This window comes from Luteolibacter arcticus (genome assembly GCF_025950235.1).
GTDB classification, from domain to species: Bacteria; Verrucomicrobiota; Verrucomicrobiia; order Verrucomicrobiales; family Akkermansiaceae; genus Haloferula; species Haloferula arctica.
Genome location: NZ_JAPDDT010000017.1, coordinates 57,672 through 115,342, shown reverse-complemented (window position 1 = coordinate 115,342; position 57,671 = coordinate 57,672). Strand labels below are relative to the sequence as shown.

The 57,671-nt window shown below is 62.9% G+C and carries 35 protein-coding genes (2 of these 35 cut by a window edge); 20 read left to right on the top strand and 15 right to left on the bottom strand.

Annotated features, from left to right (window positions below; genetic code table 11):
- From OKA05_RS24875 to OKA05_RS24850, 6 genes are all read left to right on the top strand, one after another.
- On the top strand, nt 1–611 hold the 3' portion of the coding sequence (locus OKA05_RS24875; protein WP_264489920.1) for an EI24 domain-containing protein. It extends 142 nt beyond the left edge of the window; 611 of the gene's 753 nt are visible here — the last part of the coding sequence; its start codon lies off the left edge, out of view; it ends in the stop codon at nt 609–611.
- Between the two features lie 110 nt (nt 612–721).
- Complete coding sequence (locus OKA05_RS24870; RefSeq protein ID WP_264489919.1) at nt 722–2,050, top strand: DNA methyltransferase family protein; 1,329 nt, start codon at nt 722–724, stop codon at nt 2,048–2,050.
- A complete protein-coding gene (locus OKA05_RS24865; protein ID WP_264489918.1) occupies nt 2,050–4,437 on the top strand; it encodes a sensor histidine kinase in 2,388 nt (795 codons plus the stop codon). The genes OKA05_RS24870 and OKA05_RS24865 overlap by 1 nt, the downstream gene beginning before the upstream one ends.
- Before the next feature lie 5 nt (nt 4,438–4,442).
- The gene (locus OKA05_RS24860; RefSeq protein WP_264489917.1) at nt 4,443–5,090 is read left to right on the top strand and encodes a hypothetical protein; all 648 of its coding nucleotides are present in this window, start codon (nt 4,443–4,445) and stop codon (nt 5,088–5,090) included.
- Complete coding sequence (locus OKA05_RS24855; protein WP_264489916.1) at nt 5,087–5,719, top strand: HNH endonuclease signature motif containing protein; 633 nt, start codon at nt 5,087–5,089, stop codon at nt 5,717–5,719. Before OKA05_RS24860 ends, OKA05_RS24855 begins: the two co-directional genes overlap by 4 nt.
- A gap of 294 nt (nt 5,720–6,013) precedes the next feature.
- Nucleotides 6,014–7,588, top strand: coding sequence for a glycosyl hydrolase (locus tag OKA05_RS24850; RefSeq protein ID WP_264489915.1), 1,575 nt, complete (start codon nt 6,014–6,016; stop codon nt 7,586–7,588).
- A 1,052-nt stretch (nt 7,589–8,640) separates the two neighbouring features.
- Here the strand turns inward: OKA05_RS24850 and OKA05_RS24845 are convergent.
- The 3 genes from OKA05_RS24845 to OKA05_RS24835 all read right to left on the bottom strand — a co-directional run bounded on the left by OKA05_RS24845 (nt 8,641) and on the right by OKA05_RS24835 (nt 18,100).
- On the bottom strand, nt 8,641–12,984 hold the full coding sequence (locus OKA05_RS24845) for a beta strand repeat-containing protein (protein WP_264489914.1): 4,344 nt from the start codon (nt 12,982–12,984) through the stop codon (nt 8,641–8,643).
- 512 nt (nt 12,985–13,496) lie between these two features.
- Nucleotides 13,497–17,393 (bottom strand): autotransporter-associated beta strand repeat-containing protein, encoded by a 3,897-nt coding sequence (locus tag OKA05_RS24840; protein WP_264489913.1) that lies wholly within the window; start codon nt 17,391–17,393, stop codon nt 13,497–13,499.
- A 23-nt stretch (nt 17,394–17,416) separates the two neighbouring features.
- A complete protein-coding gene (locus OKA05_RS24835; RefSeq protein ID WP_264489912.1) occupies nt 17,417–18,100 on the bottom strand; it encodes a hypothetical protein in 684 nt (227 codons plus the stop codon).
- Nucleotides 18,101–18,410: 310 nt separating this feature from the next.
- Between OKA05_RS24835 and OKA05_RS24830 the strand changes: the two genes are divergently transcribed.
- From OKA05_RS24830 to OKA05_RS24815, 4 genes are all read left to right on the top strand, one after another.
- Nucleotides 18,411–18,866, top strand: coding sequence for a hypothetical protein (locus OKA05_RS24830; protein WP_264489911.1), 456 nt, complete (start codon nt 18,411–18,413; stop codon nt 18,864–18,866).
- Nucleotides 18,867–19,260: 394 nt separating this feature from the next.
- The gene (locus OKA05_RS24825) at nt 19,261–19,818 is read left to right on the top strand and encodes an ECF-type sigma factor (protein WP_264489910.1); all 558 of its coding nucleotides are present in this window, start codon (nt 19,261–19,263) and stop codon (nt 19,816–19,818) included.
- Between the two features lie 262 nt (nt 19,819–20,080).
- A complete protein-coding gene (locus OKA05_RS24820; protein WP_264489909.1) occupies nt 20,081–22,213 on the top strand; it encodes a serine/threonine protein kinase in 2,133 nt (710 codons plus the stop codon).
- A 200-nt stretch (nt 22,214–22,413) separates the two neighbouring features.
- A complete protein-coding gene (locus tag OKA05_RS24815; RefSeq protein WP_264489908.1) occupies nt 22,414–26,598 on the top strand; it encodes a LamG-like jellyroll fold domain-containing protein in 4,185 nt (1,394 codons plus the stop codon).
- Between the two features lie 287 nt (nt 26,599–26,885).
- On the opposite strand, the gene OKA05_RS24810 is transcribed toward OKA05_RS24815, so the two are convergent.
- From OKA05_RS24810 to OKA05_RS24795, 4 genes are all read right to left on the bottom strand, one after another.
- On the bottom strand, nt 26,886–27,650 hold the full coding sequence (locus OKA05_RS24810) for an SDR family NAD(P)-dependent oxidoreductase (protein ID WP_264489907.1): 765 nt from the start codon (nt 27,648–27,650) through the stop codon (nt 26,886–26,888).
- Nucleotides 27,651–27,876: 226 nt separating this feature from the next.
- Complete coding sequence (locus OKA05_RS24805; protein ID WP_264489906.1) at nt 27,877–28,299, bottom strand: OsmC family protein; 423 nt, start codon at nt 28,297–28,299, stop codon at nt 27,877–27,879.
- A 126-nt stretch (nt 28,300–28,425) separates the two neighbouring features.
- The gene (locus tag OKA05_RS24800; protein WP_264489905.1) at nt 28,426–28,950 is read right to left on the bottom strand and encodes a hypothetical protein; all 525 of its coding nucleotides are present in this window, start codon (nt 28,948–28,950) and stop codon (nt 28,426–28,428) included.
- A gap of 22 nt (nt 28,951–28,972) precedes the next feature.
- A complete protein-coding gene (locus tag OKA05_RS24795; protein ID WP_264489904.1) occupies nt 28,973–29,695 on the bottom strand; it encodes a hypothetical protein in 723 nt (240 codons plus the stop codon).
- 109 nt (nt 29,696–29,804) lie between these two features.
- On the opposite strand from OKA05_RS24795, the gene OKA05_RS24790 reads away from it, so the two are divergent.
- Together OKA05_RS24790 and OKA05_RS24785 are read left to right on the top strand one after the other, a co-directional pair.
- Complete coding sequence (locus tag OKA05_RS24790; protein ID WP_264489903.1) at nt 29,805–30,221, top strand: ribosomal maturation YjgA family protein; 417 nt, start codon at nt 29,805–29,807, stop codon at nt 30,219–30,221.
- A gap of 142 nt (nt 30,222–30,363) precedes the next feature.
- A complete protein-coding gene (locus OKA05_RS24785) occupies nt 30,364–30,690 on the top strand; it encodes a YegP family protein (protein WP_264489902.1) in 327 nt (108 codons plus the stop codon).
- Nucleotides 30,691–30,874: 184 nt separating this feature from the next.
- On the opposite strand, the gene OKA05_RS24780 is transcribed toward OKA05_RS24785, so the two are convergent.
- Entirely contained in the window at nt 30,875–33,148 is a 2,274-nt protein-coding gene (locus OKA05_RS24780; protein WP_264489901.1) for an alginate lyase family protein, read from the bottom strand.
- 324 nt (nt 33,149–33,472) lie between these two features.
- Between OKA05_RS24780 and OKA05_RS24775 the strand changes: the two genes are divergently transcribed.
- Together OKA05_RS24775 and OKA05_RS24770 are read left to right on the top strand one after the other, a co-directional pair.
- Nucleotides 33,473–34,645, top strand: a complete 1,173-nt coding sequence (locus tag OKA05_RS24775) for a glycoside hydrolase family 88 protein (RefSeq protein WP_264489900.1) — start codon at nt 33,473–33,475, stop codon at nt 34,643–34,645.
- A gap of 18 nt (nt 34,646–34,663) precedes the next feature.
- Nucleotides 34,664–36,805 (top strand): glycoside hydrolase family 36 protein, encoded by a 2,142-nt coding sequence (locus OKA05_RS24770; protein ID WP_264489899.1) that lies wholly within the window; start codon nt 34,664–34,666, stop codon nt 36,803–36,805.
- A gap of 84 nt (nt 36,806–36,889) precedes the next feature.
- Here the strand turns inward: OKA05_RS24770 and OKA05_RS24765 are convergent, their stop codons facing one another.
- Nucleotides 36,890–37,939: a LacI family DNA-binding transcriptional regulator gene (locus tag OKA05_RS24765; RefSeq protein ID WP_264489898.1), complete on the bottom strand. Its 1,050-nt coding sequence runs from the start codon at nt 37,937–37,939 to the stop codon at nt 36,890–36,892.
- Between the two features lie 186 nt (nt 37,940–38,125).
- On the opposite strand from OKA05_RS24765, the gene OKA05_RS24760 reads away from it, so the two are divergent.
- The gene (locus tag OKA05_RS24760; RefSeq protein WP_264489897.1) at nt 38,126–41,983 is read left to right on the top strand and encodes a beta strand repeat-containing protein; all 3,858 of its coding nucleotides are present in this window, start codon (nt 38,126–38,128) and stop codon (nt 41,981–41,983) included.
- Between the two features lie 408 nt (nt 41,984–42,391).
- Here the strand turns inward: OKA05_RS24760 and OKA05_RS24755 are convergent, their stop codons facing one another.
- On the bottom strand, nt 42,392–47,305 hold the full coding sequence (locus OKA05_RS24755; RefSeq protein ID WP_264489896.1) for a chitobiase/beta-hexosaminidase C-terminal domain-containing protein: 4,914 nt from the start codon (nt 47,303–47,305) through the stop codon (nt 42,392–42,394).
- A 182-nt stretch (nt 47,306–47,487) separates the two neighbouring features.
- On the opposite strand from OKA05_RS24755, the gene OKA05_RS24750 reads away from it, so the two are divergent.
- Nucleotides 47,488–48,297: a substrate-binding domain-containing protein gene (locus OKA05_RS24750; protein ID WP_264489895.1), complete on the top strand. Its 810-nt coding sequence runs from the start codon at nt 47,488–47,490 to the stop codon at nt 48,295–48,297.
- Here the strand turns inward: OKA05_RS24750 and OKA05_RS24745 are convergent.
- Complete coding sequence (locus tag OKA05_RS24745; protein ID WP_264489894.1) at nt 48,294–50,630, bottom strand: exo-beta-N-acetylmuramidase NamZ domain-containing protein; 2,337 nt, start codon at nt 50,628–50,630, stop codon at nt 48,294–48,296. The two genes, OKA05_RS24750 and OKA05_RS24745, sit on opposite strands and share 4 nt — an antisense overlap.
- Nucleotides 50,631–50,741: 111 nt before the next feature.
- Here OKA05_RS24745 and OKA05_RS24740 point away from each other — a divergent pair, with 111 nt between their 5' ends.
- A complete protein-coding gene (locus OKA05_RS24740) occupies nt 50,742–51,005 on the top strand; it encodes a hypothetical protein (protein WP_264489893.1) in 264 nt (87 codons plus the stop codon).
- On the opposite strand, the gene OKA05_RS24735 is transcribed toward OKA05_RS24740, so the two are convergent.
- On the bottom strand, nt 50,977–51,726 hold the full coding sequence (locus OKA05_RS24735) for a hypothetical protein (RefSeq protein ID WP_264489892.1): 750 nt from the start codon (nt 51,724–51,726) through the stop codon (nt 50,977–50,979). The genes OKA05_RS24740 and OKA05_RS24735 overlap by 29 nt on opposite strands.
- Before the next feature lie 30 nt (nt 51,727–51,756).
- Between OKA05_RS24735 and OKA05_RS24730 the strand changes: the two genes are divergently transcribed.
- From OKA05_RS24730 to OKA05_RS24720, 3 genes are read left to right on the top strand one after another with little or no spacing between them, the layout of a single operon-like run.
- Complete coding sequence (locus OKA05_RS24730) at nt 51,757–52,398, top strand: class I SAM-dependent methyltransferase (RefSeq protein WP_264489891.1); 642 nt, start codon at nt 51,757–51,759, stop codon at nt 52,396–52,398.
- Nucleotides 52,359–53,411 carry an NAD(P)/FAD-dependent oxidoreductase gene (locus OKA05_RS24725; RefSeq protein ID WP_264489890.1) on the top strand — a complete coding sequence of 351 codons (1,053 nt, stop codon included), beginning with the start codon at nt 52,359–52,361 and terminating at the stop codon, nt 53,409–53,411. The genes OKA05_RS24730 and OKA05_RS24725 overlap by 40 nt, the downstream gene beginning before the upstream one ends.
- Before the next feature lie 16 nt (nt 53,412–53,427).
- Entirely contained in the window at nt 53,428–54,453 is a 1,026-nt protein-coding gene (locus tag OKA05_RS24720) for a beta-ketoacyl-[acyl-carrier-protein] synthase family protein (RefSeq protein ID WP_264489889.1), read from the top strand.
- A 117-nt stretch (nt 54,454–54,570) separates the two neighbouring features.
- Here OKA05_RS24720 and OKA05_RS24715 read toward each other — a convergent pair whose 3' ends face one another.
- The 3 genes from OKA05_RS24715 to OKA05_RS24705 all read right to left on the bottom strand — a co-directional run.
- Nucleotides 54,571–55,635, bottom strand: a complete 1,065-nt coding sequence (locus OKA05_RS24715) for a hypothetical protein (protein WP_264489888.1) — start codon at nt 55,633–55,635, stop codon at nt 54,571–54,573.
- A complete protein-coding gene (locus tag OKA05_RS24710; protein WP_264489887.1) occupies nt 55,632–56,462 on the bottom strand; it encodes a hypothetical protein in 831 nt (276 codons plus the stop codon). The genes OKA05_RS24715 and OKA05_RS24710 overlap by 4 nt, the downstream gene beginning before the upstream one ends.
- A 67-nt stretch (nt 56,463–56,529) precedes the next feature.
- Nucleotides 56,530–57,671, bottom strand: partial view of a hypothetical protein gene (locus OKA05_RS24705; RefSeq protein WP_264489886.1) — the 3' portion only. The gene runs 145 nt beyond the window's last position; only the last 1,142 of its 1,287 coding nucleotides appear in the window; its start codon lies off the right edge, out of view; its stop codon occupies nt 56,530–56,532.

Below are 57,671 nucleotides of genomic sequence, written 5' to 3'. Positions count from 1 at the left end.
TCCCCCAGTGGGCCCAGGCGGGCTGGATGGTCACCGGCATCCAGGCCTTCGCGGCGATCGGGATGCTGTTCGTGTTGGGGTGGACCTTTGCGTGGATGTTCCTGCTGCTCTCCAGTCCCTTCCAGGACTACGTCTCCGCCGCGGTGGAAAAGGACCGGGGAAAGTTCGTCCCCGATCCCGCGGGCTTTCGTGGCTTTCTGAAATCCACCTCCCTGAGCGTCCTGCAATCGGTGATCTTGCTGGTGCTCACGGTGCCGGTGATGATCCTCGGCATCATCCCCGTCTTCGGCCCCATCCTCGTCTTCCTGTGGAGTTCCTTCGTCATGGGCTTCTCGTTCTTCACCATCCCCGCCGGCAGAACAGCGCGGGGGCTTTCCGACCGCATCGCGCTCGCACGCAGTCATCCCAAGGGGATGATGGGACTAGGTGCGGTCGTCGCCGTGGCGGCGCTAGTGCCATTCCTAAATGTGCTGTTCCTGCCGGTGTTCGTCGTCGCGGGGACGTTGCTCTATTTGGAAGGGCTTGATGAGGAGGAAGCTGGCGCGGCGCATCAAGGGGGGCTAACGGCCGGAGAAAAAGGCGCGTTGGATGCCTCCGAGGGGAGTCGGTGACCCTGTTTTGATTGCCCGCGACTCCGGCAGAAGCTCCTCAATATTGGTTTGTGCTCGATACCAAAGGTTGAATTGGACTGAGCCGCGTTAATTTCGACAATGGGCAGAGGATGACCGCCGCGCTGAAAAGAGCCAAACCTAGTCCATTTCGCGACTATGCTGCCTACCTTTCCAGATTGAGGCGTCTGGTGGGGGACTCGAATGGGGATGCAGAATGGAATAACCGCGTTGATGCCGCATTGAATGGTCAAGCGAGTGTCGAACTTCGGCGCATTGCTCCAGTGGAGATTCGTAGGAAATTTGGAGCTTTCTTCACGGGAACCGAGTTGAGTTCAAAATTGATTGGAACTTGTTCCGGATTTGGTGCGAAGAGCGTTTTCTACGACCCTACCTGTGGTATGGGAGACCTCTTGGTGGCAGCGGCTAGGAAACTTCCTCTTTGCGATACGCTGCCGAACACTTTGCGCCAGTGGAGTAAACAGCTCACGGGGACGGATCTTCACCGTGAGTTCATTGACGGTGCGAGAATGCGACTCGTTCTACTTGCACGCCAGCGACATAAATCCCAAGAACGCCTAGAAGCCTCAGAAAGCGAGTTCTTTCCCAACATTCGCGTGGCGGACGGCCTAAAGGAAACTGATCTTTACAGCCGAGCTTCCCATCTGCTGCTAAATCCCCCCTTTGGACAAGTTGCCTCGGCGCTAGGTTGCGAGTGGGCGGGAGGTCGAATTACCGGGGCCGCTGCATTCGTTGTTGCGGCCCTCGAACGAGCCAAGTCAGGAACTAGGATGCTCGCGATTCTGCCGGAAGTACTTCGCTCAGGTTCATTTACAGAGCAGTGGCGCAAGCGAGTGTGTGAAGTTGCAAAGATCCACCTTGTTCAACCGTATGGGATCTTCGACGATAGTGCCGATGTGGACGTGTTCTTACTCGATCTTTCCGTCCAAGCTGACAACAGAACTCCTGCTTCGTGTAGGTGGACTCCTCCTCCCGTAACTTGCACGACCATCGCCGACTTTTTCGATGTCCACGTTGGCCGGGTTGTTCCGCATCGCGATGAAGAACGCGGGCCGCTCCGCCGCTATATTCACCCTCGGAATATTCCTGTTGGAACGGAGGTCACCCGCATTGTGGAGAAACGGCGGCATTCCGGTAAGGCCTACCAACCGCCATTTGTTGTGATCCGTCGTACTTCGCGCCCCGGCGACAGGTATCGGGCTGCTGCTACAGTCATTCTCGGCAAAAGGCCTGTTGCAGTGGAGAATCATCTTATAGTCTGCGAGCCGCACAACAAATCCGTCGCCGCCTGTCGTTCGCTTATGGCTGAGTTCCACACTCAAGGAGTGAACGAGTTTCTCGACCAACGGATCCGATGTAGACATCTGACCGTCGGATCAGTTAGGGAAATACCTCTAAATAGCTTTGATCAGCCTGCTTGATGAGTAGTCAGTTGTCCATAACCAATCGTCAAGGGCCGGCGCGAATTTCGCTGGCTCCTGCTGCGTTCTCAGTAAGCGCCCGAGTTGCGATGCAACTGGGGCGCGAGAGCATTGCCAGCTCCAATACGGCAATCGTTGAACTGGTAAAGAATGCCTATGATGCCGACGCTCGTAGAGTGAAACTCAAATTTACGGGCCTCGGGACAGAGGACGCTACTCTTGTCGTTTCGGATAACGGTCACGGTATGACCGAAGATGAATTGCGCGATCATTGGCTTTGCATTGGCACAACGAATAAACAGGACTCTCGCTTTTCGAAAGCTGGGAGGGTTCAGACGGGAGAAAAGGGTCTCGGGCGTCTCGGGCTTGACCGACTCTGCCAGCGGACAACGTTACAAACCCGCAGAAAGCTGTCTTCCGAGGAGGAAAAGCAGCCCGAATTGTTCTCAAACCTGAAGCCGTCGGCGGTGGAATTGGATATTCAGTGGGACCGGTATCAAGCTCGTGGGCAGAGATTGGAAACGATTGCTCACGAAATCTATTCGCTGGACCATCTCGATTTTGATCCAATCTCTGGTGATGAGGCGGACTTTTCTCATGGTACGCGAATGATCCTTCGAGGATTGAAGGACATTTGGAACAAGGAGCGCCTGACCGAACTGTCGAACGAGCTTTCGTTGGTACTTTCTCCATTCGCGGACCGGGCGGACTTTTCGATCGAAATAGAAACCGGCTTACATTTGGTTGGAGTGGATGGTGACGTTCTAGCGCCAGACGATCTTCTCGATCAGGCGACTTGGAAGGTAGAGGCGAAAATAGTCTCATCAATCACTGAACAGGGGGCGGCTGGTGAGAAAGTGTCGATTACGATGTCCTCAGCCCAGCATAAGCGCGAATACAAACTAGCTGAGGCACCGATCCCATGGCGGGAATGGATGAGCCATGGCACAAAAGAAGGAGGGGCAATTGCTGAATCCAGCAAATGTGGTCCCGTACGCTTCCTTATGCATGTCTTTGTGCAGGCGAAAGGAAGTGGATCTGAAGACTCAGATCAGTCGGCAAACGTTAGGAGCTTCTTGAGTGCTAACCGCGGCATTAGGATTTATCGCGACGGATTCCGTGTGAAGCCGTATGGCGATCCGAGTGGTGCCAACGACTGGTTGAGGCTCGCGATGCGAAGAAGCCTCAATCCAGCAGCTAGATCGCGCAAAAGTTGGAAGCTGGCTTATCATCAAGCAGTGGGCGCGATATTGATATCCCAGGTCACCAACCCCAATCTTAAAGATCAGACCAATCGTGAAGGACTCTCCGAAAACGAGGCGCTTTTTGATCTTACAGCATTCGCTGAAAAGGTTGTCAGTTGGTTTGAGGCCATAGCGAGCGAGGACTACCAGAAGCAGAACCCGCGCGAACCCAAGAAAGCCAAGGTCGATCCTCTGAGCGATCCTAAGAACGCTTTGGCCCGCGCCGAAGACGCCGTGGCACAATTGGCTTTAGCTGTTAGTAGTGGGGCTGATGGGCAGGAATCGCCTCCTGCAGCAGCAGAGGTGGCACTTCACGCAGTTCAAGCTGCTCGGATAGAGGTTTCGGCAATTGAAAAAAGTCACGAGGCGGAGGTCGCCGATCTCCGCGAGGAGGCTGAGATGGTACGCAGTCTTGCATCCCTTGGTATCATGGCTGCCTACTTTGGGCACGAGCGAGTAGGAGATGCGGGGAGCGTTCGCCAGAAAATGGCGGAACTTCGAAGGCTAATCAAGAATCCGAACGACTCACTGTTTTCATCCGAGGAGGAGAAACTGGAGACGGTTGAACTTCTCGAAGCAGGTGTGATGCGCTTGGAATCGTTTGCAAGATTCGCTCTCGATACTGTTCGCCCTTGGAAGCGAACTGAACCTCCGGCCGATCTGGTAGAGGTGGTTCATCGAACCGTTTCGACATTCCGTGATTCGCTTGTCCGTTCAGGAATCAAAGTCGAGCCATCGGATATTCAGGGATCATGGAAAGAATTCATCCCGCTGCCAGTCCAAGGGCGGACAGTTCAATGGGAGTGCGTTATCACGAACCTTATGGTCAATGCTCTATGGGCGCTCCGTCAAAAGGTCTCGTCGGAGAGGATGATTAGGTTGTCAATCGATCAAGATGACGGATTTGTTGTTTTTGTTTTCGAGGATAGCGGGGTTGGCTTAGAGGCGGGAACGGAAGGTAATATATTTCGAGCTGGATTTTCGACTAAAAGGGATCACCAAGGTAAACAAGAAGGAACGGGGCTTGGGCTGACTCTTGTGAAATCGTTTGTGGAAGAAGCCGGCGGTTCCATTGCTGTCATTGCGAAAGGCGAGTTAGGTGGAGCTCGGTTTGAAATCAAAGCTCCAATTCGTCAGATCTAAATCCCATGAAGCCGATAATTTATTATTTGGATGATATCCCGGAGGGCCGTAGGGATCTTCGGATGCAGCTTCGTGCTTTGTTCGAGCCGGACTTTGAAGTGCAGGAGTTGCCGTTGGAGCAAGATATTGGCCGATATCTCGATCACATTCATGATTTGCCGGTAGCGGCGATCTTTATTGATCAGAACCTTGACGAATCGGGTGAGATATCGGGTTACACGGGGGTCAGGTTGGCGAGCTTCCTTCGCGGAATTTTGCCTGAGCTGCCTCTTTATCTGGTTACAGCTCACCCGATTCAGGGTGAATTGGAGTCCGAGGAGGCTGGGAATGCGGAAGCAGTAGTCGCGAAGACTTCGCTGCTTCTCGACAGTCCAACATCGCTGAGATTTCGCCGTCAGTTTCTCAGGGACGTCGGGCGATACCATGATGCCCTTTCATCAGATCAACAGCGCTTTAGGGATCTCTTGCCGCGTAAGCTTCGAGGGGAGTTGCAGGCAGATGAACTCGCCGAATACGAAACGCTCAAAACTGCCCGAAATATCGTCACTGAAGCCGCTGAGGAAGCGAATACAGAAGCAGTTCAGGAGAAGATGGGAGAAATCCAACGTCTTCTAGAAGAGGTTGAGAAAGTTCGCAGGTCGACCCATTCATGAAATTTTTTCCCATCATCTCCCGCCGGACGAATTATGTGGGTGTGTCTCGGATTTATAGTTATAGAAAATATAAAGACGAGATATCCGAAGATTGTGCTTTCAGGTGTGTTTATTGTGACTGTCACTGTAATTCGTTCGGTGGTCATGCCGCGATGGAGTTGGATCACTTCAGGCCGAAGTCCGAACGTTACTTCCCTGAGTTGGAAGACGATCCGGCAAATCTTCTCCTTGCCTGCCGAAGTTGCAATGGAAAGAAGCGCGACGACTGGCCTATGGACAAATTGGGAGGTCTAACCCATTTCGAAGGGGTGGGTTATATTGATCCATTTGAATCTGAGCGGACACTTTATTTTCATGTGGAGAATTGTGGGAGCTTCTCTGCCAAGGAAGATCCCGCCGCTTACATGATTGAGCAGCTTGCGCTGAATCGCCCTTTCGCTGTTGCTGTTCGCGCTCGCCGAATTCTGAGAGGTAAATTGCACGCTGCCATCGATAGTTTGGCCGAGGAATTGCGTTCGATGGAGGGGTCGTCACCTCAGGCCGGCCAATTGGGGAGAATTGCAGATCTGCTACAAGAGGCTAATAGAGCTCTGCGCAAGCTAGAATTGGAGGACTGCCCTGCTCTCTAATTTTGGTCGGGGCCGAAGTTACGTTCGACTATTGAATCAAAACCGGATTCCCCCATTCTCGAGAAAGACTGTGCGGGTGGCGCGATAAGAGGGGTTTGGTCAGGTTTCTGTCGGGTTCTGCTGGGAAATCTCGTTACTTCTTCGCCGTGCGCTGGATTCGCGGCTGTGACTCACGAAGCCCCACGAAAGGGTGGGCGCGGCAACTTCTGGGGCAGTGCAAGGTTTCGCAGCCGGGCGGTGCGGTGGTGGCATCGTGCCGTCTGCGTTGCTTCCCGTTTTCCCTGACTTCATTTCATGAAACCCAATGCTTCTCGATTTTTCCGCTTCGCCGTGGTGGTTCCGGCTTTGCTTGGACTTTTAAACTCGGTTTCCGCGGCTCCGAGGCCTTGGGCGCTGGTGGGGAGTGCGGCGCCGTTTGAGGCGGAGTATGTGGGGATGGTGAAGGGGGCGGTGACGTTGCAGGGGACGGGTGGAGTGCGGAAGGACTTTGCGATCGAGAAGTTCAGTCCGGAGGATCAGGTGTTTTTGTTCGAGATGGAGGCGGGGAATGGGCGGCCGTTTTCGTTTCCGAAGCAGACGGCGTTGACGACGAAGGGCGGTTACAAGGCGGGGACGCTGGCGAAGCCGGGGGAGAAGGTGGTGGAGCTGGGGGGCGGGTCGGAATTGCACGTGACGGAGCCGGTGAGCTTGTTGGCGGGTGGGTTCAATTTCACGTCGCCAGATGCGTGGCTGGTCTTCGACCAGGTGCCGGCGTCGAAGGTGTCGGCGGAGTTTCTGGAGAAGATCCGGGTGTATGGTTCGCCGGCGGAGCTGGGGAAGAATGTGCGGGTGTCGCAGTATGGGGCGGGGGCGGTGGTGATCCCGCATGGGGCGGATTTCCCGGCGATGACGGTGTTCCTGGCGAAGGGTTGTACGGGGGCGGCGATGCCGCTGAAGTGCCATGATCAGGAGGCGGTGATCGAGGGGATGGCGGTGGGGTCATTCCGCCTGAAGCGCGGCTACATGGCGACAATCGCGCAGAACAAGGATGGCACGGGGGTGAGCCGGAACTATGTGGCGCAAGATCACGATCTGGAGGTCTCGTCGCTGCCGGCGGGGCTGGATCAGGGGATCGGCTTTCTGCGGGTCTTCCCGTGGCGGTGGACGAACAAGAAGGGGATCGCGGGCGGGATTCACCAGGGGCTGAATCTCGGGTGGTTCTACGACTGGAACATTTCGACGAATTCCTCGGCGGACATGGAGTATGTGCCGATCAAGCAGAAGCGCTATTGGCCGGGGCTGAATCAGGATTGGAAGGCGCGGGGGTCGCTGCACTTGCTCGGCTTCAATGAACCGGACAAGGCGGACCAGGCGAAGATGTCGGTGGATGAGGCGATCCAGGGTTGGCCGGAGTTGTTGAAGACGGGGCTGCGGCTGGGTTCGCCATCGACATCGGATGGCGGGTTGAACTGGCTGTATCAATTCATGGACAAGGCGGACGCGGCGGGGCTGCGGGTGGATTTCGTGGCGGTGCACTATTACCGGGCGCATCCGAATCCGGGTGATGCGAAGGGGGCGGCGCAGCAGTTCCATGACTTCCTGAAGGGCATCCATGAGCGGACGAAGCGGCCGCTATGGGTGACGGAGTGGAACAACGGGGCGAACTGGACGACCGCGCCGGACCCGGATGCCAAGCAGCAGCGGGATGCGATCCGGGAGATGATCGAGATGCTGGACAAGACGCCGTTTGTGGAGCGTTACGCGCTTTACAACTGGGTGGAGGAAGTGCGGGAGCTCAAGCGGAAGGATAACTCGTTGACGCCGGCGGGTGAGGTGTACCGGGATCAGGTTTCGCCGCTGGGGTACGTGCAGGAGAAGGCGGGGAGGTGAGGGGAGGAAGTCGGAGGTCGGAGGTCGGAGGAAGAGGGGTGAACCGCCAAGACGCGAAGTTCGCCAAGGAAGGCGGGGGTGGATGGAGCGGTGAGGACGGTGTGGTCAGTGTGGTCAGTGTGGTCAGTGTGGTCGGTGTGGTCGGTGTGGTCGGTGTGGTCGGTGTGGTCGGTGCTGGGAGCGAGGTCGGTGGAGGAGGGGATGAACCGCCAAGTCGCCAAGGTCGCCAAGTGGGGAAAGCGATCTCCCCCGGGAGCGCCGGTATTCAGACCGGCCTGAACGCTCCTCGATGCCCAAACATGCGATGCGGACCTGTGATCCTCTGAGGGGAAAGCATCCGGTGCTTCCCCGCAGTAGGTGGTGGGTTTGCCGGATTTGCCGGGCGGGATAAATCCCAATGCCTTTAAGGATTGGAAAAAAGCATGACCGCGGATTACGCGGATAGCGCTGATAATAAGAGACATGGAAACTGGCAGGCCAGATACCTCCAAGCTCCCGGCATCGCTCTCGGTGCCACTTTATCCATCCGTGCTATCCGTGCAATCGGCGGTAAATCCATTCAACCTGATCCTCGGTTCCCTCTCCGTGCGTCCAATCCTTAAAGGCATTGGGATAAATCCCGCGTTCCCAGTGGGCGGTGACGTCTCGGGTGCCTTTCTTGCGCTTGCTCTGGGCAGGTACACGATGCGGACCTGTGATCCTGGGGGGAAAGCATCTGGTGCTTCCCCGCAGCAGGGCTGCTGGCTTCGGGCGGCAGCAGGGCTGCGCGCAGTCCGGCTCTCCGACCACTGGGGTGGGCTCGGGATTGTGTGCCGGGAGCGGGGGGCTGGAGGTCGGCTTTGAAGGACCGTTCGGGCCGGTCTGAAGACCGGCGCTCCCGGGTTGCGGGGGGGCTCCTTCCGGGTGGCGGGGCGGCTTGGAACCGGACACGGAAAAGCCCGTCTGTCTCCGATTTGACTCGAGGCAGACGGGCTTTGGGGAGGTAAAGGGCGAGCGCGCCCGGTGCAACTCTCGGAGCTTTTCCGAGGGAAACACCGGTGGCTTGGTGGACGTCAGGGATTGGTCACGGTCACCTGCAGGAAGCCCTTGCTGGTGGTGCCATTCGATCCGCCGAGGCTGAAGGAGCGGTATTCGTAGGTGACGCCGCCTTGGACCAGTGGATTGGGGGCACCGGCCGGGATGATCGTGGTGACGGGATTGACCGTGACTGGGAAGGTGACGAGGTCGGTGGTGCCGCGGACGGTGATGCCGAAGCCTTCGAAGTTGACCGATGAGGTCGGCGATCCTGCGGGGAAGGCGGGTGTGCCCTGCGGCACCGCGATGGTCATGATCAGCTCCTTCTCGCTGCCAACGTCCTCGCTGTCGGCGATCATGGAGTAGATCTTCGGATTGTTGCTGCCGTTGAGCGGGTGACCGCCGAGGATGTATTCGGTGCCGTTTTCGGAGCCGTCATTGTCGGCATTCTGTGCGACACCGTCGTTCACACCGGCGGTGAGGCTTAGAGCAGTCGCCCAACTGGAGTAACCATTGGATCCGATGGTGAGGGTAAGGACGCCGGTGGCTTCGCTGAATTTCCAGGTGTTGGCTCCGTCCACCTTGGTCCAGACGTTGGCGCTCTGGGTGAAGTCGACGACGCTGAAGTTGTCGGTGAAGGTTTCGGTGAGTGAGCCGAGGTTGACCAAGGTCCAGGTGTTGCCGTTGCCGATGCTTGCGCCGGCGAGGTCGATGACGAAGTCGCCGTCGAGGGTGAGGGTGCCCGCGCCACCGATGGAGTTGGTCAGGCTAGGCGGCCCCGGGGTGAAGCGGAGCTGGGCATTGTCGGCGAGGGTCAGGGCGGTATTGACCGTGACGTTGCCGGTGAAGGTATTGGCACCGCCGAGGGTGAGGGCTCCGCCGCCGACCGTGAGTGCGGTCTTGTGGGTGGGGCCATTCTGGATCGCACCATTGAAGGTGGTGGTGCCGGTGGTGGTCAGCGTGGAGTCGGTGGCGCCGCTGTTGGTAACGGTGGCGGCGTTGGCCCCCTTGGTCAGGCCGGCCAGGGATTGGCTGAAGCCCGCCAGGTCGAGGATGGCTGCTCCGCTGGCACCGATATCCACGGTGGCGGCGGTGGGGATGGCGTTGTTCGCGCCCACCTTTACGGTTCCCTGCTGGACTGCGAGGGCGGCGTAGCTGCTGGCGGGATTGGTGAATGCCACGATGCCGTTGCGAACCTTGACCGGAACGGACGAGGTGACGGCGCCGGCGACGGTGAGCGTTCCACCGCCGGTGGCGAAGTGGCCGCCGATGGTGGTGTCCGCGGGGATGTTGATCGCGCCGGAGTAGGTGGCATCGCCGGTCGGGACATGAAGCGTACCTTGGGCGGTGAAGCTGGAGCCGCCAAGGGTAAGGGCATTGGCGACATTCACTCCGTTGCCCAACTGCACCTGCACGCCCGCGACTGCGGCAGTGCTGACCGCGCCGGTGCCGAAGGCGGTGCTGCTCTTCGCCAGCACTCGTCCCAAGGTGACGGTGGTTCCACCGGTGTAGTCGTTGGCACCGCCGAGGGCGAGTCCACCGCTGAGGACATTGAAGCCGCCGGGACCGCTCACGACGCCATCAAGGGTGATGAAGTCGTCGGCAAAGGCGACGCCGGTGGTGGTGGTCCCGCTGGCGAGATTGACCGTGCCGGTGAAGGCGGCCGGGGCCGGGTTTCCCCCTTCGTAATAGAGTGCGCCCTTGGCACCAACGCCGTCTCCGCCATGGAAGGTGAGGTTGTTTACGATGGGGTTGGCATTATTGCCGTAGAACCACAGCGATCCGCCGCTGGCGATATCGATCGGGGCGGTGCCGCGGTCAGCGGGGACGTTGATGTCCAATCCCATCGCGCCGGAGACGACGTTGATCTGGCTCACATCATTGAGCGTGCCGTTCAGGTAGAAACGGGCGAGACCGGTGTTCGCGATGTTCAGCGCGTGGTTGTTGCCGTTCAGCGTGCCGGTGAAGCAGATCTGGCCGTTCAGGTTCGCGACCGAGCCGGCGGCCGCATTGCTGAGGGTGGACGCAGCGTTCAGGGTGATCAGCGGGGCGTAGGTAAAGTCCGCGGCTGCTCCGAGGTTTATCTGGAAGGTGCTGCCGCCCAAGGCAATGGCGCCGGTATTGGCGTCGCCCGCGGTGGTGGTGATCTGCAGTGTGCCCGCATTGACGGTGGTGCCGCCGGTGTAGGAGTTCACGCCGCCGAGGATCTGGGTGCCCGGTCCGCTCTTGGTGACCGCGCCATTGCCGCTGATCACGTAGTTGGCAGTGCTCGTGCCGAAGCGGTTGTAGGCGAGGGTGCCCTCATTGGCCACGCCGCTGGTTCCGGAGATGGTGCCGTCGTGACCGGTGGTGCCGTCGCCGAGGGTGAGCGTTGCGCCGTTCTCGATGGTGGTGAGCCCGGTGTAGGTGTTGGCATTGGTGATGACCAGCGAGCCGCTGCCGCTCTTGGTCAGGGGACCGGTGCCCGCGATGCCGAAGGCGCCGGTGCTGCCGAGGGTGTAGCTCTTGGACGAGTTGGCGAAGGTGGTGGCCGCGGGGCTAACGTTTGCGGCGGAGACGTTGACGTCGGTGGTGCCGGTGGTCACCGAGTCGTCGAAGAGCACGACATCTCCCTCAATGTAGTCGGTGGTGGCTCCGCCGGTGATCAGTCGCCAGTTTTTGGCGGCACCGGTGTTGCCCACCACCCAGTTGCCGCTGTCGAGGCCGGTCCACTTGGGTGAGTTCGCGGTGACGTTCAGGGTCAGGGTGTTGCCGGCTTGGGCCAGGGTGCCGCTACTGCGGGTACCCAAGCTGAACGGTGCGCCGGTGAAGGTGCCGCCGCCGCCGAACGATGAGTAGCCGATCAACTGGTGTGCTCCGGACGGCAGATTGCCACCGTTGAGGATGTTGACGCCCACCGTGCCGCTGGCGGTCAGGGCACCGGTGGAGATCAGCGGGGTGGAGGCGCTGTAGTTGAGCGAATTGAAGTCGAAGGTCAGGGTGCTGCCGCTTGCCAGTCCGAGGGAGGTGGAAAGGAGAGGCGTGGTGGTGGTATCAAAGGCTTTGATGCTGAGTCCCGCGGGGGCTGCCACGGAAAGGGAGCCGATGGAGGACTGCTTGGCGGTGAATGCCAGGGTGCCGGTGTTGACCGTGCTGGCACCGGTGAAGACGTTGGCTCCGGAGAGGGTCAGGATGCCTGCGCCGTTCTTGGTGAGGCCTCCGCCGCCGTTCTGCAGATCCTGGCCGATGGTGATGTCGAAAGTGTTGGAATCGATGACCGCGCCCAGGGGATCGACGAAGGCCTGGGTCAGCCCGGTCATGAACGTGGTGCTGCTGCCGCTGGCCTTGAGCGTGCCGCCGTTGAAGTTGAAATTGGCGGTGCCGGCCCCTTTGGAAACCATTCCGACCTGAAGGGTGCCACCATTGAGATTGACGGTGCCGGTGGCGATCGAGCCTACCGCGAGCCGCAGGTTGTGAGTGCCGACGTTCACGACGCCGCTATTCGAGACGGTCAAGGTTCCCGCCGCGGTGCCAGTCCCCGTCCAACCTTCGCCGACGATCATGCCGCCGGTGGAGGAATTGAAGGTGCCGCCGCTTACCTCCAGGAGGCCGGTGGAGCCGCCGCTTCCCGCGATGGTGGTGAAGCCAAAACCGGTGGCGGCATTCACGACGCCGTCGGAAAGTTTGTAGGTACCATTCCCGAAGCGACCGATGCCGACATAACCGGCGTAGCCCGCCGTTCCCCCGGTCTGGTTCACGAGGCCGGTTGCGCCCCCATCGAGGCCGATCCGGATTTCGCCGGTGGAGGCTGTGAGAGAACCGCTTTGCAGATTGATGGTGCCGTTGCTGCCGGAATCCAGGCCGAGCCCGATATTGCCACCGCTGCCATCCCCGCCATCGCCGGCGTTGCTCGCGGTGATGGCACCGCCATTGATCGTGACCGTGCCGGTTCCCCCGCCATTGAATGGCCCGCCGCCGACATAAAGCTGGCCGGTGGTGAAGGTGCCGCCGGATGCGTTGAGGATTCCCGTTCCTCCCGTACGGCCGACGAAGGTCCAGTTGCCACTGCCGGTCGCGGCGGTGCCGGCGGTCTGATCAAGGCGACCGGTGATTCCGGTGCCGCTGCCGATCATGAGGTCCACCGGAGTGAACGGTGAATTGGCGCTGATGACGGGGAAGACTCCCACGGCGGCGGTGTTGATGAAGAAATTGCCCGAAGGGTTCGCGGGATCGGAACTCCAGTTCGCGGCGGTGCCCCAATTCTGGCTGGTGTCGCCCACCCAAGTGGCATCGGCGTAGGCGCTTTGGGTCGCGATTCCCACCATGGAAAAACCGAGCCCGAGGCGGAGGTAGGTGGCATAGGACATCCGGAGATCGGCGAGACGGAACATTTGGTTCTTCATCGTTTAATTGGGTTTCAAATGGTGGAGCGGCGCGATTGCGCCGGAGGGTTCCAGTATCGAAAGGAGCGGAAACGCCCGTCAGAACCCGACACCCGAAAACGGAAATTTTTTCGACGTGGCTGATTGGCCCCATTGAGGAGTGCAAAGTGAAATGGAGGGCGTGTTTGACTGGTCAAATCACGCATATCCGGGAGGGACTCTCGGATGCCGGCGCTCGAAGGCGAAAAGCACCAAGGTGGTCGCCGCCAAGCATTCAGACGCGCCCGGCGTGAATCACCACGCCGGGCGTTGTCGTGTCGGGGCGGCTTTGTCGAGTGAACGCCGGGGGCCTTCAACTGCTGCGATCATTCGCAGCTTTTGAGCGAATGGTGGGCCTAGCCGTTTTCTCGGATGGAGCGGCCTGGTCGGGATCGCTGCATGCCACCGGAGTGGATGGCCTTATCGTTCATTCGGAAAGCTGCGGATGACCGCAGCAGTCCAAGGGCGGCTGCGCCGCGGTCAAGGGGCGGGCGTTAGCGGTGGACTTCGACGCGCATGAAGCGCTTCGGGTGGTCGGGGTCGGGAATCAGATGGATGTCCTCGGCTTGGACGGACTTGAGCGGTGGCTCACCGGTTTCCTGAACGGTGGCGCCTGCGGCGACGGCGGCGAAGGGCTCGCCATTGGTGCTGGTGGCGATGGGTGTCCACGAGCCGGCGAGGTCGTCCGCGGCGACGACGGAGATGGTGATGTCATCGGCTGCGGTATTGCGGCGGAAGGCGATGCGGAGCTTGTTGCCGACCTGGGAAACCTGCGGCGAGACGGTGGTGTCCGAGTCATTCGGATCTGAGCCGAGCGCGTATTCGACGAGGTTTGGAAGGCCGTCCTTGTCGCCGTCCAGTGTGTCGCCGGAGACGGCGGGATTGTCCCACTCGGCACCGAAGTGAGTCTGACGCCAGAGGTCGGTGGGGGAGGTGCCGACCTCGGAGTTCGGCGTGAAGACGACGGACACCGCCGTGGCACTCTGCTGGAACGTGAAGGTGCCGTAGTCGACGACCGCGCGGCCGCCGGGATCGGTGGTGATGGTGCCGAGGGCGAAGTCGCCGGTCTTGTTAGACCCGCTCAGCATGTTCCAGGTGTGCGGCTGCGTCCAGAAGCTGTCGGTGAAGTTCACCGTGCTGCCGGCGGCATTGAGGATGAGGTCGATGACGGCACCGGTGGTGACGTTCACGGTCCCGGCGGTGATGCGATTGGCGGTGCCGACGAGGTCGCTGTTAGAAGGCAGGCTCCAGCGGACGCGCGCGCCGTTATCATAAGAGAGGGCGCCGCCGACCGTCTGCGTGCCGGCGGGATTGCCCGGTGCATGGATGGCTCCGGTGGCGAAGGAGAGGGTGCCATTGACGGTGCCGGAGCCACTGAGAGTCGCGGCGTTGGCGACGGTCACCGCGCTGGCGGCGGCGAGGGAACCGGTGAGGTGGAGCGTGCCGGCGTTGATCGTGGTGGGACCGGTGTAGGTGTTGGTGTTGCTCAGGAGCAGGGTGCCGGTGCCGTTGCTTTTCACCAGTGCGGAGACGCCTTCATTGGTGAGGTCGGTGATGGTGCCGCTGAAGGTGAGGGTCTTCCCGGCCGAGACCTCGACGGTGTTATTGGTGCCAAGGCCGACGTTGGCCGCGGTGACGGTGGAGTTGTCGGTCGCGACCAGCTTGCCGCCGGTCACCCGCTTGAAGTTCCATGATCCCCAGGCAGGGCTGGCAGCCCCCGCGAGGGTGCCGCCATTGAGAGTGACGGTGCCGACGTTCACATCGATATTGGCGGCACTGGTCGTCATGGTGCCGCCGGCATTCACGGTGATGGGTTTGGTTTGCGTGCCGTCCCAGCCGAAGAGTGCGTTCGCGCTGGTGCGCAGGGTCCCGCCATTGTTGACGGTGACGCCGCTGACGTAGCTGAGTGCCCGGTCGGTCGCGGCGTTGGCGGCATTCGCGAAGAGCGTGCCGCCATTGATGGTGACGCTGCCGGAGAAGGTATTGGCGGCGAAGAGTGTCGTGGTGCCGGTGTTGTTCTTGATGAAGGTGCCGTTGCCCGAGAGCGCGCCGGCGAAGGCTTGGTTGGCGGTGGTATTGAGATCGAGTGTGGCATTGATAACGACGGGCATGGGCGTGTCGCCATTGTTGAAGCGACCGGCTCCATCCAGTCGCAGCACGCCGCCACTGATGACCATCTCGCCGACGTGCGAGTTGTTCGGATGGGTGAGGACGAGCGTGCCGGTGTTCTCCTTGATGAGGATGCCGGCCACGGGGTTCGGGAAGATCGGAACGGTCTGCAACGCGGCACCGGAGGAGTCGCTGGATAGCGGCACGGCGACGGTCAGGGTGGTGCCGGGAGCAACATTGAAGAGTCCCGCGCTGGCACCGATGCGGATGCCGCGGTTGGCGTCGTCGAGAATGGTGTTGGCGGTCGTGTAGAGGATGCCGCGGTTGAGTGTGAGTTGGTCTGCGGTGAAGGAGGCGGGGTTGGCACCGAGGCGGGCTTCCGAGTTGATCGAGAGACCGCTGAAACGCCCGTCGCCGACCTTCATCTTGCCGGTGAAGGTGGTATTGGTGCCGCTGAGGGTGACGGTGTTGTTGACGCAGAGAAGTGAGCCATTGCCGCTGAGGTTCGTCGCAAGATTGATGGGTCCATTGGCGGCTCGCACGAGGGTCTCAGCGGCCTCCGCATTGAGCGTGCCCGCGAGGGTGAAAGTGCCCGAGCCGGCATTGAGGATCTCGCCATCGGTGCCAGCGAGGGTGAGGTTGTTTGCGGTGATGGTGTTGTTGCTGGTTCCTTTCCAGGTGATGCCGCCGCCGGTGAGCTTCAGCGACTGGCCGGCGAAGGTGCGCGAGGTGCCATCGGCCGGGGTACGCAGGCGGAAGCCGAAGGTCTCGTAGGTTTTCCCTGCGCTGGGCGCGAGGCCATCGCTCCAACGGCCTGCGGCGTTGAACGAGGTCTGGCCGATCGGATCGTCGCCGGTGAGATTGGCGCTGGTGGTGGTGCGGTTGGGGCCGAGGCGTGCATTGGCGGCGACCTGGTCCCGGGTCATTGCGACATTGCTGATGCGCACCTCGGAGTACTCGCAGTTGGCAAAGGCGTCGCCCGCGTAGGCCGAGCGGCCGAGCCAATTGTTCACGTCCGGGAATGACGAAAGCGCGTAGCCGACATCGAGGAAGGCGATTTCGTCGCCATCGCGATACCAGATCCAGCGCCCGCTGCTCGCGCCGGTGCTGGTGTAGGTGATGGCGTAGTGATGAAGGGCGCCGGTGGCCGTTGGCAAGTCGCTGTCGAGCGAGACCGTGGCTCCGCCGACGATGGATTCGAAGCGTTGTGCGTCGAGATTGGTGCCGCGCGCTGCGGTCAAGGTCAGGTAGTTGGCGGTGCCGTTGTTGAAGTCGAGCATGCGTGCCCAGTTCTGCACCGAGAGGGTCTTCGCCCAGATTTCGACCGTGGCACTGGTGTAGCTGGAAAGCACGCCGGCGGGCAGTTGCAAGTAGGCCGCGCCGCTGCCGGATGCGCCGCCGGGGATACGCAGGCCGGTGCCGGTGAAGGTCGCGCCGCTTCCTTGAACGGTGGCGAGGGCCGAGCCGGAAGCGGTGTCGGTGACGGTGGTTCCCGCCGGTGCGTTGCCAGCCGCCTGATTGAAGGACCAGCGGCGGACCACGCTGCTGAGATTCGGTGCGGCGATCACGCGGCCGTAGCTATCGGCCACGCCCTGGGCGGTGTTGCTGATCAGAAACGCATTGTCGCCGCCATTTGCCGCGCCGCCGAGGCAGCTTGTTTCTCCGATCAATCTTGCCCCGTTAAGCCAGATGTTAGGATTGGAGTAAAAGTAGGGCGGAGTCGCACCGCCGCCCTCGCAGTAGTTGTGCATCATGATCGTCTTCGAGCCGGGAGTGGCCCGCCCGCCGCGGTGGTCACAGCCGTAGTTGTGCCCCGCGAGTTCATGGGCGACGATGGCCGACCAGAATTGCCCGGGATCGAAACACGAATAGCGACCCGGCTGCTGGGCGACGGCAGCGGCACCATCGGCGGTGGAGACGCAGATAAAGGTCACGAGGTCGGCACCGCGGGCATTGCCAGCATCCACGACGTCGGAAAGGCGGGAGTCATAGTTTGCCATCCAACCGACGAAGCCGCCTTTTGACGTGCGCTGGTAGCTGTACTGCGAGGCCTGATGGTAGCCGACAATCCGCACCCGCGCACCCGTGCCGCTGCGTTCATTGATGAGGTTGCTGCCGGCGACGGCATTTAGCGCGAGGACGTTCGCATTGTCCTGGCCACCCACGGCGGAGGCGTGCGTTTGATCATAGGCCACCAGCAGATCCGCCTCGGCGGCTGCCTTGGCCGGGCCGCTGGCTGCGATGAAGAGGAGACCTGTTAGAGCAAGCAGCGTGGTGCGCATGGAAAAGGGCAAGGAGGGAGCTTTCACTTGGAAGGAGAGGGGATGACCGGGAGGGTTTTGATGGACTCGGCTCCGGGCACGGTGAGGTATTTCTCCGGGTCGAAGCTGGCGACGAGGATCTCGCCCTTCTCGCGCGGGTGGCCTTGCAGGAAGACGCCGTCATCGGGCGATACCACGGTGAAGGCCTCGCGACCGTGAATGAAAGCCAGCGTCACGAGTGACTTCCGGTGTCCGGCGACGTGTCCGCCAAAGGTGCCGCTTAGTCCGGACGGGTCCACGTTCTCGCTGGTCACTTCCACCTGAACCTCCTGCCCATCGAGGCCGGGAAGGGTGAGCTGGCGCACCGGCTCGCCGGTCGCGCGCGCCTGCTCGACGAGGTCCCAAGCGGGCTTTGTCCGGTAAACGAGCTGACGCTTTTTGATGCGGTCATTCTCCTCGACAAGCCGGACGAACTCGTCGGGATTGTGAGCGATCTTTTCGATCACCGTGGGCAAGGTGGCGTCGCCTTCGGTCCACTCGTGCGTGGCGCTACTGCGGGAGACGGGCAGCGGGCGCAGCACCACTTCTGCCGGTGTCGAAGGGGTCTGTGGGTCGCGGGAAGTCTTGGATCTCACCGTGGCCGGGGATTCATGGGATGAGTCCGGCTGGTGGTTCATGACGCTGACCGTCACTGCGACGAGCAGGATCGCGCCTAGCGCGATCGGCATGGCGGCGAGGCGCCTACGAGAAGATGAAGATGGCTGGGACATGGGTTTGAAAGGGACCGGGTTCGTCCTTGAGCTGCCAATTGGGCAAGGCGGCAGTCTCAGTTTAAGAATCGGATTTTCCCGCACGAACCCGACATCCGGGTTGAAGTAATTCGGCAGCAGGGCGCGGCGGAAGAAGAGGCCGCGTTCAAGCGTTCTCACCCAAGGCGGCTTGTTTTAAACCTCCCGCGGCTGGTGTGAGAGATGGGCGTTCCGTTTCTTCCCTTGAACGGAGAGGGCCGAATCCCTAACCAAGGAAGATCCATTTCCCATGAAGAAACTACTTTTGCTGAGCCTCGCTGCCGGATTGCTGCAATCCTGTGTCTCTTCCTCGTCCTTGCCTGATCCCGTGACCTCGAACCATGTGGCGACCGAGGGTGCGGGGTTCATGATGCATGGCCAGCCCCGGAAGGTTCACTACTCGGTGTCCTATACGTTCCGCGATCTGAAGCCGGGAGCCTATACGGCTCAGGTGGAGTTCGAGAATCCCGGTGGGAGCGGGCAGCCGATTCGCGTGACCAAGCGGTTCAGCTATCCCGTCAAGAGCCTGAATGTGGAGTCGCCGGCTCTCACGCGCATCCGGTCGGGACAGAACTACAATGTCCGGCTTGTGCTCCATCAGGGCAGCGCTTCCGGCCCGGTCGTCGATACACATTCCCAACAGGTGAACTTCGGAGTGCCCAAGGCGATGGCGGCGCAGATGGGAGTCGCGACGCAGATTGATTGAAGACCGGCACCAAGATAGGCTTCCCGCCATTTGGAGTGTTCAGGAGTGGTGCTGCGCCCGGTGGGAGAAACCCATGATCCCCTTGCCGGACGCAGCGACCGGTCACCGTGCGAAAGCCCGAGCACGGCATCCGGAAACCCTATCGAGCACGACGATCGAACCCGCACCCGATGGCTGCGCTCGATTGGACAAGCGCGGTCGCGACGTGAAACCCGACGCGAAAAAGTGAGTCGTCGCCGGATTGGTTGGAACACGTGCAAGGCGGAGGGGCGGGACGCCCCTCCAACGGACTGGGGCAAGATGCCCCAGCTACTTGGCTACTGGCTATGCTGCCATTTGAAACGACGGCGATGGACAGCCGCCGCACTCGCGGTTAAGTATGGGAAACCCTTCTTTGAACGACATCCGCCGTATCCTCGAAGCGGCCAGCCAAAATGGCGGGCAGGTTTCGTCCGAGTTGTTGCCGCTCGTTTATGACGAGTTGCGTGCGCTTGCAGCACGTGGGCTCGCTTCCGAACGGGAAGGGCAGACCTTGCAGGCGACCGCCCTGGTGCATGAGGCATGGCTGCGGTTGTCCGGTGAGGAGGAGATGAAGTGGAACGACCGCGCGCACTTTTTCCGCGCGGCGGCGCAGTCGATGCGGCGCATCCTCGTCGACCGGGCGCGTGCCAAGGCGAGCCTCAAGCGCGGTGAGGGTAAGGAGGTGCTCGATATCCAGGACCTCGACATCGAGGGGCCGTCGGTAGACGAGCGGGTGCTGCTGGTGGATGAGATGATGGACCGGATGGAAGAGCGCGACCCGGACAGCGCGAGGGTGATCACGCTCAAGTTTTTCGGCGGGCTGACCAACAAGGAGATCGCCGAGATGGATGGCGTGGCCGAGCGGACCATCGAACGCCAATGGGCGTATGCGCGGGCGAAGCTGCTGCAGATGATCCGGGACGAGGCGTGATCGAACGGGGTTCTGAAAAGTAAATCACCCCTGTCGGGTGAGCGCGTCGGAATCCGCTGATAGTGGAAGAGGTCCGCGCGATTCGCGGACGAGATTACCCTGACGAAGATTCGAGCGATCCGATTGGCAGCTTATTTGGTAGCGGCGAAACATGGCGCGACATCCTGATGCGACATTTTCCGGAAGACCTCCCGGGCAAGCGAGGCCACACTTGGAGATTGCCAAGGGCCCCGGCTTACGGCGTTCGTCAAAGGCGGTCCCGATGGAACCCTTCCTCGAAAAAGTCCTGTTCTCCGCAGCGACCGGCTTTTCCAAGCCGGAGGAGCAGCAGCGCTTTCTAGAGTTCGTGGCGACATCGGACCCGGGCGTGCGCCAGCAGCTCGAGGATCTGTTAGGGCTGGAGCCGACCGCGGAGAGCTTCTTCGACCTGCAGCCGGAACTGGGACCCGAAGGGAGCGGCACGGAGGCCGTGTCGGGAGGGAACGAGGGGATCGGTGGAGCGATCGGCCGCTACCGGCTGATCGAGCGCATCGGGGAGGGCGGCTGCGGTGTGGTTTATCTGGCCGAGCAGCAAGAGCCGGTGAAGCGGAAGGTGGCGCTCAAGATCATCCGGCTGGGCATGGACACGGAGAACGTGATCGCCCGCTTCCGGGCCGAGCGGCAGGCGCTGGCGCTAATGGATCATCCCAATATCGCGCGCGTGCTGGATGCCGGAGCGACGGGATCAGGGCGGCCTTACTTCGTAATGGAGCTCGTGGACGGCGAGAGGATCACTGACTTCTGCACGATGCATGGCCTGGACCTCCGCAAGCGGCTGGAGCTATTCGTGAAGGTTTGCCAGGCGATCCAGCACGCCCACCAGAAGGGCGTGATTCATCGCGACATCAAGCCATCCAACGTGCTGGTGCGGCAGCACGATGGGGTGCCGGAGCCGAAGGTGATCGACTTCGGCATCGCCAAGGCGACGGGAGGGAGTTCCGGGGGCGATGTGACTTTCACGGTGGCCGGCCAGTTTGTCGGCACGCCGGCCTACATGAGTCCGGAGCAAGCGGAAGGCGGGGTGGACATCGACACCCGCAGCGACATCTACAGCCTGGGCGTGATGCTTTACGAGTTGGTCGCCGGGCGGCCGCCGTTCGAGGCGAAGCGGCTGACGCAGTCGGGCATCGAGGAAACTCGGCGGATCCTGCGCGAGGAAGAACCGCCGCCGCCATCGGTGGTGGCGGGCGAGGGCAGGGGCGGGGATCTCGACTGGATCGTGATCAAGGCGATGGCGAAAGAGCGCAAGCGGCGCTACGACACGGCCAACGGCCTGTCCGCCGATGTGATCCGGGTCTTGAACGACGAGCCGGTGATGGCGCGTCCACCGAGCCGCAGCTACCGGCTGGGCAAACTGGTGAGACGTAACAAGATCGTCTTCGCCGCGGGCAGTGTCGCGGTGATCGCGCTGGTGGCGGGTTTCGGTGTTTCGACGCGGTTGTTCTTCCTCGAGAAGGCGGCCCGCGAGGAGCAGGCGCGGCTGAACCGCGTGGCCGAAGAAGCCCGCGTGGTGGAGACGGGGTTGCGCGAAGCGGCGGAATTTCGCGAGCAGGTTGCGCAGGCGGCGGTGCAGCTTGGCCGCGGTAACATCGAGGAGGCGGACAAGCTGCTGGGAGGAATCCCGGTGGCCCGCACTCCCGTGTCTCTGGAGGCCGCCGAGAGTTATCGCAAGATGGCGGACTGGCACTGGGCTGCGGGTCGCCCGGGACCGGCGGCCGATCGCTTCGCGTCCATCGTCCACGCTCGGGCGGCGGTCGATGATTCCGATGACAACAGCGTCTCGTTTCACATCATGCCGGCGGCTTCGGCCTTGTGCTACGCCGGCAAGTTGGGCGAGTACGATGAGTTCCGCGAGTTTGCGATCCAGCGGTTTTCCGGCACGAAGAATCCGCAGGTGGCGGAGCAGTTGTTGAAGGCGTCGCTCCTGAGGCCAGCCAGCCCGGAGACCCTCCAGAAGCTCCAAGGGGTGGCGAGCTTCGTCGAATCGGCGGTGAATGAGACCGAGGGCTGGATTGGCAGCAGTCCCTATCTGGCCAGTTGGAGTTGCTTTGTGCTCGGGTTGAAATGCTATCGGGAGGGCGATTTCAAGCAGGCCACGGCATGGCTTCACCGGAGTCTTTCCTATCCGCTGGACAATCCCTCGAAAGATACATCCGTGCGGCTGATTCTGGCGATGATCGACAGCCTTGAAGGCCGCAAGGCGAACGCGCTGCTCGGCATCCAGATGTCGCAGGATGTCATCGAGAAGAATACCGGCGGGAGCGAGGTCATCCGGGATGGGGAGGGTGGCTATTGGTTCGACTGGGTGAATGCGAAGCTGCTTTTAGACGAGGCGCTGCGTTCGCTGGGTCCGTGATGGGGCTTTGGCGGATCTGTGGGTGCTGATTCCTGCTCCCAGGCGTGCAAATTGCGGGCTGGAGCAGGGCCGAGGGGGAATGTGTGCGCCAAATCGAGGCGAAATCCGGGACATTGTCGGGTTCCTAGGCCAGAATCCGTTAATCCCTCAGGAGCCGGATTCCCGGCTGAACCCCGCCGCGCCCAGGCGAACCCAAACCCATGCCCGCCTTGCCTTCATTCCTGCGCCGTGCCGCGCTGTGCCTGTTCTGGTCATTCTCGGGTCTCGCCGGGGGGCAGACGCTCGACAATGAGAAGGCCACCTACGCCACGCTGACTTCCGCGACGGTGACGATGACGGGGCATTCCGAGCTCCACGTGACCGGCACTGGTGATCCGATCCCGGGATGCATCATTCACCTGAACTCCGAGGACTCGTGGGTCTTCTTTCCCAATATCGCGCCGGCGACCGTGGTCTCAAACCTGGTCTCCCGCGTGCGGGTGAACGGTGCCACGGCGGTGGCGGATACGAATGTGCGGGTCGTCCAATACGTGAACGGCGCGGTGGTCATCCCGCAGCCGCCGGGCTTCCGGCCGCTGGAGGTCTTCACGGGCACGCAGATGACCGGGACTGCGGCGAAGCTTGCCACCTATACGGGCTACAACAATGCGGGGCTCGGCATCTTCGCCGACAAGATCCGCTCCTTCATCCTCAAGCGCGGCTACACCGCCACCTTCGCGGCGAATGAGGACGGCACGGTTTCCAGCCGGAACTTCGTCGCGCAGGACAGCGATCTCGAGGTGTCCTTCATGCCTGCCGGCCTGGACGGCACGGTCAGCTTCGTGCGCGTCTATCCGTGGCGGTGGGTCAGCAAGAAGGGCTCGTGCGATGTCGATCCCGTCGCGCTGAACGCGAAGTGGCACTACAACTGGAGCAACAGCCAGAACTCCGCGCGGAACTGGGAGTATGTGCCGATCAAGCAGCAGCCCTTTTGGCCGGGTCTCGGCGGCGTGGGCGACTATCGGAACCAACAGGTCAGCCACGTGCTGGGTTTCAACGAGCCTAACAACAATGTGGAAGACGCTTGGAAGAACCTGAACCCCCAGGGCTCGGTTTCCGACGCCGTGGGCCGCTGGAACGAACTGCTGGGGACCGGCCTGCGCGTCGGTGCGCCCGCCGTCACCGATGGCGGCTCCTCGTGGATCGTCGATTTCATGAATCAGGCGAATGCCGCGGGCAAGCGGGTCGACTATGTGCCGGTCCACTACTACCGGAGCTACTCCGGCAACAGCCCGTCCGGCGCGACCACCGCGATGTACAATTTCCTCAAGAGCATCTATGACGCCACGGGAAAGCCGATCTGGGTGACCGAGTTCAACAACGGTGCCAACTGGACCGACAACGCCCACGATCCCGATGCCACGCAGAACCGGAACGTGATCGAGGCGATGGTGACGATGATGGATAACACGCCGTGGATCGAGCGCTACGCGGTGTATAGCAATGTCGAGTGGTTCCGCGACACGCACTACGAGGATGGCAGCCTCACGCCGATGGGCACGATGTATCGCGATCGACTCTCGCCGATGGCTTATCAGCAGGTGGTGCCGAACACCGGGTCCTCCGGGAATGCCAGCTACCTCTTCGAAGACAGCATCCGCGATACCCAGAGCGGCAACAACCCGCTGGTCTATGGCACGCCAAAGCACGTGGCCGGCAAGCACGGCAAGGCGCTCTCGCTGGATGGCACGGATGACTATCTAGCACTGCCCGGCCGGCTCGGCGACAGCAACGACTTCTCCTTTGGCGGCTGGGTGAAGTGGAACGGCGGCAACCAGTGGCAGCGGATCTTCGACCTAGGCAACGGGCAGGCCAGCAACATGTTTCTCACGCCGAGGTCCGGGGGCAACACGCTGCGCTTCACGATCAAGTATAACAACGGGGCGGAGCAGCAGCTCAATACGACCCAGCTCACGGCGGGTGTGTGGACTCACCTTGCCGTGACGATTTCCGGTGATACCGGCAAGCTCTTCGTGAATGGCGGCCTGGTGAACACCAACCCGGCGATGACTTACAATCCCTCGCAGCTCGGCACCGAGACGAACTACCTGGGCAAGAGCCAGTATCCGGATGCGCTGTTCGGTGGTTTGTTAGACGACACGCGCTTCTTCAATTACGCGTTGAGCGATGCGCAGGTGACGGCGCTTGCCGGGTCCACGGCGCCGCAGCTCGTCGCCTCGCCGACGATCGGCAGCCCGGTGGTGGATCAGGTTTTCACTGGAAGCCTCGCCTCCCAACTCGCTGTCGGCAGCCCTGCGGCGACTTTCAGCAAGCTCGGCGGTCCGGCATGGCTTGCCGTCGCGGCTGATGGTTCGTTGTTCGGTGTGCCGCGCATCGCCGATGCGGGACCGAGCCAGTTGTTCATTCGTGCGACTTCGGCCGGTGGGGCGGTGAGCGATGTGCTTATTCCGATCAACGTGGGTGGTGCCGATCCGCTCGCGCGCTACGCATTCAACAACAGCGCGCTCGCCACCGCGGGCATCGCGAATGCCACCGTTGCTGGTGGGGCGGCCTATGTCGCGGGCCAGAAGGGTCAGGCCATCGATCTCGACGGCACTGACGATCATGTCGTGCTTCCCGGGGGCATCGCTTCGGGAGACGAGATCACCCTTGCCACCTGGGTGCAGTGGGACGGTGGTGCAAACTGGCAGCGCATCTTCGACTTCGGCACTGGCACCGGCAGCTATCTCTTCCTCACGCCGAAGTCGGGAACGAACACGCTGCGGTTCGTGATCCTGAACAATGGCACGGAGAAGGTGGTCGAGACCGGGGCTCTCACTGCCGGGGCCTGGACTCATGTGGCAGTGACGCTCGGTGGCGGGACCGGGAAACTCTATGTCAATGGGACGCTCGCCGACACCGAACCGGGCATCACGATCAAACCGTCGGACATCCGGCCCACGCTGAACTATCTCGGTCGTAGCATGTTTGCTGCGGATCCTTACTTCAACGGCCGCATCGAAGAGTTCAATGTCTTTCATCGGGTGCTCACCGCGACGGAGATCAACACGCTGCGAAACGGCAATGCGCCGACGGTCACCATCAATCCGCGCGTGCTTGTCGCGGCCACGGTGGGAAGTCCCTATGAAGCGTCATTGGGGGGTGCCGCCACCGTTTCTCCGGGCAGCATCACTTGGTCGAAGGTCGGCGGCCCTGCTTGGCTGGGTGTGGAGTCGGATGGACGCATCTCCGGTGTTCCTAGTAGTTCCGACAGCGGCACTTTGCCTTTCCGGGTCCGTGCCACTACAAGTGGTCTCCTTGCGACGGATCTCGATCTGACTCTCCATGTCCAGCCAGCCGCCGATCTGCGGGTCCATTTGGAGTTCGACGGCAATGCGAGTGGCTCGGTTGGAGCGATCCATGCGAGCACGACCGGCTCGCCGAGCTATACTGCCGGTGTTTTCGATCAGGCCGTGGATCTGGATGGAACCGATGACTTCCTGCAGCTTCCCGTCGGTATCGCTTCCGATCTCACGGATTGCACCTTTGCCGTGCGCTTCCGATGGGATGGAGGGAATGCGTGGCAGCGGATTTTCGACTTCGGCAACAACACCACGCAGAATTTCTTCCTCACCCCCGGGTCTAGCGGCGGCACCTTGCGCTTCACGATCACCACCACGGGGAATACCGCTCCGCAGTTCATCGAGACCGCGGCACCGGCGGTCGGCGAGTGGACCCATGTGGCTGTCGTGCTCTCGGGGAATACCGGCACGATGTATGTGAATGGCGTGGCGGCTGCGAGCGGCGCGATCACCATCGATCCCGCCCAGATCGCGCCGGCAGTGAACTATCTCGGCAAGAGCCAGTGGCCCGATCCGCTTTTCAATGGGGCCATCGATGACTTCCGCATCTTCGCTCGCGCGCTGGATGCGACCGAGGTGAAGGCGATGGCAGTTCCTCCCGCTGCGGTCGCCGTTCCACGCGGCTACCATTGGTGGGCGATCCAGCAGTCGTTTCCGGTAGGGGAGGGCGGGGCGGAATTCGATGCGGATGGGGACGGGCTTTCCAACATCATCGAGTGGCTCCAAGGCTCTGATCCAAGCTCGGGTGGGAGTGGCCAAATGCCGTCGGCGAGTCGCTTGTCCGCCGAGGCAGTGGGCCTTGCCGGTGAAAAGAGCTACCTCGGCTTCAGCTTCCGCATTCGCAAGGATCGGCCGGGTGTTACCTTGATTCCGGAAGGTGCTGCGACGCTGGCGGAGCTTGTAACGCCTGCTGCGGCGGCCAATATCAGCGAAGCGGGGCCGGCGCTCGATGATGGGGACTTCGAGATCTTCACCTGGTACTATGAGGTGCCGATCGAGGATGCCGCCACGGGCTTCGCGCGGCTGCGCGTGGTGCAGGAGTGAGGGGGGTGTCGATCGCGGACACGGCGGGTATTCCCGCACACGTTCCGACTTGGTGTGGGTTGTTAGGTGACGCGGTGTGCTTCGAGCCTGGCTAGAATCCCCTCCGGGATTCCTTTTGCTTTCCCTTTGGTCCGGTGGTCTTTGCCGCTCTGCGGCTGCGACCACCGGCTACTGGCTGCGATCCCTCCGGGATCGATGGGCTTCGGCATCTTTCAATTCGTGGGAACGCTGCCGGGCATCCATTGGGTAGAGATTCATGGGGCGGAACGAAACGCATGAGATGGTCGTCATGCGCCGTATCCACCCTCGGCACTGACGACCGCGCCGGTGACATAGGAGGCGTCAGGGCTAGCGAGGAAGGTCGCGACCGCGGCGATTTCTTCCAGCTTGCCAAATCGCTGGATGGCCAGCGTGGGGAAGAGGAATTCGGCCACGCCGGCTTCGGCGGCCATTTCGGTTTCCATCAGGCCGGCTTGCACGACATTGACGGTGATCTTGCGCGGGCCGAGGTCGCGGGCCGCGCCCTTCGAGTAGCCGGTGACCGCAGCCTTGGTGCCGGCGTAGTCGGCTGCGCCGGGAAAGCCGACGCGCGAGCTGACACCGGAGCCGATGGTGATGATGCGCCCGCCTTCCGGCAGAACCTGGGCCGCCGCGCGAATGCAGGCGATCACGCCGTGGACATTGATCGCCCACATGCGGTCGAGCGCCGCGTGATCCTGGTCCATCTCGGGCGAGCCGACGAGCTTGCCCTGCACGGCGACGGCGGCGTTGTTCACCAGGATATCGAGTCCGCCGAGATCGGCGACGACTCTTTGAATCACGGCTGCCGCCTGGGTGGGATCGCCTTGGTCGGTCTGGATGGCGATGGCCCGCACTCCCTTTGCTTGCAGGGAGGTGACGACTTCATCGGCTTTGGCCGCGGACGAGGCGTAGGTGATGGCGATATCGGCACCGCGGTCTGCCAGCGCATGGGCGATGGCGACCCCGAGGCCGCGGGAGGCTCCGGTGACGAGCGCGACCTTTCCCTGCAAGTTCTTCTCCGGCGTGCTCATGGTGGTCAGTGGCTGGCGCTAAATTGGGGGCTTGGCCGGGGCGAAGGAGTTGCGATCTGTTCGATACCGCGGTGTAGGTCCGGCCCGGCTGGAATCCCCTCCGGGGTTCCTTTCGCTTTCCGTTTTGGTCCGGTGGTCTTCGCCGCTGCGCGGCTTCGACCACCGGCTACTCGCTGGGATCCCTCCGGGATCGCTGGAGCATGATTTGATTCGGGACCTTGGATCGTTAGCCTAACCGGGCTTCCATGGTAATCTCGGCATTCAGCACCTTGGAGACGGGGCAGCCGGCCTTGGCCTTGGCGGCGAGGTCCTGGAAAGTGGCGTCATCGATGCCGGGGATGGTGGCGGTGACGTCGAGGTGGCTGGCGGTGATGGCGAAGCCGCCGTCCTTGGGCTCCAGCGAGATCGTCGCGGTGGTGGCGATCTTGTCAGGCGTGAAGCCGGCCATGCCGAGGATCATCGAGAAGGCCATCGAGAAGCAGCCTGCGTGGGCGGCGCCGATGAGTTCCTCGGGGTTGGTGCCCTGCTCGCCTTCGAAGCGGGTCTTGAAGGAGTAGGGCTTCTCGACGAGGGCGCCGGAGCCGGTGCTGAGGATGCCGGACCCTTCCTTGAGGGATCCCTGCCATTGGGCGGATGCTTTTTGTTTCATGGTTGTACTTCTTTGGGGTTGGGGAAAAGATCGCGGATGTGACCGGATCATTGCCGGAGAGAAGAGCACGCGTCCGCCATCCTGCAAGGGGCTTTCCTGTCTCCGGCCTTCGGAAACGGCTCAGGCTCAGGGCCCGTCGGTCACGGTTGCCGGGGGATTTGGCACGGCCTTCCACAATGCCCACGAAATGAGATTGGCGAGCGTGAACCAGATGGCGGCGACGATATAGACCAGCCTTCTCCTTGCGGCGTACTCGGCCATGATGTCGCTGAAGGAAAGGAACGAGGTGGAAGCACCGGGACTCCCGTCGGCAATCTCCATCAGGACATTTCCTTCATGCCCGCTCTGATAGAGCAGTGCCAAGGGCCGGTCCCGGGGGATTCTGGCACCGAGTTGCTGGATTGGTTCGGGGTTGGGATCGCGATGGAAGAAGAACTCTCCCGCCGGGCTCTGGACCCGGAGTTCGAAGTAGTCCGAGCGCCTGGTGCCCTGATGCTCCGTGGTCCAGATGCGCGCGGGCGTGAAGGTGGCGCTTTGGAAATCCGAGCGAGACTGGCCGGGGTCGGGAGAGAAGGTCCGGGCGATTACGACGATGCCAACGGGTAACATCCATGCGACGAGGAGATATTTCGCCAGGGTCGGGAGATGCATGGTTCGATGGATTACTGCAAGTCTAGTGGCGAGTCCGATACTTCGAATAGAGCTGGGCCTCTGAGCGGATCGCATTCTGGCGGATGCCGAGCCGCTTGGCGATCGACTCGACACGGCGATGCAGGGAGCCATGGGAGGATGTTTCCTTGTTCGGCTCGGTGAGCACCCAACCGAGGAAGGAATCGAGACGGAAGCCGGCGGCCATCGCGTAGCGGGCTCCGGCGATGTCGGCCTTCAGCTCGACGTCAGGATTGGTGTCGGTGTGCGCGCCAAGCTGTTCGGTCATGTGCGCGAACTCGTGGCCGAAGAGGAATGCCCAGGTATTCGCGGGCAGTTTCTTCGCAGCGATGGGATGGATGAAGATGGTGCAGTCCGCGAGGGTGCCGCGGATCCTGACCAAGGGGCCGGGGTTTTCTCCATGCCGGAGACGCCAGTGGATCTTGCGGCCGGAGGCGCGCGCGACTTCACCGGCGATGGCCTGGAGCTCGGCGAAGTTCGCTGCCGGTCGATAGCGCGGGTCGGGGCGGGCCTGCATTCCCCGCCGGATGGGGGCGGGTGCGGCCTTTCTCGCCGGCGCGACGGCGGAGGGGCGTCCGCTGTGAGCCGGAGCGGTCTTGGGGGTGCCTGGATTCGAAGGTGGTCCGGGATCTCTCGCGAAGGAGGGAAGGACCAGTGCCGCCATCAGGGCGATGACCGGCAGCAGGGCTTGCCGGGGCGGGCTGGGAATGAAGGAGTTCGTCGTCATGGTTGGGCTTCAATAGAGTCGATAAATCCTGGAACGAAAGGGAAATGGCCGGGGCGGGGAGGGTTGTTGGTTTTCGTGAATCGGGAAGATTGTGAAGTGTGGGGCTAACGTGAAAGTCTTCCGCATGCGGCGTAGTCGACTGGTGTATGCTGGATGGATTGCGGTGACGATTGCGGCGGGGCTGGTGTCTCGATCGTCGCGGGCGGCATCGTTCCTTCCGGACTTCATCAGGAGCTATGCGGGGGACACGCTGTGGGCATTGATGGTGTTCTTGATCCTGGGGTTCCTATTTCCGCGCGCGAAGACCGGCGTGATCGGTTTGGCGGCGCTGGGGATTTCGTTCGGAGTGGAGATCAGCCAGCTCTATGAGGCGGAGTGGATCAACCGGATCCGGGCGACACGGGTCGGCGGCTTGGTGTTGGGGAGGGGATGGGTGACGACGGATTTGCTGTGCTACGCGGTGGGCGTGGGGCTGGGGGTGATGGGCGAAATTTGGAAGAAGTGCCGAGTGAGCAGTGATAGGTGATCGGTGGAAAGGCCGAGAAGGGGGTCGAGGGCAGTTGGCGGTCCTCACCCCGCTGTAGCGGCGCGGCCGCTCCGCTAGGTGAGATGAAGGGGACATTCGTTCGCGGCTCGACAGATGGGGGGTGGTCGGCTAACAGGGCACCATGGCCCAAGGATATTACAGATTGAAGGGCGGGGCGTCACATCGCTTCACGCTGCATGCCGGGAATCACGAGGTAATCCTCACCAGTCAGAGCTATGACTCGAAGGCAGGGGCGGAGGGTGGGATTGAGTCGGTCCGGAAGAACGGCCCGGATGCGACGAACTTCGAGAAGAAGACTTCTTCGGCGAGTCAACCTTACTTCGTGCTGAAGGCGGCGAACGGGCAGATCATCGGGACGAGCGAGATGTATTCCTCCGAGACGGCGCGGGACGGTGGCATCGCGTCAGTGCAGGCTAATAGCCCGAGCACGACGGTGAAGGAAGAGTGAGTGGGAGATTGGAGATGGTGGATGGCAGAACGTAGATGGCTGATGGGAGGGCGGCTTCCCCGGAACGCGGGTCTCAAAGCCAACCCCAATCTAAGGAGCGTGGATATTCTGTCCACGTCGTGTCGACGGAACGTCGACACCCCTTATCGGGAAGCCTGGCCGTCTTCCATCCGCCATCCACGATCTAAGGGGCGACGCTTGAATAGGCGGAATAGCCGCCGCGGTGGTAGGCGCGGATGCGGTAGCGGAGGGCGGCGGGATCCTTGAGGCCGGTGTTTTCGAAGCGGGTGGCGTCGGCGGGGAGGTCGGCGATTTCGTAGAACGGTGAGCCATTGAGCGAGGCTTCCACTTTGATGCCGGCTTGGCCGGAGTTCGGTGCGTTTTTCCAGACGAGCGTCATCACGCCGTTGCTACTAGGGTTGCCGTTGTTGGTTGCGGTCGCCTTGAGGGCGGTGGGCGCGGCGGGTGGCGAGGGCAGCTTTCGTTCGATGGTGACGTGGTCGAAGAGGCCTTGCGGGGCGTCTTCCTTTTTGGTGCCGGGCGGGTTGCCGCCGGTGCTGACGAGGAGGCCGGCCAAGGCGGTGCGAGGGAGCTTGACGGTGCTCTTGCCGACCTCGAACCACTCGATGCCATCGGGCGATTGCCAAGCGGTGAAGTCGTCCCCATCGCGCTGGATGCGGAACCAGACGGGCAGCCACGTGTAGTCATTGCCGGCTTTGGTTGCGGTCTTGCCCTTGTCGTCGCGGGCGCGGAAGCGGGCTTGGCGGCCGCCGATTTCGCCGAGGGTCATGGCTGCTGCGAGCGGGGACTTGTTGCCTTCCTCTCTCACAACAATGCCCATCAGCCCGACGGGGCCGCGCCACCCGATCAGACGCGCGGTGAGGTCGAAGTCGCCCTCGACCGGCAGGCCGGCGAAGCTGCCGTCGATATCGCGGCCAGTGCCGGGGACGACGAACGAGCGACCGGCGGCTTCGGAGAAGGTGATGCCTTCGGTGGAGACGGATTTGAAAGCGGAGGGCAAGGGGCCGCCCTTGGCTGGCTCGGCGCTGACGGGGGCCGAGGACTCGCTTTTGCCGGCATTGTTGAGCGCGGCGATGGTGTAGTGGTAGGTCTTGCCCGCCTCGACAGCGGTGTCGGTGTAGGCCGGTGTCGTCCAGTTGTTAGTGGAGTAGATGGACGTGTATGGGCCATTGCGCGAGGTGGCGCGGGAGACCTCGTAGCCATGTGCGCTGTAGGCACCGGAGGGGGACCACTTCAGATCGATGCGGTCGATGCCGGGTTCGGCGCGGAGTTCGCGCGGCACGGGGGGCGGGGAGGTGGCCAGGGGTGAAGCGGCGGCGTCGAGCGTGTAGGTGAGAGTGCCGTAGCCGAAGACATCGACCTCGCCGGGCTCGGGCCGGCGAAACTCCGCGAAGAGCTGGACGTGAGGGGCCTTGAGCTTCTGGCGGACGACGTAGTGGTTGTACAGCAACTCGAAGTGGGAGGCCGCGAGGCGTCCCTGGTAATTACGGGAGATGTAGTACTGGTTCGCGCGGCTGCTATTGGTGTAGTAGGTGTAGGGGACGCCTTTCCACAACGTGTATTGGGCGGTGTATTCGCCGCCGGCGAGCAGACGGTTGTCGTCGTGGCCGAAGAGATCGAGACCCTGGTTCCAGGCGACCTGGCACATTTCCACGAGCAATCCCATGCCGCCCATGGCGTGGGCCTGGTCGCGGCCGCTCTCCTGCCATTGGCCAAGTCCACCGGGATAGAGGAAGGGCACTGCATTCTTGAGCGAGCCCATGCCGCGGCCATTCTTGAAGTAGTCGACGGCTTCATCGAACTTCGCGCGGTCGTCGCAGAAGACGCCGATGGCGAGGACGGCGCGCATGTTGCAGGTATCCCAGTTCGCCCAGTAGTTGGAATCACTGGCGCCATTGTGGCGGACCAGGAAGTCGTGGCATACCGGGTAGAAGTATTCTAACAGGAGTCGCTTGAACTTTTCCTGATCTGCGGCGGACCAGCCGGGGTAGGTGCGCAGGACTTCCGCGGCGAGGGCGAAGCTGCCGATGGGGATGCCGCTCAAGCCTGGCTGATCGGTACCGCGGGGGACTTCCTTCACGGTGGACGCCCAGCCATTGAGGATGCGCACGGCGCACTCGGCGTGCGCCTTCTCGCCGGAAATGACCCAGCGCAGGGCATTGAGGTAGGCGGCGGTGGCGTCGTCCTGCGCGCGCTGGCGGCTGCCCATGTGGGGATGCGGAGCGGCGCGGTAGTCGCTGGCCGATTTGCGGTCACGGATGAGCGCCTCCCAGCCATCGATCCAGGGGTGCTCCTTGGCGGCGACCTTGGCTTTCATGCGGTCGAAGTCCGCCTGGGTGTGCAGGCCACCGGGATGGATGAAGTCGCGCGCGGCGGCGGCGCCGAGAAGGAGCGCAGAGAGGAGCGGCAGGAGGAAAAGGGAGCGGAGGAGCTTCATGAGAGGGACAAGGGATGGAAGCGGACTTCGTGGGATGGAGTTTACACGATGCAACGGTCCGGTTTTCCTGTCTTTGGGAGTCCTTTCTGCTTTCCATGGAAAATCGGTAGTGGGGGATACTTTTCTCCATCCGCCGGGCCGGCAAGGCAAGCGGCTACAGTCGCCAAAGCGCAGGAAGGGTCGGCATTGCAGCGATCGCTTTCCACGGAAACACCGAAACGAAGTGCGGCCGCCGCGGCTCCGGGCAAGCTGCGCGGCGCCTGCCAATTTGATCCGCAACGGGGCTTTCCCCTGGCCTCAATTCAACGCAAATTCCTGCTATTCATGACCCCTGCCGTTGTCACCCTCCCGGTTTCCGCGAATGCATCGCTGCGCCGGGCCTTTGACCTGTGCGTCGCCAAGACGCGCCGCAACATCGAGGCGCTCGCCGACCGCCCGGCGACCTGGGCATTCGCCGAGAATGGCCACTATGCGGAGTGGAACGAGGGCTTTTACGAGATCGGCAACTGGACCAGCTCCTTCATCACCGGCATGGCCTTGCTGGCGTGGCGCGAGTCGGAGGAGGAGCATTTCATCCGCCAGGTGGAAAGGCTCGAGCCGTGGTATGCCGCGAAGGTCGGCGAGCATGCGGCGGAAACGATGCATGACCTCGGCTTCCTCTACTCGCTCTACTCGGTTGCACTCTACAAGCTGACCGGCGACCCGCGGCATCGCGAGCTGGGGCTGAAGGCGGCGGAGGTGCTGGCCGGTCGCTTCATCCCACAGGGAAATTACATCCGCGCGTGGGGACGGATGGACGAGGCGAGCACCGACTACGCGGGGCTTGCGATCATCGACTGCATGATGAACCTGCCGCTGCTCCACTGGGCATCGGAGGAAAGCGGCGACCCGCGTTTCAAGGAGATCGCCGTCCGGCACAGTGACACCACGCTGCGCTGGTTCGTCCGTCCGGATGACACGGTCTATCACTCCTACCGCTTCGACCCCGAGCTCGGCTCGCCGGCCGGTGGCGACAACTACTGCGGGCGTAGTATCGAGAGCCAGTGGGCGCGCGGCACCACTTGGGCGATCTACGGTTTCGCGATGGCTTGCCGTTACACTGGCGATACCCGCTATCTGGATGCCGCGCTGCGGGTGGCGCGGAAGTTCATTTCGCTGCTGGACGATGAGGTGGTGCCGGTCTGGGACTTCGGCCTGGACGCCGGGGCTCCGTTTTTCCGCGACTCTTCCGCTGCTGCGGTGGCGGTGTGCGCCTTCCAGGAGCTTGAAGCGCTGGGCGCGGCGGAGGGATCGATCACCGCCACCAAGCACGCGCTGCTTGAGCGGCTGTGCTCGGACGATTACCTCGACCCCGATCTCTCGGTGGAGGGTGTATTGAAGCACGGCCAAGTCGGCGATGGCGTGGGCCAAGCGAAGAGCGCCTACACGAGCTGGGGCGACTACTACCTGATGGAGGCTCTTGCCCGGGAGATGGGGATGAGGGAGACGTGGTGGTAGAACGATCGAATTCCCGAAATGCCGCGCGAATATCTCTCCGTCCACACTCTGGGCGACACTCTTGTCCGCTACCCGCACGATCCTGTGACGGGGCGGGTGGGGTTGGAATTGCTGCCGGCTTCGTTGGTTGGTGAAGCCTTGGCGCCGCGCGATTCGCTGCGCGGCGAGGCTTTCATCGATGTCTTGCCGGGTGACGACCCTTGGCCGGCAAGGCCGGTGGAGTCCTTGCTCCAGTTCAAGCTGGTGGGTGACCCTTATCCCGGCGCCTTTGCGCAAGGTCACACGATGCGGAACTCGGGAACGCTGCACCGCTTCAAGCTGGCCGGGCAGCAGGTGATCACGGAAGGGGATGCGACGGTCATCGAGACCAGGATTGCGAGCGAGGACGGCTTGGTTGCGGCCCATCGCTTGCGTTGGAAGGAAGGCGACGGGGCATTTGGCGTCAGCAGCTCGTTCACGAATGGCTCTAACAAGCCGGTCGCGCTGGAGATGCTGGCCAGCTTTTCGCTTGCGGGCATTTCGCCGTTCCATGTGGCCGATGCTCCCGGGCGCTTGAAGGTTCACCGGTTCCGGTCCGTTTGGAGTGCCGAAGGTCGCCATGAGTGCCGCGGCATCGAGGAGCTTCATTTGGAACGATCGTGGAGCGGAGCGAGTGCATTCAGTGAACGCTTCGGGCAGCTTGGCACCATGCCGGTTCGCCGTTGGTTTCCTTTCGTCGCGGTCGAAGATACGGTGCCCGGGGTGCTTTGGGGTGCGCAGCTTGCGTGGGCGGGCTCGTGGCAAATGGAGATCTTCCGCCAGCACGACGACGTCTCTATTTCGGGTGGCCTTGCCGACCGTGAGTTCGGGCATTGGATGAAGACGCTGCAGCCCGGTGAATCGCTCGAAGGGCCGCCAGCGACGATCGCGTGTGTGCAAGGAGGTCTCGATGATCTCTGCGACCGGCTCACGGCGATGCAGGATGCCGCGGTGAATCTCCAGCCGCAGGTGGAGCAGGATTTACCGGTGGTTTTCAATGAGTGGTGCACCACTTGGGGCGATCCATCGCATGAGAAGCTGTGCGCCATCGCGGACCGGCTGAAGGATTCCGGCGTGCGCTACTTCGTGATCGATGCCGGTTGGTACAAAGCGGCCGACACGGACTGGAGCAGCGGTCACGGCGACTGGAATCCGAGCGAGACGCTGTTCCCGAGCGGGCTCAGGGCGGCGGCCGATGCCATCCGAGAGCGCGGTCTGATTCCGGGACTTTGGTTCGAGATGGAAACGGTCGGCTCGCAGAGCGTGGCCTTCAAGTTGGGCAAGCATTTCATCACTCGCGACGGCATTCCGGTGACGGTCCGCGAGCGGCGCTTCTGGGACCTCAATGATCCCGCGGCGATCGATTATCTCACGGGGAAGGTCATCGATCTGTTGGAGAGCTGCGGCTTCGGCTACCTCAAGGTGGACTACAACGAGACCGCCGGCCTTGGCTGCGATCATCCGGACTCGCAGGGCGAGGGCTTGCGCCGACAGATCAAGGGGACGTATCGCTTCTTCGACAGGATCCGAGAGCGATTGCCGGAGCTGGTCATCGAGAACTGCGCGTCTGGCGGGCATCGGCTGGAGCCGTCGATGTTGGCGCGCACGGCGATGTCGTCGTTTTCCGACGCGCACGAGTTGGTCGAGATTCCGCTGATCGCCGCGAACTTGCATCACCTGCTGCTGCCGCGGCAAAACCAGATCTGGGCGGTGCTGCATCCGCATGATTCGCTCCAGCGGATACGGTATAGTTTGGCCGCGACGTTCCTTGGGCGGATGTGTCTATCGGGCGGGATTGCGGGCTTGCCGGCGGAGTCGTGGCAGCTCGTTCGCGAGATGATCGGGCTGTATGCGGAGGCTGCGCCAGTGATCAAGTACGGCACCAGTCGTAGGTTCGGCGAGATCGGGGAAAGCTGGCGTCATCCACAGGGATGGCAGGCGGTGGTCCGGACCTCGGAGTCGCAGGTGCTGGTGGTGCTGCATGCGTTTGCGGGGGCTCCGGCGGAGGTGATGGTGCCGCTTGAGGGAGGCTGGGAGATGCGGGAGGGCTTTGGGTCGGGGTCGGCGCGGCTTGTGGATGGGGGGATGGTTGTTGAATTGGCCGGTGATTTTAGTGCGGGGGTGTGGTTGTTGGGGAAATAGCTCAAGGGGGATGGGCGCTTTTGTGGTGGCTTCCGCGGTGTTACCACCGCGCCTACGAAGAAGAGGCCTGTGCGGCGTCGTTTGCTAACAGCGGCGATCCGGCAGGGTTGATCCATCGACCCATGACCCTTCGACGAGGATCTGGCGGAAGATCTTGGGGATGCCGCGGGCGCCGTCGTTGATGAGGGAGTTCAGCATCAGCAGGCCGACGCGGCCGATTTCCTCGGGGTGCTGATCGATGCCGGCGTCGGCATGCGCGTCGAGCACGCTGGTCACCGCGAGGGCCACGTCGTCAGGGATGCGGATGCCTTGTTTCTTCAGCAGATCCGGCACCTCGGCGACGTCGGTGAAGATCGCGTCGACGCGGTGTTTCTTGATCCAGGCGGCGATGGATTTGGCGCGTTGGCCGGTGGGAAAGGCACCGAGCGCCATGACCGGGACGTGGTCGGCCTCGGGGATTGAACGCTGGGCGAGCAGGTAGCCGCCTTCGAAGAGGTGGCCGCTTTCCTGAAGGCGTCTCAACTCTGTGATGAGGCCGACACGGCGATAGCCGCGAGTGAGGATCTCGCGGATGGCGAGCATGGTATTGGCGACCTGGTCGGCGGTGACGAGATGGGTGTGCGGTTCGCCGAGGCTGCGGCCGAAACGGACGAGCGAGTACGATGACCAGGGGAAGTCGGCCCAGTCCGGTTGGATCTGATGGGGTGGCAGGAGCAGGCCGCGGATGCCGCGGGTGGAGAGGATCTGGTGGAGGCGCCGCGGGCTGCACTCGCGGCCCACGCGGAACTCCTCGAGCCGGTAGCCGAACTTCGCGGCGGCTGCGGTGGCGCCATGCCAGTAGGCATCGAACTCGCGGTAGGCGCGCAGGTTTTCCGGCTCGGGCCAGGCATTGATCCAGGCGATGGCCGCTTGGATAGACGGGTTCGATTTTCCCTGCCGGTAGCTTGCCAAGGCGGTGAGCATGGGATCGGGCCGGTAGCCGACTTGCTCGGCATACTTGCGGATCTTTTCCTTGAGCGGGACGGAGATGCGCGGGCTATCGCGCAGTGCCATGGAGACGGCGGCGTGGCTTACGCCGAGCTGTCGTGCGATGTCCCGCAGGCTGTAGCGGCGATTCTCAGGTTCCGGTGTCATGGGTTTGCTACGGGAAGGATCTTACCACGGTGAATGTGTCTCCGAGATGAGGGGACGTGTCAATTTACCAGTGTAAAGCAGGGGGGCATGGCGGGAAGGAAACAATAGGAGGAGATGAGATCGCCCAATCGACCCGCGGGAACCCGAGAACCCATCCGGCACCCGAGGAATCACTCCACACAACCCATGAACACTTGTACCGTTTCGTCCCGCTCTGCCCTGCTCGCCACTGCTCTCGCACTCGGGCCGGCGATGCTTTCTCTCTCCGCTTCCGCCGCCGTCCGCACATGGAGCGGCAATGCGGATGCGAACCTTTCGACGCTGACGAACTGGGAGGCGGGCGCGGGTCCGGCTCCGGTTTCCGGTGACTCCTGGACCTTCGCCGCTGCCGGTACGGCGGGGGCGACGCTCACGAACGATCTGGCAACCTCGAGCGCCTTTGAGGTGGCTGGCATCACGTTCACGGCTGCCGCGACGACGAGCTATACGATTGGCTCCGGGACCATCGGCTTGACCGGGAACATCGTGATGGCAGGCGGTGCCAACAACCAGACGATCGCCAGCAACATCGCGGTCTCGGGGGCGCGGCAGTTGAATCTCAATGTGGGCAATGTCGCCGCCGGCAATCTCACGCTGAACGGGAATCTAACCGGGAATGGAACGCTGACCCAGACGGCGGGAAATGGTGGTGCGCGGGGTGTGACCTTCAATGGCGACAACAGCGGCTTCACCGGCACCTTCACCCAGACGAACGATGGCAACAACCGCACGTCCTTCAACACCGCGACCTCGGGCAGTGCTTCGGCGGCGTGGGTGCTCAACCGCGACGTGGCGGGCGGGATCGCGCTGAACCTCGGGCTCGGCACGCTCCACTTCGGCTCGCTCGCCGGAGGAGCGCAGATTCGCAACAACGCGGCGGCGACTACCACCGTCAGCGTGGGGGCGCTGAACACGAACACGACTTTCAACGGGGGCTTTCGCTCCAACACCGGAGGGACGAATGTCGCGCTGACCAAGGTCGGCACAGGCACGCTGACGCTGTCGGGCTCGAACCTCCATACGGCTGCGACCACGGTGCAAGGGGGAACGCTGGAGATTAGCTCATCCGGCTCGATGCCTAACAGCGCGGTCGCGGTGAACAGCACCGGCACGCTGAAAGTGGCGGACGGCAAGACGCTCAACGCGGTGGCGGTGAATGCCGGTGGTCTGCTCGATCCCACTGGCAACTTGACGGTGACCAATGCGGCCTCCGCGACGGGGGCGAATGCGACGATCGATCTGATCAATGGAGCCGCGAGTTCCATGCTCAATGTCGGCGGAGCCACCGGCATGACGCTGGGCGGCGCATCCGGTGCAGACACCGCGACGCTGAACGTGGAGGTCGGCGGCGTGACCTGCGACACGCTGAACATTTTCAACGGTCTGGCCGTGGATGCCGGTGGTGTTTCCATCACCGTTACGAACCTGGGGGTGCAAGCGGGCCAGTCGTACATCCTGGCGTCCTTCAGCAGCGGCAGCGGCGCGGGCTTTGCTACCGGTATGGGGACCACGGTGGGTGCGGTTACGTTGGCGAATCACTCGCTGGCCTTCGGCGTCTCCGGTTCGCTGGAAGTCACGGCGACCAGCATCATCCTCCACACCAGCGGTGCGACGCCTCCGGCCACGGCGTATTGGTCCGGCACGAAGGGCAGCAACTGGAGCGACAACACGGCGGGGCAGGGGAACTTCACCACCAGCGCGGCGGGAGCGACCTTCATCAACACCAGCCCGGGCGCGGGCACGCAGGTTTACTTCAACAACAACGCGCCGACCAATCTGACCCACACGCTCGGTGGCAACTTCGACATTCTCGGCCTGACCTATCGCGGTAGCTCCGCGGCGGTGACCACCAGCGGCACCCACTTGCTCGCCCTCCAATCGGGCGGCATCACGGTGGAAAGCGGCAACGGCGGGGCGACGCTGGCGATGTCCACGCTCCAAATCGCGGCGGATCAGACCTGGTCTAACAGCAGCAGCAATCCGCTGACGGTTTCCGCAAGCAGCATCACCGGCCCCACCTCGATCCTAACGATGGCCGGTAGCGGCGGTGTTCATCTCGGTGGCACTTCCTTCAGCGTCGGCACGCTGGCTCTGAACACCAACCTCGATGTGAAGGGCACCGCGGTGAGTGCGGGCTTCATGGATAGCGCCGGCAACATCACCAACACTGTCGCGGCGAATGCCACGGTCACGGTGCAAGGTGACTTCCCGACCACGCTTTCCGGCGTGATTTCCGACAGCGGTCCCGGGGCGTTGGTATCGATCACGAAGACCGGCGCAGAGTTGCTGTTGCTTTCCGGCGCGAACTCTTACGGTGGCACGACCACGCTGGCAGGTGGCACCTTGCAGGCGGGAACCAACAGCGCCTTCGGCACGGGGACGCTTCACATCGGCTCCGCCGCCGCGACGCTGGATCTCAACGGCAAGGCAATCGCCAACTTGCTGACCAATGCCGGAGGCGGAGGCACCATCACCAACAGCTCCGCCACGGAGGCGAAGGTGACGGCGGGCTTCAATCCCGCGGCGGATGCCGGGTTCGTGATCAGTGATTTCACGATCCACGGAACCGGTGACATTCGCTGGGAGGGTGCGCTCCGCCGAACGAACGGCGGTGGCACGGTGGTCAAGAGTGGCGCCAACACGCTGACCATCGATGAAGCCGCGGGAATCGCGACGGTGGGTGGCATGAGCCTGCGCGTGGAGGAAGGCACGGTGGTCTATGGGAAGACCACGCATGCCGGCTTCAACAACATCACGCTCAACGGAGGCACGCTCCGGATGGATCCCACCTATCAGCTCGCCGCATCGCCCCAGGTATGGAATGGCGCCTTTGGCAACGAGGCCATCATCAATGGCGGTGTCTGGGACCTCAACGACACCGGCACCAATGGTATCAACAACCGGCTCAAGCGCGTGAGCGGCACCGGCGGAACCATCACCAACAGCGGCACCGGAGCCTCGCAGTTGGTGCTCGCGGCACGCGACACCGCCGCACCGGTATGGGCCGGAAATATCGAGGATGGTGGCAACGGTGGGACGGTCGCGCTGACGATCCAGTGGGGTGGCTCGGTCAACCAGGTGATGCAATTCTCCGGCCTGCACACCTACAGCGGCGACACGTATATCCGGGAGAATGTGATGAGCGCTGGTGCGGCCAACGTCTTCTCGCCGAACTCGCACTTCATCATTCCCAACCACAGCATCGGCGGGAAACTCGATCTCAATGGCTTCGACAACACGATCGGATCATTGGCGGGTGACGAGCCGGATGGCCAAGTGCTGCTCGGCTCCGCGACGTTGACCACGGGCGGCAAGGGCGATGCCAGCACGACTTTCGCCGGTGTGATTTCCGGAACCGGCGGTCTGATCAAGAGCGGTGGCGGCACCTTCACGATCACCGGTGCCAATACCTATAGCGGCGACACTGTGGTGAATGCCGGGATTCTGGCGGTGGATGGTGATTCGCTGCTCGATGCCGGGAAGCTGGTGATCGCCAGTGGCGCGAAGGTCGATGTGATCGGCACGGAGGTCGTCGGCACGCTCTTCTTCGCCGGGGTGCAGCAGGACGATGGTACCTGGGGCGCGACGGGGTCCGGTGCGGCGCACATCGATGATGTCCGTTTCTCCGGAACCGGCGTGGTCCATGTCGGTGCGGTGGCAGGTTACGACAGTTGGGCGGACGACAATGCCGGCGGGCAGACGGCGGAGCAGGACTTCGACGGCGACGGCATGGACAACGGCATCGAGTATTTCATGAACGCGGCCGCCGGGTTCACCGCGAATCCCGGCGTGGTCGGCGGCGCGGTTGCGTGGCCGAATGGCGGGAAGATCGCGAGGTCGGCGTATGGCACCCAGTTCGTGGTGAAGACCTCGACGAACCTGACCACGTGGGAGCCGGTGCTGGAGACCGATCCGAAATTGAGCAATACGGCCGGCTCGGTGAGCTACACGTTGCCGACCGGGGCGGGTAAGTTCTTCGTGCGCCTCGAGGTGACGCCGCAGTGAGGTTTCGAAGGGCCCGGCTCCGCGGTTTGCGGGGCTGGGCTCGTCTTCGGTAGCGGGACGACTTCGTCGTTCCGGCGGGGTGCGGGTGCCATGGGCGAAGAGTGAGCGTTTTCATCGTGCGGATCGTCTACCGCGAGAGCGCTGCGGCCCTTCCGAGCCCGTCCGGCATTCAGCCGCAAGAAGCATGAGGCGTCGCTTTCAGGACGCGATGGTGTTCGGCACGTCGCCCCGGCACTTCGTGCCGGGCTTTTATGAATCGTCCCGTTGGGACGGAGAAATGGGCGGTCCCATTAGTAAGAGGAGAAGCCGTTTCGTTAGGACGCGGAGCTTTGGAATTGGAGTCCGCTATTGAGCAGGCGGCGGAGATGAGTCTTTCGACTCCGTAGCCACGTGATCCCAACGGGCTGTTTACCGAATGATCACACGCAGCCGGTAGAAGCGGCGGGTGGCGTAGCCGGTGTCGGTGACGGTGAGCCAGCCATTCTCCATGTCGCCGGGGTAGTCGGTACGGGAGTCAAAGATGACTGAGGCATTCTGCCAGCTGCCGAGACTGTTGGTGACTTCGACAAGGCATGCGATGTCGTCGCGGCCGGGATCGAAGGGGAAGCTGAACTCGCGGCGGTTTGAGAAGTTCTCAAGGCGAGGCAGCTTGGCGCGGGGCGATTCGGCAAGGCCGATGCCAAGCGCGTAGCGCAGCAGATTCGCGATGCCGTCCTTGCGCGGGGTGGCCTCGGGGCCGCCGATGGCAGGGTTGTTGCGTTCGGCGGCGATCGGGAAATTCAACTCCTGCCACGTGGTGAAGGAGGCCGGGGCAGCGCCGAGGCGTACCTCGACGATGTGGCCGTTGACCGCGCCGCTGCCGAAGTTGGCGATCTCGGGGACGGTGACGACCTGGGCATTCGTGGCGAGTGACCAGCCGGTGCCATCGGGACGATAGACTTCGCAAACAGCGGCGTTGATTGCTCCGGCGAGATCGATGTCCCATGGGGCGAAGATCACGCCGCGGAAGGTGCTGCCGGCATTCGGCAGATAGATGCGGCAGAAGTCGGGTGGAGCGGTGATGCCATCGATGGAAAGCAGGCCATTCCCCGCAGCAGTGGGCTGGGTGTAGGCGGGCGAGCCGGGATTAGCGAGCACGGCGGAGACGATGGTGCCGCTCAGGAGGGGGGCCTTGAGGATCTTGCTGCCCAGGTCGATGGTGCCATCTCCGGAAATCGCTCCGGTGGTGCCGTGACCGGTGAGGACGCCAGTGGCACCGAGCGTGACCGGCGAGCCGAGCGAGCCGGTGAGTTCCAGCGTGCCAGTGGCGACGGTGACCGGACCGGTGAAGGCGGCATTCGCGGTCTTGAGATGAAGGAGGCCACCTCCGGACTTTGTTAGAGCGTGGGCGGCGGGCGTGAGCGGCGAGGTGAGTTCGAGGCGGTTCAATGCACCATCGACATGGATGCCCGCCGCCGCGGTGAGTTGCACCGCGACGGGGAGGACGGCGTGGTTTTCGCCATTGCCGGGATCGTAGCGAAGCGCGCCTTGCTTGCCCTGGCCGGAGTCATCGGGAATCGCGAGACCGCGGCCTTGGCCGGAGATCTTGAGCGGCTTGGTGAAGCCATAAACGCGGGGCACGCCGAGTGTGCTGCCGGAGGTCAACCGGAGTTGGCCGCCAGGGGTGACGGTGATGGATGAGGCCAGCGCGGGTGTGGATGGCTCGGAAACTTGCAAGACGCCCTCGACGATCGAGAGTGCGCCGGTGAAGTCCTTGTCCTCGCCTGTTAGGGAAGCCACGCCGAGGCCGGTCTTGCGCAGGCCGCCGGGGCCGCTCCAGCGTTCGCGGAGCCGGAGAGCGCCGTGCTCTTCGTCGCCATCGAGCTGGTTGACCTGCAGTTCCAAGGTGCTGGAGAGGATGCTGCCGGCGACCACCTCGAACTCGACGAAGCCGGTGCCATTGCCATCCACTTTGATCTGGGATTCTTGGCCGGAGCCGTTGAAGGTGAGCGTTTTGCCGGTGAGCTCGTCGTCGATGCGATTGCGGAAGAAGGAGTTGGTGGCGTCGAAGCGGATGCTGCCGACGGTGATCGGGGCGGCGAGGCTGACATCACGATCGGTGGCGGTGGGGGAGTTGATGACGGCGCGCTTGCCGGAGCCATTGGGATATCCGGATGGGGTCCAGTTCGAGTTGGTGGTCCAAGTCGCGTCGCCGGCCGGTTTGAAGATGGATTCGTTGGAAAGCGTGGAGAAGACGGCTTCATTGAGCGCGCTCCACACGCCGCCGCTGAGTGCGCGGGCCTTGAGCGTTTTCTGGCCCGAGATGGTGAGGGCCGAGGTGTAGGCGACGGCGGTGGGCGAGACGGCACCGGTATTCTCGACGCGCGGGTCGGTGCCATCGAGCGTGCAGTAGATCGTGCCGGCGGGTGCGGTGATCGAGACGGTCTGGCCGGCGGTCAACTGGCCGCCGTGCTGGCTGAAGGTGGGCGCATCGACATTCGGATAGAGGCTCACCGCCTTGAGCTGGTTGATCAGGTTCGTGGTGCGGGCCGGGAAGTAGGTGCCCAGCAACCAATCGCGTGCGGCCAGCCAATGGGGATTAAGGGCATAGAGCGGTGAGGGGCCGTCGAGGTCGAGGATCTCCTTGCGATAAGCGCCCCAGCGGGCCTGCTCGGCGAAGATGCCGGGCTGGGCCTTGGCTGCGGCGGCAGTGAAGCGTGCGGAGAGCGCGGCGGGAGTGAGCGCGCCGCCATTGTAGAGATAGCGACGGGCGCGGTCGGCGAAGCGCAGGCGGAACTCGGCATTCTGCCGCAGCGCGGTGTAGAGCATGCCGGGATTGTCGTTCTCCGCCAGGTCGCTGTTAGGCGGGTTGGTGCGGTTGGAGGTGGGGCTATGCAGGGTCATCTCCGCATCCCAGACAAAGAAGCGGTAGCCCGCGCCTTCGGAGCGCAGGCGGGTGGCGGTCCAGTTGTTGTCCGGCCAGTCCTGGTTCGAGCCGTAGAAGTTCAGCAGCATGTAATCGATGTACTGGTCGACATCGAGGTACTGCTTGATGGCGGTGTATTGGGCCGGGGTGGTGATGCCGGCGCGGGCGAGGTCCCGCATGGTGTTCCAAGCGATGTTGTCGCCGTCCACCACGCCGTCGTGATTCATCGCATCGTAGTCCTCGGGATCGCCGCCGAAGTAGCTGGCGGAGAACTCCGCATCGGGCCGCTCGCAGGGATTGTAGATGCCCCAGTAGATGCCATTGATGTAGAGGTGGACGAGATTGCCACGCGAGCCCATGCCGTGCATGGCGAGCTGGGTGTCGCGCATCCACTGGTCCTGGAAGGCGAGCGCGCGATCGCGCTCCGATGAGGTCAGCGAGATCCACGAGTTGTTGAAATTCGCGCGCAGGATCAGGCCATTGAAGTCCGCCAGCGGCGTGCCCTCATTGCTGAAGATTGGCACCCGCAGGCGGCCCTCGCCATACTCGCCGCGGAAGGCGAGGCGGAAGGCTTTCTTCGGTGACTTCGTGTGGTAGCGGCTGGCCCCGCCGTGGACGCGCAGGCCGGCATCGATCTGGGTGTCGAAGGAATTGTCCCCGGTGAGCCACTCGGCGGAGACGACCTCCTCCAGCCCGTGCTGGGTGGAGTCGGTATAGATGCCCTCCTCGCCGAACATGTCATCGGGGGCGAGGGAAATGGACAGGGAAGGCAGGCCCGCTAGGGCAGCCTTCATGGTGGTGCTGTAGCCGGAAAGCGCGGCCACGTTCGGGCTGATGGAGTAACTGGTCTGCGTGAACTCGCCCCAATTCGCCGGGTAGCCGGTGGGGCGCGACGTCTGGGTCACGACGTCATTGAGGAAAATGTAGGAATTCGTGGCGATGGCACGGCTCGGCAGGGCGGTGCTCTTGAAGGCTGCGGCGCGGACGACGCGGGTCTTGTTGATCGAAATGGGCGAGCTGTAGGTGCTGCCATTGGTCAGCGACGGCTCGCTGCCATCGAGGGTGTAGCGGAGGGTCACTCCGGACTCGGGATGGGTGATGCCAAGCGAGAAGGTGGAGGTCTTGAAGCCGCGCGGTGCGGACAGCACCGGCTTCACCAGCGGCGGACCGTAGGAGAGTGCTGCATTCGGTTGGCCGGGCGTGGGGCTGGCGAACCACTTCCAGGTATTGCCGCTTTCCGGGCTGCGGCCGTGGCTCGCGTCCTGCGGCATGATCGCCGCTGGTACTAGATCTTCCGTAGTTCCGGTGGGGCGGGTGAGGACGAGCGACTCACCATCGGAGTCGATGCTGAAATTGGTGTGGATCTTGGGCCCGGTCGGCAGGGTGCCACCGGGAAGCGCATAGCGGCTGCCGAGGTGGACATCGAGGAAGGCGAGTTCGGGCGCATTGAGCGGCCGGTCGTAGAGCAGCAGCTCCGCGATATCGCCGCTGAAGTTCCGGCCTGTGGAATAAGAGCTGCCGACGGCCATTTGCGAGAGGCTCGAAAGCGGCACGGGGCCCGGACCTTGCCCGCGCGAACCGACCATCTGGCCATTCTTGTAGAGCCGGGCCATCGGCGAATCCTGGGTGCCGGCCACGGTCGCGGAGAGGACGGCCCACTCGTCATTGGTGGATGCGGCCTCGGCTTCGATCTGGTTCATCGCGGCCGTGCGGAAGCTCACCGCGCCGAGGGTGCCGACTTCGAGGTGGGTCTCGGTGGTGGGGTCGCTGGTGTTCCATGCGCCGAAGATGCCCGATGGGACGCCGGAGCCGGACCACTTCGACACCGCGAACAGGGAGTAGTTGTTCAGGCTGGTCATGCCCTTGAAGCCGGAAGTGGGCAGGCGGAACTCCTGTGACTGCGAGCGGGAGAACTGGAAGGCTGGCTTGCCGTTGATGCGGTTGGTTTTGAAAACCGGGCGATTCGAGGAGGAGGGAGCGGTGCCGTGATTGGTGCGGCCGCTGGTGTCGGTCCATGTGGTCGCCGACTGGCCATCAGTGTAGGATTGGCCCTCGGCTTTCAGCCACAGCACGAGGCCGGGGATATCGTCCGGCGAATCGGCGATGACGGTGGCCGCGCCGGTGCGATCCTTTGCGGAGCACCAGATGACGAGTCGCTGACCGGCGGCGATTTGCACGGCGGGGAAGACCCACTTGAAGGGATCGTCGGTGCGATCGGAGAGGCCCCAACCGGTGAGATTCACGGACGAACTTCCGCGGTTGTAGAGTTCGACCCAGTCGGAAGGATCGCCGTCCTCATCGAGCAGGGTGGCTCCGTTCGAGGACTGGAATTCGCTGATCACGACATCGCCGCGGCACCAGATTGCTAAAGCGAGACTGGCGAGCAGCGTCAGGGCATAGTGACGCAGGGGGGGCATTCGGGGGGTGGGGGAACGAACCTTAGCAGCATGTGACGGATTTGCCACAGGCGCAAGGACGCTCTATCAGTTCGGGAGACCTGAAAGTCAGCGTAGATAGAGCAAATGGAGAGTTGCGATTGACGGATTGGTCACGGTGGAATGCTTGATCCGTCGCCGGGTAGCCGCTTCATGCAACGAGCGTGACGGTCCTCCTCGCACTGGCCATTCTGGGCGTGTCGCAGATCCGCGCCGACAACATCCGGCTCGGCGGATCCGACTTGCTGGGGGCCAAGCTCGTGCCGATGTTTTGTGAGGAGTACGTGAAGCAGCATCCCGAAATGCGTTTCGAAATTGCTGCCGAGGGGAGTTTCGGAGCGCTACCCGACTTCCTGGCGGGAAAGACGGATATCTTGATGGCCTCCAAGGCGCTCGATGGGAAACGCGTGGAGCCATTCGAGAAGGCTGGCATCGTTCTCAAGCGTGTGGATGCCGTCACCGCCGTAACCGTGCTCGTGGTCAATGAAGAGAATCCGGTGGGAGACCTTTCTCTCGCGCAGTTGGAGGGGCTTTTCGCGGGTGACCATGCCAATTGGAAAGCGGTGGGAGGCCTCGATGCGCCGGTGTCCCTTTACGCGCGCAACACCGCTTCGTCAACTTACCGGGACTTCCAACTCGCAGCGATGAGTGGCCGCCCGTATGCCAAGGGCGCGCTCAAGCTTCCAGGCGGCGAATCGCCCGGCATGATGGTGGTGAAGGATCCGAACGGGATCACCTACCTGAGTCCGCTCTTTGCCCGCCAGAACGGGCTGGCAGTCATCAAGATCGACGGCGTCGATCCCCTGGGGAATGAGGTGAGGCGCTATCCCTTGCTGCGGCCCGCCTACTACTACCATCGTAAAGATGCGCGTGCGGAGGTGCTGGCGTTGGTTCGCTGGATGAGCGCCTCGCCGGAGGCCCGGGAGATCGCGACGAGGATTGGCTTCCTGTTTCCGGAGGAAGTTCCCCGCTAGGGCCGTTGGTAGAGGAAGTGGGGTTCGCGCCGCTTCAGAAACAGCGGGAGTCCGCGGTCGCGGGTTTCGCGGAGTTGTTCCAATGGGTCGCCACGCCGGACTGCCTCCAAGGTTTCGGCGTCGCCTAACAGCTTCGCCATCTTGCCGAGCTCAAGCTGATCCGGATGCATGCGCTGGAGGGTGGTCGCCAGCAGCATGCCCAGGTCGGCGGCGCGGAAGGTTTCGCGGTCGGTGAGGAGGAGTCGCACGCCGCGGCATTCCTCGTCCTTGAAGACGCTGGCGGTGGGAGTGAAGCGGACCGGCACGAAACGAACGCCTTTCAAGCCGGCTTTATTCAGCTCGGCGGCTAGCTTCAGGTCGTCGATATACGGTGCGCCTAGTAGTTCGAACGGGGTGCCGGTGCCGCGGCCGACGCTGACCTTGCAGAATTCCAGCAGGCCGACGCCCGGGTAGAGCGTGGCGGCGGTGACGCTGCGCATGTTTGGCGAGGGATCGCGCCATGGCATGCCGGTTTCATCGAACCAGCGCAACGGGGATCCACCCTCGCAGCGGATCACGCCGAGGTCGGTGCCGAACTTGCGCTCGGCATTGATGAGTCGTGCCAGCTCGCCGACGGTCATGCCGTGGCGGAGCGGGATTTCGTGCGCCGCCACGAAGCTGCGCTCGGCGGTCAGCAGCGGCCCCTCGACGGTCGCGCCGATGGGATTGACGCGGTCCAGCACGATGAAGCGCAGCTTTGCTTTGCCGGCCGCTTCCAAGCAATTCGCCATGGTGGAGATGTAGGTGTAGAAGCGGCAGCCGATGTCCTGGATGTCGAAGACCAAGGTATCGATGCCCTGCAACTGCTCGGCGGTGGGAGTACGACGTTCGCCGTACAAGCTGTAGACCGGCAGGCCGGTCTTCTCGTCCACGGTGTCGCCGATCTTCTCGTGATCCAGCTCGCCGCGGATGCCGTGCTCGGGGGCGAAGAGGGCAACCAGCTTTACCTCCGGGGCGGCGTGCAACAGGTCGATCGTGGGATTCCGTTCGCGATCGATGCCGGTGTGATTCGTGATCAAGCCGATCTTGCGGCCGCGGAGTTGGCGGAAGTTGTCGCGCTTCAAGACATCGATGCCATTGAGCACCGGGCCGTCCTTCTTCACGCGCCGGACGATTGCCGGTTGCGATGGGTCCGGCGGCAAGGCTCCCTGGACCCTGGCGAAATCGAAGTCCTCGATGGCTTTGGCGGCCAGGGTGCCGAGTTCGCGCTGGAGGGCGATGACGTTGCCCTCTTCATTGGGGTGATTGCGGTTCGAGAGGAAGATGGTCGCGGTTTTCGAGAAGGGATCGATCCAGAGCCGGGTGCCGGTCCAGCCGGTGTGACCGTAGCTGCCGATGGGAAAGACATCGCCGCGCGGGCCGGCGTAGGGGGAGTCGATGTCACAGCCGAAGCCGCGGCGTGGCAGGCCCGGCGGGGATTGGACCGTGGTCATTGCGGCGACGGTTTCCGCCTTGAAGACGCGCACGCCATCGAGCTCGCCGCCATTCACCATCATGCGGGCGAAGCGGCCGAGATCGGCCGCGGTCGTGAAGAGACCGGCGTGCCCGGCGACGCCACCCATGCGGCGCGCGGTGGGGTCGTGGACCACGCCGCGCAGGGGATTGCCGCCCGTCACCGTGGTCGGCGCGATGCGGGAGACGTCGCCGGGTTCCAGCGAGCGGAAAGAGGTGTCCCTCATCTTTAGCGGCTGGAAGATCTCCCTGGCGCAGAAGGCGTCGAGGGTGCTTTCGCCGATCCGCTCGACGATGAAGGCGAGCAGGATGAAATTGATGTCGCTGTAGCGATAGGCGGTGCCGGGTTTCACGGGGAGCGGCTCCGCGCAGGCGATCTTCAGCGCCTGCTCCTTGCCATGCCATTCCTCCCCTTGGGGCGGCAGACCTGCCCGCAGGCCGGAGGTGTGGGTGAGGAGCTGGCGCAGGGTGATGGTTTCCTTGCCATTGCCGCGGAACTCCGGGAGGTAGCGGCTAACCGGGGCTTCCACGTCCAGTTTGCCGGCTTCCACCAGCTTCATCACGGCGGAGGTGGTCGCCACGACCTTGGTCAGGGAGGCCGCGTCGAAGATGGTGTCCCCGGTCATCGGCTCCCGCTGCGGGACGATGGCGCGATCGCCGTAGGCCTTTTGGTAAACGGCGTCCTCGCGCTCCATCCGGAAGACCGCGCCGGGGGTTCGGGCGTCGGTGACCGCTTGCGAGATCGTGTCGTCGATTTTTGCAAGGCCAGCAGGGGAGAACGATGCGCCGTGCAATGTGCAGGCGAGGCAGATCAGGAGAAAAATGGGGAGCAAACCAGACATGGAGGGCCTGAACTACGCGCAAAACCGGGACTTTTCGATCAAGAATGGCATCCGGTGGCCGGGGGTGGACGCTTTCTCCGAGGTGGCACGCTAACGGCAAAAGCGGAGGGGATGAATGCAACCACTCCTTCAACACGGGCATCGTTCAGCCTCCCCTCGATCGTCGCCATCCTTGCTGCCATCGGCAGCTTCATGAATGGCGCGACCTTGGGACTTATCCTCGCCGTCGTCGCGATCATCTTCGGGATCATCGGCGTGGTCCTTTCGCTCGCCCCCGGCAAGCGTGGCGGCGTGATCAGCACCTTTGGCATCGGCGCCGGGCTCATCGGCATCATTGCCGCGGTGGTCAAGGGGATGATGTACCTCTTCGGCTAAGGCGGCGAAGTTTCCTCGTTACCCAAACGGCGCTTCCCGCGATCGCGAGGAGCGCACCGGCCACCGCCGCCCAAGCGTAGCGGGGGATCGGCATGGTGGCGCGGAAGCGGGTGACGAGCGGCCTTTTCATCGCTTCGTCGAGGGTGGTGTCCCAAGTGAGCGTCTTGCCGCCGTCGGTGATGAGGGTGGCGTTGCTCTCCTTGGCCGCTTTCGGCAGGTGGACGATGTAGGTAAGCCTGCGCTGCTCGCGGTCTTCAGAGCCGACGGCGAGGGAGGCGAGGCCGAGGGCTTCCCTGACGTGGATGCTGCGCGAGAAGTCGAGGTCGAGCCAGCGGAGCCGGACGTCGAAATGGCCGACGATGTTGGCGGTGGACTCGGGCAGGTTTTGGAAGCTGTCGCTCTTTTTGAGATCGAGCAGCGAAAGCATCGACTTGGTGGAGACATTTACGGCCACGATGGCGCGCTCGTCCCTCACCTCCACGGAGACGCCGTCGAGGATGAGCGAGGGTTGGGAGGCGATGAGGTCGCGGATCTTCTTCTCCACGCCGGCCGCCCCGCCGCTGAGCAGCAGGGCGGACTCGGGGACGGTGTAGCGGAGTTCGGCGCGGCCGGCGCCATTGCGCTCGATCCAGACTTCCTCGCGGATGTCGAAGCAGGCGCTGAGCAGCAGGCAGGCGACGAGGGCGAGGAGCCGATGGAAGATAGCGGGAAGCTTGCGCATCGGAGAGACGGTTGGCACGCTCTAACCGCGATGCAGCGCGTTGTAGAGCCGGAAATCATTGATCGACTCCCGCCGGATCATCCGGACGTGAAACGGAGCCGCTTGGACCTGAAAGTGATCAATTTCCTGATGGGCAATGAGCGCTGGATCGCGCGTCACCTGAGGCAGTATCCCGCGGCGCTGGCGAAGGGGGTGGTGGAGATCGGCGCGGGCGAGGGGACGCTGCTGAGGCGGCTGGCGAAGCGGGACCCGGGGATCCCGCTGACGGCCTGCGATCTGGCACCGCGGCCGGAGGGGCTGCCGGAGCAGATCGTGTGGGACCGGCGCGATGTGTTTGAAAGCCTCGCCGAGGTGAAGGGCGGCGTGCTGGCGGCGAATCTTTTCCTGCATCACTTCGAGGATGACGAGCTGGAGCGCTTCCGGCCGCATCTGGAGCGGTTCGAGGTGATCTGTTTCAATGAGCCGTATCGGGTCGACCGGACCATCTGGGATGCCCAGTTCATCCTGCCATTCGTAGGCCCGGCGACGAAGCACGACATGATCGTGAGCATCCGTGCGGGCTTCGTGGAGGGGGAACTGCCGGAGCGGCTGGGGCTGGATCCTGCGAAATGGCGGGTCCGCGAGGAAACCACATGGCGCGGTGGCTTGCGCGTGCTAGCTTCGCGCGCTTGAGCGGCACGGTGACCATTGGGGGCGGAGGATTGGCGGGACTTTCGCTGGCTGCGGGGCTGCGTCTGCGCGGGATCGCGGTAACGGTGCACGAGGCCGGGAGCTATCCGCGGCACCGGGTGTGCGGCGAATTCATCTCCGGAGTGGAACGGGCGACGCTGGTGCAGCTCGGGATCGCGGATGCCTTGGCCGATGCGCTGGCACTGCGGAGCGTGGTGTGGTTTCGCGAGGGGAGGCGGATCCATGAGGGTGTCTTGCCCGAGCCGGCGATGGGGATTTCTCGGCACCGGCTGGATCTGCGGTTGAAGGAGCGGGTGATGGATTTGGGCGGAACGGTGGTGGAACGATCGCGGCAGGTCCGGGAGCCAGCGGATGGTGTGGTCTGGGCGGCGGGGCGGTTGCCGCGGCGCGGGTCGTGGATCGGGCTGAAGGCGCACTACCACGGGCTGGCCATGGAGGCGGATCTGGAGATGCATCTGGGTGCGAATGGCTATGCGGGTCTCGCGCAGGTGGAAGACGGCCGCGTGAATGTGTGCGGGCTCTTTCGCGTGGACCGCGCGATGGCGGGGCAGGGGAGTGGTTTGTTAGATTCCTACCTGCGTGCGGGTGGGAATGGAGCACTGGCCGGCCGTATGGCTGCTGCCGCGCTCGATGAAGGATCTTTTTGTGCGGTGGCGGGCTTTGAACTCGGTCGCCAGCAGGCGGGGCCGGAGCTGTGCGTGATCGGCGATGCGGAGAGCATGATCCCGCCTTTCACGGGGAATGGGATGAGCATGGCCTTCCAATCCGCGGCGCTGGCGCTCGACCCGCTGGAGCGCTGGAGCTGTGGACGCCAGCCGTGGGACGCGTGCATGGCGGAGATCCGCAAGCTGCAGCGCCGCCGCTTTCGCCGCCGAATGGTCGCGGCGCAGGCGCTGCATCCGCTGTTGCTCCGCAGGGGCGGGCGGGATGTGATCGAGTCGATCGCCGCCGCCGGCCTGTTGCCCTTTCGCCCGCTCCTTTCCCTCGTCCGCTGAGATTGATCTGATCGATATGTTTTTGGAATCCATTGCCACCGCGGTCCCGCCGCATCGCTACACGCAGCCGGAGTGCCTTGCCGGGCTGCGGACTTCGCCGGCCTTTGAATCTCTGAGGCCGCGTTCGCAGGCGATGCTGGAGAAGATCCTGGGCAACGGGGTGTCAGGCATTGCGACGCGGAGCTTCTGCCTGCCGGAGATCGGGCCGGTGGTGGGGCGGGATGCTCAGGCGCTGAACGAGACATTCGAGCGGGAGGCCCCGGTGCTGGCGATGGCGGCGCTGGTGCCGGCCTTGGCGAAGGCGGGCATCGCGGCGGCGGAGCTGGATGCGCTTTTTATCTGCACCTGCACCGGCTACCTTTGTCCGGGCGTGACCAGCCATGTGGCGGAGCAGCTCGGGCTACGGGAAACGGCGTACTTGCAGGATCTGGTTGGACTCGGTTGTGGGGCGGCGATTCCGATGCTGCGCTCGGCGGCGGGTTTCCTCGCGATGCATCCGGGCGCGAAGGTGGCGACGGTGGCTGTGGAGGTTTGCTCGGCGGCCTTCTTTGCTGACGATGATCCGGGGGTGCTGATCTCGCTCTGTCTCTTCGGTGATGGCGCGGCGGCGGCGGTGTGGTCGGATGTGGCGGGCGATGCCAAATGGCAGGCCGGTCATTTCACCACGGTGCACCGGCCGGAGCAGCGGGAGAAGATCCGCTTCGTGAATGCGGGCGGGAAGCTGCGCAACCAGCTCGACAAGGCGGTGCCGGGGCTGGCGGCTGAAGCAGTGGCGGAACTCTTTGCGAAGCGCCAGGCGGAGCCGGACCGCGTGCTCGCGCACTCGGGCGGGCGCGATGTGATCGATGCGCTGGAGGGCGTGCTGCCGCACCGTTTGTTAGAAACGCGCGAGGTGCTGCGCGACCATGGGAACATGAGCAGTCCCTCGGTGCTCTTTGCGCTGGATCGTGCGGTGGCGAGCGCGAATGGCGATCAAAGGTGGTGGCTCACGGCGTTCGGTGCCGGGTTTGCGGCGCATGCCTGTGAGATGTGGCGGGGGTAGGGGAATTGATCGACAACGAAACTGTCGAAAGGGACGAAAAAAGAGGCAGGGGCATCTTGAGAATTTCGCTCTTTTCGTTCGTGTCGTTGTTACCGCTTCCATCCAAAGCGAGCGGGGTCAGTCGATCTTCTCCATCGCCGAGGTGTCGCCAATCCATGAGCCGAAGTAGGGCCACTCGGCACCGTCGCGCCACAGGAAGACGAAGAACGGGGCATCGTAGAGGAAGCGGCGCGGATAGACCGGGGGCTCGGGAGGTCCTCCGAACGGGTCGTCCATACTGACCTCCGCACGCACCCGGGCACCGCGTTCGTGGAGCTCGAACTCCACCCGCTGTTCGGCGCGAGTGATCTGGCGGGGCAGGGGCTGGCCTTTGTAGAAGCGCAACGAGTCGAGGTCGCTGGCGAAGTCGTGCTTGGTCTCCAGCTTCACGTAGGGCACTTGGATCTCATCGCGCTTGTGGAGCTGCGGGTCATCGTGTCCGAGGTGGTGTCCGGAGTCTTCCGACCATGCCTTCCGCCAAGTCCGGAGCCACTCGCAGGCGGCGGCAAAATCCATCGCTGCCGGAGGGCGGAAGAGGATGACGGTGTCGTCCGATTCCTTGCAGAGGAGCTGGAGGGCGTGGCAATTCTCGGTGGGCCGGTAGGCGAGAACGCGGACGGTTCCGCTGAATTCCTCGCTGAGCTGCCCTTTCACGCCGAAAAACTTCACCTTCGTTTCCATGGCTCCGGAACGAAAGGTCATCGGGACCTTGCGGGAACGATGGAGTGGCTGGCGGAACGTCACCTCGCGGTCGAGCAAGCCGAATACAGCGACGGTGCCGGGTTGCCGGTTTTCCAGGCGGAATGGTCCCTTCTCTTCCCCGGTCAACTTCGCTGCCTCGGCATTGACCGTGGCCAAGAATTCGTCGGTCGCAGGACCGGACCAGACTTTCCAGCGATCCTCCGGCATCACCGACTCCGCCTTCCATGTGAAGGCATCGAGGCGGGAGATCAGAACATTTGGCGGCTCGATCTTCACCGGCTTGCCGCCGTGGGTGGCATTGAGCTTGTCCCACGAGGCTTGGAATAACGGCGTCCAGACGACGGTCTGGCCCTGCGGAAGTTTGTCCTCCGGATGGGCCACCGAGCCGATCTCCGCCGTCGCGGGGAGTACCGTAGCCATGAGCAAGGGGAGAGCTTTCATCGCACGGGGAGCACGTCGGCTTTCACGAAGACCATCACCTTGCGGGTGAGGTCGATGGATCCGTCCTTTGCCTTCGGCGATACCACGCCGGCCAAAACGTAGCTGCCACTGGTGACGGTGAGCGCGGTGGTCAGGCGGATGGTGTAAAAGTCGGGCAGCTCGATCTTCGCGACATTTCCCAGGGCATCCTTCCGCTCATACCAAGTGGTGTTGCCATTCCGCCACACGAGTTCGGGCGCGAGGCGGAGGTCGATGTACTTCGGGTCGGAGCCGATCGTCGGCTCGACGTCCATGGTTGAGCCGACATTTCGTGTTTCGAACGAGGTGGGAATGGGGCCGCTGATCAAGGCGGCGACGGCCTTGATATTGTCCGGACTGAGGCCTGCCGGTTTGTCTGGGACGGTGACCGATTCCGGAAGCTTCGGCGGCACCGCCTCAGTTGGGTAGATCTGTTCGTTGATGGATTCCACCAGGCACTTCTCGCTGCTGCGGCCGGTGAGGATCTGGGTTTCCAACACCTTTGCGTCGCCGGCCTTCACCAAGGTCTGAACTTCCTTCCTCAACTCCGTGGCGTCTGACTTGGTGGGCCGCTTCATGAACAGGAGGTCGGTCAGCGTCTCATGGGGCATCTCGATGTATTCCACCTGCACCTGGACCATGGCCGGGCTGTTGCCGTCGAAGGCGTCCGGATCAAAGGGATCTGCGGCTTCTTCTCCTTCCGTCGCTTCGACATTGGACGGCTTTTCCTCGAAGGGAGGCGGGACTTTCTTCTCCTGCGCGGAAAGTGATAGGGTGAGGAGCGGGACGAGAAGGAGGGTGAACTTCATCCTCTGCCTGTTATCCCATTCCCCATGTCATGGCGACGGATTTCTGGATGCCTCGTGATGGTGTCCCTCACTCCTTGGCATGGAGTGGCCGGCCGGTGGCATCGATGAGGGTGGGGGTGATGAGAACGAGGGCGCGGGTGCCGTCGGGGCGGGTCTGCATGTGCAGGCGGGCCTTGCCGTCGCCGGTGAAGGAGCTGTCGTTGATGGACGTGCGCTCAATGACCTTGGCGGTGGCTGTGCCGGACTCGCCCTCGGCGATTCTTTCGGAGTAGGCGAGATCGACGTGGTGGCCCAGGCCGTAGGGGACAGTGCGAAGATCGAAGATCACTCCGGTGTCATGCGCCTCGAAATCGCCCGGAGATGAGAGGGAAGGAATGAGGACTTCATGGGTGATCGCAATCTTCGAGTTCTCGCCTGTCCTTGCCGTGACGGATGGGGCCGTCATCAGATCGACACCCTTGATTTGAGACAACTGGCGCATCAGCAGTTGCTGTTCGCCGGCGTCCAATTGTGAGATTTCCTGCGGGGTCCAGTCCATGCGGGCGGGGATCTCGACCACCCGGGCATTCATCTGGTGCTGGATGGGCATCTCATTGGCGGCGAGGTCGATCAGTCCGGCGATGGCGGTCTGGTCGGCGGCGCTGGTGGCCTCGATCTGCAAAGTGCCGGTGGCGGCGGTGAAAGAGAACTTGGTGCCGGGATCGAGGGTGATGCCCTTTGAGGCGAAGTATTCGGAAGGGGTGAGCCGAGTGAATGGGGCAGCATCTTCCGCAAAGGGATCCTCATTGGCGGCGGCGGGGATGGAGAAGAAATCGGGCGGCACGCGGAAGGTGCGCTTCGTCACTTCGCCGGTTTCCTCTGGGGCAGTGAAGGTGTATTCGCTGCCACTGCGCGCGACTTTCAGGCCGGCCAGGGCGGCGAGGAGATGGATGGAGCCGTCGAGATTGCGGATGCCGGTTTTCGTGGTGAGCGGGCGGGTGGCTTCCGGCGGGACGATGAAGGTGAGGCGCACGGGCACTTCGCCGGATTCGCGGCAGACGTCTTCGTAGGCGGCGCGGAGCTTGGCGAGGGCGGCCTTCAGGGGCAGCCCGTCGATGGTGACTTCGGGGAGGTAGAACTGCTTGAGTTGCTCGGGGCGATGGGTGGCGTGGGTGGATGTGTTTGCGGGGCGAGAAGAGGCCTTGGTCGGCAGGCGTGTGGACTCGGCTT

Coding starts and splice junctions, on each gene's coding strand:
- OKA05_RS24870 (WP_264489919.1), top strand. CDS start 722: ATGACCGCCGCGCTGAAAAGAGCCAAACCTAGTCCATTTCGCGACTAT.
- OKA05_RS24865 (WP_264489918.1), top strand. CDS start 2,050: ATGAGTAGTCAGTTGTCCATAACCAATCGTCAAGGGCCGGCGCGAATT.
- OKA05_RS24860 (WP_264489917.1), top strand. CDS start 4,443: ATGAAGCCGATAATTTATTATTTGGATGATATCCCGGAGGGCCGTAGG.
- OKA05_RS24855 (WP_264489916.1), top strand. CDS start 5,087: ATGAAATTTTTTCCCATCATCTCCCGCCGGACGAATTATGTGGGTGTG.
- OKA05_RS24850 (WP_264489915.1), top strand. CDS start 6,014: ATGAAACCCAATGCTTCTCGATTTTTCCGCTTCGCCGTGGTGGTTCCG.
- OKA05_RS24845 (WP_264489914.1), bottom strand. CDS start 12,984: ATGAAGAACCAAATGTTCCGTCTCGCCGATCTCCGGATGTCCTATGCC.
- OKA05_RS24840 (WP_264489913.1), bottom strand. CDS start 17,393: ATGCGCACCACGCTGCTTGCTCTAACAGGTCTCCTCTTCATCGCAGCC.
- OKA05_RS24835 (WP_264489912.1), bottom strand. CDS start 18,100: ATGCCGATCGCGCTAGGCGCGATCCTGCTCGTCGCAGTGACGGTCAGC.
- OKA05_RS24830 (WP_264489911.1), top strand. CDS start 18,411: ATGAAGAAACTACTTTTGCTGAGCCTCGCTGCCGGATTGCTGCAATCC.
- OKA05_RS24820 (WP_264489909.1), top strand. CDS start 20,081: ATGGAACCCTTCCTCGAAAAAGTCCTGTTCTCCGCAGCGACCGGCTTT.
- OKA05_RS24815 (WP_264489908.1), top strand. CDS start 22,414: ATGCCCGCCTTGCCTTCATTCCTGCGCCGTGCCGCGCTGTGCCTGTTC.
- OKA05_RS24810 (WP_264489907.1), bottom strand. CDS start 27,650: ATGAGCACGCCGGAGAAGAACTTGCAGGGAAAGGTCGCGCTCGTCACC.
- OKA05_RS24805 (WP_264489906.1), bottom strand. CDS start 28,299: ATGAAACAAAAAGCATCCGCCCAATGGCAGGGATCCCTCAAGGAAGGG.
- OKA05_RS24800 (WP_264489905.1), bottom strand. CDS start 28,950: ATGCATCTCCCGACCCTGGCGAAATATCTCCTCGTCGCATGGATGTTA.
- OKA05_RS24795 (WP_264489904.1), bottom strand. CDS start 29,695: ATGACGACGAACTCCTTCATTCCCAGCCCGCCCCGGCAAGCCCTGCTG.
- OKA05_RS24785 (WP_264489902.1), top strand. CDS start 30,364: ATGGCCCAAGGATATTACAGATTGAAGGGCGGGGCGTCACATCGCTTC.
- OKA05_RS24780 (WP_264489901.1), bottom strand. CDS start 33,148: ATGAAGCTCCTCCGCTCCCTTTTCCTCCTGCCGCTCCTCTCTGCGCTC.
- OKA05_RS24775 (WP_264489900.1), top strand. CDS start 33,473: ATGACCCCTGCCGTTGTCACCCTCCCGGTTTCCGCGAATGCATCGCTG.
- OKA05_RS24770 (WP_264489899.1), top strand. CDS start 34,664: ATGCCGCGCGAATATCTCTCCGTCCACACTCTGGGCGACACTCTTGTC.
- OKA05_RS24765 (WP_264489898.1), bottom strand. CDS start 37,939: ATGACACCGGAACCTGAGAATCGCCGCTACAGCCTGCGGGACATCGCA.
- OKA05_RS24760 (WP_264489897.1), top strand. CDS start 38,126: ATGAACACTTGTACCGTTTCGTCCCGCTCTGCCCTGCTCGCCACTGCT.
- OKA05_RS24755 (WP_264489896.1), bottom strand. CDS start 47,305: ATGCCCCCCCTGCGTCACTATGCCCTGACGCTGCTCGCCAGTCTCGCT.
- OKA05_RS24745 (WP_264489894.1), bottom strand. CDS start 50,630: ATGTCTGGTTTGCTCCCCATTTTTCTCCTGATCTGCCTCGCCTGCACA.
- OKA05_RS24740 (WP_264489893.1), top strand. CDS start 50,742: ATGAATGCAACCACTCCTTCAACACGGGCATCGTTCAGCCTCCCCTCG.
- OKA05_RS24735 (WP_264489892.1), bottom strand. CDS start 51,726: ATGCGCAAGCTTCCCGCTATCTTCCATCGGCTCCTCGCCCTCGTCGCC.
- OKA05_RS24730 (WP_264489891.1), top strand. CDS start 51,757: ATGCAGCGCGTTGTAGAGCCGGAAATCATTGATCGACTCCCGCCGGAT.
- OKA05_RS24725 (WP_264489890.1), top strand. CDS start 52,359: ATGGCGCGGTGGCTTGCGCGTGCTAGCTTCGCGCGCTTGAGCGGCACG.
- OKA05_RS24720 (WP_264489889.1), top strand. CDS start 53,428: ATGTTTTTGGAATCCATTGCCACCGCGGTCCCGCCGCATCGCTACACG.
- OKA05_RS24715 (WP_264489888.1), bottom strand. CDS start 55,635: ATGAAAGCTCTCCCCTTGCTCATGGCTACGGTACTCCCCGCGACGGCG.
- OKA05_RS24710 (WP_264489887.1), bottom strand. CDS start 56,462: ATGAAGTTCACCCTCCTTCTCGTCCCGCTCCTCACCCTATCACTTTCC.